Raw genomic sequence first — 52,495 nt, forward strand, 5'->3', positions numbered from 1 at the left:
TCCGCCCAATGCGGAACCAGCAATAGCACAGACCATTACTGTGCAAGCCAACCCAATTTTCATTGCCGCCTCCCTGTCTGTAGATCCCCAAATCTATCAAACACTGATCTTTACCTGTCGTTTAGCACTACGCTATGCTTTGTAATACTGGATAAATATACAGCATCTGGAGGTGGCGATGAAGGAAGCAAATCAGTACGAGACCGCAGTAGGGCGGGGGGTGAGTGGAATCGAAAGGCTGGGATTGAGGGTCTCCAATATGATCAATCACCCGGTCGCGCAGATTCAGCGCTGGGTGACGATTCATCGCCTGGACAGCGATGGAGACAGGGAATGGGATGAAGTTATGGGCGTTCTAACCGAGACGGACGGTATAGACATGACGTTCAACGACGATGGGTCGGTGACGCTGAGGTGGGAGGCGTGCGCCGAAGAGGATCGGCCCGTAGAGGTATTCGAAAGGGCAGAGGAGCCGGCGCCTTTCTGACGGGGATGAAAAAAGCCCGCTCAGTGGCGGGCTATTGTTTAGTTTGTAAGGTTGGTGCTGTCGGGGCAGTGGTGGTCAGCCTTTACTTATCGACATAATGATTCGGTAGAAACCCACGCCCGTACTCGCAAGCTGTATTGCCGCCAGAGACCCTATGAATACGTTCAGGAGCAAGAGAAGTTGCTTCTCTCCTGACCATGGAAGCAATAAGCACACTGATGACGCAAGGAGCACTAAAAAAAGGAATGCACATACAAAGCTCCCGGAGATAAGGATCCGGTACCCCCCGGTCGCTCTGAGATTTTTCAACAAATCCCGATCCATCACTGATGCCATCAGTGCGATCGCAGTGATCAGAAACCCGAGTATCGTTCCAGAAGCGCCCGCAAGGACGCCGGACAACATAGAAATTTCGCCAGGTTGGAAGCGGAAGTTGTATTTATGAAACATCCACGTTATGAATATTGCAGTGGATAGTTTAAACAATTCTATTAGCTTTGCCGAAATAATCATCTACTGATTCTCTCTGTTCTTCCCTAGCCTTATCAGCAAGTTTATACATGCTTTCAGGAGGCGGAAAAGATGAGTTGGTTCTGATGGTCTGAGATGAGTATATCCTATTGGCAATTAAGTCTATAGGTAGTATTTTTCCATTTTCATCTGTTTCAATTTTTGCCTTGGTTGCGCCCATTGTTAAAAGGTGGCCAATTGAACTTTGTATGGCGCTACTCAGTTTTCCTGAGCTGGTGTCAAGCTTGTTATCAATTGTGAAGGTTACATCGAGAAAGTCAGCGCCTGATTGATTTAGAAGCTCTAAAGTTCTGGCGCTCAAATTGTCTTGGGGGTACAAGTCTGGGTTGGTTGGTTTAGGGATTTTTACGGAAAACTTTTTTATGCTCAGTTTTTTATTAAGGAGCATCTCTGCCTGGTCTGGTCTAATGATCGGGCTGGCAAAAAATGACACGCCAGCGCTAGACGTAAGCAGTTGCGCAAGATGCACGCCAGTGTTCCCATCATCGTTCCTATGTATAACCAATAGGGAGTTATCTTTGTAGTAAACGAAAAAATTCTTTTCAATAACGCCTTCGTCTATTTCCAGCTCAATCTTTTTCCCGTCTTTCCCCAATGCTCCAATTTCTGGTAGGTCTGCTTTCCGTATTTTCCGGATCTGGCCCGCGTATGAATTAGTATTGATGCGATAGTGAAGGCCGAAAACTTCTCGTATACATCCATAGCTCGCATAACTTTTAGGATGATCCCCATTTATTATTTTCTCGAATGCGGATTCTGTGCTCATGGCGAAAAGGTCTTGCTGAACGGACGCTATCGAATAAAAATCAAATATGTAGCGCTTTTGCTTTTCCTGTTTCACCATAAACTCCCTAAGTCTAAAGTATTATGCCGATCTCGTAATAAGCCGAGCCTTCACCTCATCCGCATAACCCACCAGGCGATACTCCCCATCATGAAGCACGGTGCAGATCTTCAGCACGGCCTGGGCGTCGGCCTCATTTCCGGCCAGGCTCAATCGCTCGGCGATTCGCATCAGCTCGACGGCTGACCACTTGAGGTCGGAGGCGATGCCCTGGAGATCGCGGCGCAGGTCTTGGTTGGGCTTGGTGAGAGTCATAGCTCAGGCCTTTGCTCTAGTAGGTAATGTAAATCGAAGCTCAGACTTACCCCCCGGCCGAATCACTAAGACGCTTCAGGGGCCATCTGATTATCTGAGCCGGAAAAGACCTCCCATCGTCATAGATCATATTGCCCTCCACCTTCATTTCCAGCGTGTCGCCGCTGAAATGTCCGGTGAAAATCTGGACGGAAGTGAAACCCTTTAGACTGGGGGTTCCCTCATGTATAAATCGGCGCTCACCGGTTATCCGATCGCCTTCGCGCGTGTAGCTGGTGAGAATTTTTACCCCAGGATGATCGTTGGTGTAGTGCGCCAATCGTTTGATGACGGTGTCAGGCGCTTCATCGACACGCCACCACGTAAAATGGCTATCGTCCAAAAACAAAACGTAAACGTGATAGTGAAATTGATCCGGTATCTCGCTCTCAGCGTACCAAAGCCCATCCGGTACCCGATCGCTTGGCGCAGTGCTGCAACCAGTGAGTGCCACTAGCAAAAGAAGAGCCGCAATCTTACGCATGGGAAAGCCTTTTCCACGGTCAGTTAAATTTATGTAGCGCTGTAAATGCCCGACACTGCGCTAAACAAGGTTCGCATTCCACACCAGCAGCACTCGCGCCTGGATGTAGGTTTCATCGGCACGAATCGTCCTCGCCGGGTGGAGCGCATTGTCCGAGATCATGCTGAGCTGATCGTCACCGATCCACTGGAGCCGCTTTATGTACAGGTGGTTGTCCCAGGTGAACATGTAAATGCCATCCCCAACGAACTCACGAATGCTGACGTCCACCAGTAGGGGGTCGCGGTGCTTGATGGTCGGCGCCATCGACTGGCCCCAGCCCGTCACCATCTTCAGATGGAAATGTTCTTTGAACTCGACGCCCATTTCGCGTAGATGCTGCGGACTCACGCGGATGTCCTGGAGCATTTCAGGATAGTCGTGCGGGATCTGCCCGCCGCCCATGGCCGCGCGAACGTCGTAGTGGGCGATCCATACCTCATCACCCACCACGCCTGGGCGGTAGTAGTCTAATTCGATCGTGCCGCCGCCATCGTCTGCTTCAGCAGCTGCCAACAATCGGTGGCGAGCCTGATCTGACAAGCCGCTACCCTGCTTTGCAAGCATCTGCTTAACGAGGTCAGCAGCAGATAAAACGGCGCTTCCCTTTACCCCCTCCGTTGCTGGCTCGAATCCGCTCAATTCGGTGACAGCGATTGCATCGCTCAAAGGTACGGAATCAAACCATCCCCTAGGCAATCCTTCGACGCTTTCGATTCGGCGAGCTACGTCGTCGCCAAGGTTCTTGGCTGTCTTGTCGGAGAGGATCTGGCTGAGATGCGCAGGAGCCATCCCCCAGCGCTCAGCGCAAGCTCCCTTTCTCTGGTTGCCTATCAGCTTCACCAGGTTGCGTTTACGAATTTCATAAATATCCATACGCGCAAGAATGCCAGCGTTTAGCTCATTGCTAAATGTGCTCATAGCTAAATTATTTCCTTGCTCTGAAATTAGCCCTAAGCTAAATTCGCTACATGTGTAAGGAGAATTCCATGAATGACCATCTGCGCGACTGGCTCGCTAATGCTGCGAATGATCGGCGCCAAGACGTCGCGGCCGCCGCAAAGACCACTGTAGGTCACCTTTGGCAGTTAGCAGGCGGCCATCGCAAAGCCTCTGCGGAGCTTGCTGAACGCCTTCAGGATGCATCGGGTGGAGAGATCACTATTGCCGGCCTGCGGCCCGATCTCGTTGATCTGGCCCATAAGGTTCTGCGCGGCGCTGCTTAAGGGAGACTTGGCGCGCTGATCTGAGGGAGAGCGCCGCCATATCAAAGCCCGGCAGCTCCTCGGGTTTCAGTCGCTGTCGCATCGCCTCACATCGAGATTCGAACGCTGGGGAAAGCCTTATTTGGCAAGACAGCGGAAGGATGGACCCCAAGGCAGCGATGAAGCAGAAGAGGGCAGCTATCTCACCCTGGAGTTCAGGTTGGTCGGTCATGGAATTTTCCGTGATTCGTTTTGGTAAGCAAATCATCGTGAAAGTAGTGGCGGACTGCCACGCGAGAAGAAGAGAGGTTTTCGCAATGGAAGAATTCGAACGAACCCTGCATCGCGAAGTAAAGGCGGGCGGCGGTACCGCGCTCGCGAAGCGCATGGGCGTCAATGAAACCCGGCTGCTTGATTGCGCGAATCCGAATCGTGAAGCGCACCGCATGAACCTGGAGATGTTCGGGCAGGTTCTCACGCACCTCTCCGAAGAAGGGCGTCTTGCCGTGCTTGGCTCGCTGGCTAACGAGTTCGAGTGCGATGTGATTCGGCGTAAGCGCCCAGAGCCGAAGCCGCTCATGGCCGCGCTGTGCCACTTGACCGCCGAGTGCGGCGACGTAGGCCGACTGATCTTCGATGCCACCGCAGACAACCACATCAGCCAGCACGAAAAAGCCCAGGGCGACAAAGCCATTCAAGAAGCCATCGACGCGCTGCATGTACTGCGCGAATCGCTAAAGGTCGCCTGAATTTCAGACACAAAAAAGCCGACGTACGAGGTCGGCTTTTTCTACAGCGGTAAAGCAAGTGGAGAAGATTATGCACGCACAACCACAACAGGACAATACCGGACAGGTCGCGACACGTTTTAGCAATTCTGAAAACGTGTCGCGTGATTCTTCAGTTATCCCGTTCGACTTCGATGGTGCGGCCATCCGGGTGATCACTGACAAGCTCGGGGAGCCATGGTTTGTTGCTCGTGACGTCGCCGACGCTTTGGGCTACTCCAAGCCGGAAAATGCCGTGGCTCGCCATTGCAAGGCTGCAACCACTACCCCGAAACAGGGTGGTGGGTTCCTGACCATCATTCCAGAGCGAGACCTTTACCGACTGGTGATGAAGTCAAAGCTGCCAGCCGCCGAGAGGTTCGAGGAATGGGTGGTCGGCCAGGTCCTGCCCTCAATTCGCAAGACAGGCACATACGCTGCGCGGCCGATCGACAATTCGAAAGTCATCGGCGAGCTGGCGATTCTGGAGTGCTTCGACCGCCTGCTGAAGCCGGCGCCGTCGAGCAAGATGATGATGCTCGCCCAGATCGCCACCAACAACGGTCTCGACGCCAAGTTTCTTCCAGGCTACGCGGTCGACGCCGCCCCTGATGCTGTCGGCGGCTCGTCGATGCCAACAAAGGCCGTCACCGCTCTGATCAAGGACTTCGACCTGCGAACGTCCGCTCCAGCTTTTAACAAACTGCTGGAGGCTCACGGATACCTCAAGGAAATGCAGCGCCGCAACTCCAAGCAGGAATACGTTGGCTTCTGGTCGGTGACTGAGAAGGGCCTGCAGTACGGCAAGAACCTTACCAGTCCTCAATGCCCCCGCGAAACGCAGCCTCATTGGTATGTGGATCGCTTCCTCGAACTGGCCGCAATGGTCGGGAAGGCCTGACATGCAATACACCGTCACGATAAACCAGGTGAAGGCGCTGGAGTGGGGGCTGAATTCTCAGCAGGCCCTGCTGTTCGCCTTCGTCTATGGCTGCCCAAGCTGGACCAAGCCAATCAAGACCGACGACGGCATCTTCTTCGCGTTGAGCAAGGCCAAGATCATTGAGGAGCTGCCACTGCTCACTGACAAGCCAGATACCGCGTACCGCATGCTAAAGGCTCTGGAGGAGGTCGGTTTGATTGAGCTTTCCAGTACTTCGAATATCACACTGTTTCGCCTGACCGAGAAGGCGGTCGAGTGGAACCGGAAGCTGGATGGGTCGGAAAAATATCCGACCCCGCCAAAGAATGAAGGTCGGAAAAAAATCCGATCTACCTCGGAAAAAAATCCGATCAAGGTCGGAAAAAAATCCGATCAAGGGTCGGAAAAATCTCCGACAAATCAGGATACCAATCATCAGGGTACCAATCAGGATACCAGTCAGGACTTGCAAGGCAGACCGGACAAGCCGGCCCGCAATCTGGTTCTGGTGGTTGATCGCACAGATGGGCCACGGGTTGAGATCCCCGCCGACATGCCTGGCCCCAAAGACCAGTCCTGCAAAACCTTCAAGGTCTGGGCGAACTACGCCATGGCCTACCGCAAGCGCTACAGCACCTGGCCGGTTTGGAACGCCAAGGTTGGTGGTCAGCTCGGCCAACTGGTCGACCGTCTTGGAGCCGACGTCGCCCACCACGTCGCAGCCCACTTCCTCAAAACCAGCGATGCCGCCGTTCTCCGCAAGTGCCACAGCCTCAACGAGCTGCTGGCCAACGCCGAGAGCTACCACACCCAGTGGGTGACCGGTCAACGCATCAACGGAACGACAGCCCGCCAGATGGAGCGCACCGAGGCGAACCTTTCCGCTGCGGAGCAGGCCGCCCAGATGGTTTTGGCGAAACGCCAAGCAGGTGACCGCAATGAGTACCTTTGAAATGAACGACCAGCAGGTCGCCGGCCTAGCCGCTGCCATCTGCGCCACCGCCGAGGCCATGGGGCAGGAAATGAACCCGGGTACGGCGGCGATGATGGCTGAAGACCTCTGTGCGTACCCGGTGCCGGTCGTGAAAGCCGCGTTGAAGGCCTGCCGTTTCGAGGTGAAAGGCAAGCTGGCAATGGCTGACATTCTCCAGCGCGTTCAGATTGCCGACGGCCGCCCGGGCAAGGACGAGGCCTGGGCCATCGCCATGACCACGAACGACGAGTTCGAGACCGTGGTGCTGACCGATGAAATCCAGTTGGCCCTGGCCGCCGCCAAGCCCGTCCTCGACGCTGGCGACAAAATCGGCGCACGGATGGCCTTCATTAGCGCGTACGAGCGTTTCGTGGGCCAGGCAAGGGATGACGCCAGGCCGGTCAACTGGCACGTCTCTGTGGGCTTTGACGCCAACCGCCGTATCCAGGCCGTCACCAAGGCCATGGAGCTGAAGCGCATTCCCCAGGAGCACGCCCAGAAGTACCTGGCCGACCTGAGCGTCACGCCTATCACCGACGACGGGCGGGCCATCGCGGGCCTGCTAACTGGCGCTGTCACCCGGCCAGCTCCGGCCCTGCGCGAAAAGCTGCATCTGGTGAAGTCCTCGATGCTGGAGATGCGTGCCGCCAGCGCTGACAAAAAAGACGAAATGCGGATTGAGGCTGCCAACGAACTGGCGGATCGCCGCGCGCTGCTGATCAAGCAGGCCCAGGAATTGGAGCCGCGGACATGACCATCGACAAACAAAAACTCCAGAAGCTGCTTTGGGCAGAGGCCGCGTCATACCGGGCTGACTGCGCAGACTGGAAGCGCAACACCGAAGCGCTGCAAGAGTTCCTGGGTGAGAAAACCATGGAGGAGGTGGCGCTGTTGTTGCTGGCAGAGAACGATTGGCTCGCCCGCGGCGGCCATTTGCTGATACCCGATCGGGACGAGCACGGCACCGAGCTTGAGCGGCTCAAGGCTGATAACGAGGCTCTGCGTTCAGACATCGAAACCTGGAAGCTCAGCGTTCAGGCCGAGCGGAACTGTCACAGGTCTGAGAAGGAAGGTTTGCAGCAGGAGCTGGATCGGCTGAAGGGGCCGGCATTCGCCGAAGAGCTGGCCGCACTGCGCAAGGACGCCGGGAGGTGGCGTTTCTTCAGCGTCTTGGCGAATGACCTCCAGGCTTTCCCGCGCTCATGGGGCCAGATGACACCTGAAAAAATTGATTTCATGTGTGATGAGCCAATGGCCGGCGCGGCCATTGGCAAGGGAGAGCAGTCATGATCGTCATCCAGTGCCCGAGCTTCCTGATCGCAAAGGCCTTGTCTCGACTCCAGACTTTCTACTGTCTGTGGGAGTACTACCGATACAGCCACATTCCAAGTCTCCGCCGTCATGCGATAGCGGCGAAAGCCCACGGCCTGGTTTGGCATGATCGAACGCTGGCCTGCGCCACGGGAGAGCAATCATGACTCCCGAGTACACGCTTCGCGACCAGCGCGACGTAAACCGACTGACCGGCGTGCTGCACGCCATCGACCTGACCAAGCCGAAGGTGGTGGTGATCCGCGACGAGAAGCGCCCGGACATCTGCAATCGCAAAATGTGGGCAATGCTCAAGGACGTCTCCAGCCAGGTCGAGTGGTACGGCAAAAAGCTCAGCGACGAGGACTGGAAGCACGTCTTCAGCTCTGCGCTCCAGAAGCAGGACGTGGTGCCCGGCATCGACGGCGGCTACGTGGTCCTGGGCGTCTCCACCCGCAAGCAATCCCAGAAGTGGTTCAGCGATCTGTTCGAGCTGATGCATGCCTTTGGCGCCGAGCATGGCGTTCGCTGGACGGAGCAGGACAAGTGGGGAGGGCGGTATTGATGCTCGCAGCCAAACAGCCCCGCCCGAAAACCTGCAAGGTCGAAACATGCAGGGCCTCATTCGTCCCACAGCGCCTTGGGCAGCGCGTATGCAGCCCGGCCTGCGCAATCCTCGATGCACCAAACAACCAGGCAAACCAAGAGAAGGCCCGTAAGTCCCTGGCTCAGGTCGAGCGCCGGGAGATCAAGGTACGGAAGGAGGCCCTGAAAAGTCGCTCCGACCACCTCAAGGATGCGGAGAAGGCCGTGCGCGACTACCGGCGCACCTACGAGCTGAGCATCGGCAGCGGCTGCATCAGCTGCGGGCTGGGACAGGAAGAGATCCGCGCGGCGCAGGGCTGGAAGGTCGGGGGCGCGTTCGATGCCGGCCACTTCATGGGTAAGGGCGCCAGGCCAGAGTTACGGCTGACGCCAACCAACATATGGCTTCAATGCAAGGCCTGTAACTCGGGCTCCTACATGCACGCCCGGAAGGGGTACACCGTGTCCCAAGGATTCCGCACGGGCCTCATTGCCCGGATCGGCCTGGAGGCGGTTGAGGTGCTGGAGGCTGACCATGAGCCGCGCAAGTACACCGTCGAAGAATTGAAAGCGATCACCGCCGAATACCGGGCCAAGACCCGCGAACTGAAGAAGGGGCAAGCAGCATGACCTATCGCAACGTTGTTTCAGCAGTGGTCCGGGCCCTGGCCGCCGAGACCATCAACTCCGCCGGCGGCTGCGACTTCGAGCCAAGGGTGCAGTGCGCCAAGCAGAAGGGGGAGATCGTCGGTAAGGAGGCTGCATTCCTGACTGACTGCTGGGTGTTTGGCCGGCTGCACAAGTCGCTCTCTCCGGCCCACTGGCGGGCGCTGGTGGCGAAGTTCTCGACGCACACCGAGCGCAAGCACGCAGCAATCGCGGAGCTCACCAAGGTCATGCGGTCCCCGGCGCCTGAACGGTTCCTACACTGCGCCGTCGTCACTTGGGCATTGCCAAAGCTGCCAGGCGTGGACGGGAAGCGGTCGACCAACGTCCTGCCAGCTGGATGGTACGAGATGGACAACTGGTCGAACGAGCCGCACCCGATCAAGACCCAGGAGCGGTGGAGGCGGGATATTCGCAAGGCGCTGGAGCGTGAGGTGGATGAGGCTTTGGTGTCTGCCCAAGTTCTTTTGGATGCAGAGGGACTTATTGGGACACAAGCCGCTTGACGGCAAGTGATCCAATGAGCCATTATCCACCAATCCTGTCATTCCTGCGTGTGTAGGACTGATGACCATATCCCATCGGGATTATCGGCATTAGTGTCAGGTGTGTTGCTCGTAGCCGGCGCTGTTGGATTTCTGATTCTTGTTGTACTGAAGTATCTGGGTCTGAAAATGCAACAGCCAACCGTAGTGGCTCCGTCTACGAAGGAGGTTAGCGAAATGGCTAATATCGACACCGCGTTTCTTGAAACCATCAATAATGCTGGCGCCGGAATCGTAGCAACATGCTTGACCGCCGCTCTGATTTGAGCCTGATTGCTCTCCCAAAAGCCCTGCCATCTAGCGGGGCTTTTTTATATCTCGAATTTACCTGTAGCCAGGACAGCCCTCGGGACGACCTGGACGCCGATTAGCCGGACAGCACGGCGTACGGAAATAACACCGGCAGCCCGCGTACCTTGACCTCACATGCTTTCCGGGTGGCGTGAGACTTGAGAGGCGAGATCGATGCAATAGGGCGTCGACGCTGGGGTGGTCTACGGCAGACAGCGGGAAAGACTGCGCGCCTATTCAGGGCCTCTGCACTCGCAGGGGCTTTTTTATACCCACCGGAATGCAAAAAGCCCCGACAGATTCGAGGCTTTTTCATTTCGGCGCGGAGAAAAGAGAGGGCGACTCCAGAGGGTGCGGGAACACCCAAGGGAGACGCCAGATCGCAGAACCAGCCTGCAAGCCAGCCAAGGCCCTCACTGCTCGCGCGAGCGGGGCGGAGCCTAGCAGAAAACGACAAGGCTTTGCAGATGCTTAAAGATTGCAGATGTGGAAAGTGCAACAGACTACTGGCCCGCGTGGGCGAGTACACCCAGCTCCAGATCAAATGTTCCCGTTGCGGGACGTTGAATCATGTGAAGGCCCCGAGCCTCGAGCGATCGCCTTTGAGCGACATGAATGCGGAATCCTCCGCGAAAAATCATTCGACTTAAGGTAATAAAATGGCTCGTACACGTATTCCCTTTGCCGGCAGCGGTACTTCAGTTCTGCCCGCATACCAAACAATGACCGCAGGTCAGTATCTTCTCTCGCCAAATGGCCGCTTCAAACTTTTGCTTCAGGCTGATGGAAACCTGGTTCTGCAGGACAATGGCGCGGTGGTATGGGTAGCTGACAATACACAGCCCTACAGCTCGCACGTTCCCCTGCGCTACAAGGTACCCCCACAGCTCTACGTTCAATACGGCGCGTTCCTGGACGACCCGATTCGTAAGCGCACCTGGCTGACCGACAACACGACTTTCACCAGTAACGACCAGTGGAACCGAACCCATATGGTCCTTCAGGACGATGGGAACATCGTGCTTCTTGACTCGCGAGCGATCTGGAACGGCACTCCGTCGATTCCACTGGTACCTGGCGCGACGAACTCGTTGATCTTTTCTGGTCCATTCGAAATGGTACGAGGGGTTCGATATGCCACAGGCAATTGCGCACTTGTGTTTGAGGCCGACGGCGGTGTCGTGAGCTACGGTCCGGATGGGGGCATGCTGTGGTCCAGCCGCACTCAGAACAAAGGTGCTGCGAGGGCGGTGTTCCAAGCCGACGGCAACTTTGTGATCTACGATGCCAGCAACAAAGTTCTCTGGAACTCGGGTACCGCAAAAAACCCTGACGCAGTTCTTCGTTTGCAGCCGAATGGCGGTCTGGCAGTAATCAAGGATTTGCCTGTTTGGGCGCGGTTCGGTTACACGCCGAAATACCGTGCTGTTCGCTTGTTCGACGGTGGCTCTTTGAAAACCCACGACATCTGGACCTGGCATTTCTAAAGCCGACTACTTTTGTATCGATGATGCTCCCCAGTGTTTGGCCGGCTACGCCGGCCTTTTTTATTCAATCATGCACAGTCGGAGTCGAAGGCATGGAGTTTTTACAGCGCCTGTTCGAGAAGCTCGACTGGGCATTTGCTGGGCTGCTTGGCGCTATAGCCGCCAGCTTCTGGCACCGCGATGACCTGGTAGACCGAAAGGCCTGGGCCATCTTTATTTTCTCGGGTGCCGTCTGCGCCCATTACCTGACGGGCCTGATCAGTTCCTACTTCGGAGTGGTCGAGCCGCGCAGTGTTGCCGGTGTCGGTTTCCTCCTGGGGACCTTCGGCGGGTCGCTTATCGCCGCCATCACCCGGGCCATCAAAGCCGCTGACCTCTGGGCGTTCATCCGCCAGCGGTTTGGGGGAGGCAATCCACCATGAATCTTGAACTGATCAACTCCATCGCCTGCGGCATGATTGCCTTGTGGGCGTTCTGGTGCGTGGTGAGCGGGAAGGTGAAGGACGGCATCCTTGGGAAGCTGATCTACTCGACGATCGCCATCAGCGCCTACGTGGTCACTACCCGGCACGACAGCTTCCTGTTCGGCCCGACCACAGCCGGCCTGACCCTGCACATCGCCCTGGCTCTGGCCGGCATCCGCCATCTGTTCATGGTCACGTACTGGCAGCGGGTGAAGGGCTGGATTTGCCGCCACCTGAACTGCGAGCACTGCATGGGCTGCGAGAAGAAGCGATAGAGCGCGACACGTTTCGCGAATCAGCAAATTGTGTCGCGACACTGGAGAGGAATCCTTATGGGTCAGTTACCCGATATGACCGGCGCTTTCATCATGCTCGGTGTCCTGTGTGCGGTTGGAGGCTGGGCCGTGATTGAGGGCTTGATCTGGATCGCCTCTCACTTCCGCGTGGTGCTGGCATGACCAACGTAACCCGCCTTCGCCACGCTCTCCCTATGAGCCAGGAGATCAACAAGGCCCTGACCGATCTGGATAGCGCCATCGCCAAGGCGGTAGACGCTGCCCGGGCCGCCGGCCTTCCCCAGGGCCTGATCGTCGCCGAGCTCCACGGACACGCCCACGCACAAACCCACATCATGGTGAAGGCATGACCGCCAAGCTGATTGACTTCAAGCGTGAGGGGTGGCGCGACGCCGCCAAGACGCTACGCAAGATTGCTGAAGACCTCGACGCTGGTGTGCATCCGGAATGCACCGTGGGCGCCTTGACACTGATCGGTCCGAAAGGCCAGGTGACTGTGTTCGGGCTCGGCCCCAAATGCGACGACCTGCAATGCCTTGGAGCGATGCGTCTGGGTGAGCAGCAGCTGATTGATGTGCTGGTGGATAACGGAGAAGGGTAGGTGTGCCGCAGGTGAGTGCGGCACGGGTGTATCACTTCACCTTCAGCGCTTCCTGGATGCGGTCGGCGTATTCGGACAACTTCCCGATTTCACGATCCAAATTGGTTGCGTCGGCACTAGAGGCCTTTGCGGCAATCACTTCTAGAGCTGCCGCTACGGCATAAGCGCGCTTTTCTGCAGCATCGATTTTCCGGCTCTCGCCAGCGCTTGTGATTGCGTTCAGTAGGGTGTCGGACATTTTGCTTTCCTTGCTGTTGAGTTGATCTTCACCAATACCGGCAACCATCCACTATTTCAAGCTCAAGGTGATCCGTGGACAGGCCATACCCTCCCTCGTCACTGCTTGAACTGTCGGAGCTCTCCGACTTAGGCATCCGCCTGACCCCTGCACCTGAAGTGTGGGAATGGCTCCAAGCCGAGATCCTTTCCGATACCGGCAGCATTCACAACGAAGACCATGCTCACCTACTGGATGCAGACATCCAGGTCATGTGGGCTTCGTCGAGCTTCAACAAGCAGGGCCGCACCGTCCTGGGCCAGGCTGAGCAGGTGGCGTTTCGCGCTGGTGGTTGGCAGAAAGCCAGGATGGAGCAACAGATGCGTGATTGGTTCGGCGATGTGCCGAGCTACATCATTACCCTAGCAGCCGACTACTGCGCCCAGTGCAGCGACACCGACTTCTGTGCCCTGGTTGAGCATGAGCTGTACCACATCGCCCAAGCGCGTGATGGGTACGGCCAGCCCAAGTTCACCCAGGAAGGATTGCCCAAGCTTGAGATGCGCTCACACGATGTCGAAGAGTTCGTCGGAGTGGTCCGTCGCTATGGCGCGAGCCCTGACGTTCAGGCGTTGGTGGATGCTGCAAACAGTCCTGCTGAGGTGGGGAAATTGAACATTGCGAGGGCCTGCGGAACCTGTCTGCTCAAGTTGGCCTGAAATTTGACAGGCACTAGACGGAATTCAATTTATGGCAACCCTGAGTAATGAGGTGAAAGGCTTCATCGTTCAGGCCTTGGCGTGCTTTGACACCCCTTCGCAGGTGGTGGAGGCCGTCAAACAAGAGTTCGGCATTGAGATATCCCGTCAGCTGTGCGAATCGCATGACGCGACCAAGCGGGCGAGCAAGACGCTTGCGGCGAAATGGGTGACCCTGTTTCACGACACCCGAAAGCGCTTCAGGGAGGAGACGGCGGAGATACCAATCGCCAACCGCGCCCATCGACTGCGAACGCTTGGGCGTATGGCCGAGAAGGCCGAAAGCATGAGGAACATTGCGTTAACTGCCCAACTGCTGGAACAGGCCGCCAAAGAGTGTGGCGATATCTACGTCAACCGGCACCGGAAGGAAGAGTCCGGCGACGAACCGGTGATCCCGACTCGCATCCAGGTCGTCGTAGTGGACGCGAGGAAGCCGAATGCCGAGCCTTAACGTTCCCCAGGCTCAGTTCCTCACGCTGCCCCACAAGTTCCGCGCGTTTGTGGCCGGGTTCGGCTCAGGCAAGACCTGGGTGGGCTGCTCGGCGCTGAGCAAGCATTTCATGGAGTGGCCTGGCGTCAACGCTGGGTACTTCGCGCCGACATACCCGCAGATCCGGGACATCTTCTATCCGACCATGGATGAGGTGGCCTATGACTGGGGGCTGAAGACAAAGATCAACCAGGCGAACCATGAGGTTCACATCTACAGCGGCCGGCAGTACCGCGGCACTGTGATTTGCCGGTCGATGGAAAAGCCGCAGACCATCGTCGGCTTCAAGATCGGACACGCCCTGGTGGATGAGCTGGACGTGCTGACCGCCATCAAGGCGCAGCAGGCCTGGCGCAAGATCATCGCCCGGATGCGCTACAACCTGCCCGGGCTGAAGAACGGGGTAGACGTCACCACGACGCCGGAAGGCTTCAAGTTCGTCTTCCAACAGTTCGTGAAGCAGTTGCGTGATAAGCCTTCGCTGAAGGGCATGTACGGCCTGGTCCAGGCGAGCACGTTCGACAACGAGCTGAACCTGCCCGACGACTACATCGAATCGCTGATGGAGTCGTATCCGCCTCAGTTGATCCTGGCGTACCTGAAGGGCCAGTTCGTCAACCTGACATCCGGAACGATCTACACGGCCTACGACCGCAAGCTCAACGGCTGCTTCGATACCGTGCAGCCCGGCGAACCACTGTTTATCGGAATGGACTTCAACGTCGGCAAGATGGCGGCGATCACCCACGTCAAGCGCGACCACGGCATGCCCAGGGCGGTCGATGAGCTGATCGATGGCTACGACACGCCCGACATGATCCGTCGCATCAAGGAACGGTACTGGCAGCACGACGGAAACGACTTCAAGAAGACGTGCGAGATAAGAATCTATCCGGATGCCTCGGGCGATTCACGCAAGTCCGTCAACGCCAGCATCACCGACCTGGCCATGCTCAAGCAGGCCGGGTTCGCGGTTATCGCTCCAGCGGCAAACCCGCCGGTGAAGGACCGAATCAACGCAATGAACGCCGTCTTCTGCAATGCGCAGGGCGAGCGGCGCTACCTGGTCAACCCGTTCACCTGCCCAACCTATGCCGATGGCTTGGAGCAGCAGGTGTGGGGCACGAATGGGGAGCCAGACAAAACCGCCGGCATCGATCACGCGAACGACGCCGGCGGATACTTCATCCACCGCGAGTACCCGATCATCAAACCGGTCACCGCAATGAAAATGGGGGTCGCTCGATGACGGACGTCACTTTCACCCGTCCCGAGTACACGGCGGCGAAATACCGCTGGCGCTTGGTGCGCGACGTCTGCAAGGGCTCGGAAACGGTAAAGGCGTCCGGCGATTACTACTTGCCCAGGCCGAATGCCTCGGACAAGTCCCAGGACAACAAGGACCGCTACGACGCGTACAAGAAGCGCGCTGTGTTCTACAACGCTACCGGACGCACGAAACACAGCCTGGTGGGTGCGGTGTTCCGCACCTGGCCAACACTGACTGTTCCCGGTGCGCTCGACTACGTGACGAAAGACATCGACGGGCAGGGTGTCAGCGTTTACCAGCAGTCGCAGTCGGTAATCGGGCATTTGCTCGAGGTCGGCCGTCACGGTCTGCTGGTGGATTACGCCGCTGTCGAGCCTGGCACTGTGAGCAAGGCAGACGAGCAGGCCGGTCGCGCCCGCGCAAACGTCGCCAGCTACCCAGCTGAATCAATCATCAACTGGAAGACGCGCCAAGTGGGCGGCCAGCACCTGTTGAGCCTGGTTGTGCTGCGCGAAAAGATTGACGTCGATACTGATGACGGGTTCGGCAGTGAGCAGGTTACCCAATATCGCGTGCTGCGCCTGGATATGTCCGGCGTCTATACCCAGGAAGTTTGGGAAGAGGGTTCCAGCAAGACGGAGATGACTGTGGCGCCATTCGCCCCACTGAGCGGCTCGGGCCAGCCATGGCGAATTATTCCGTTCCAGTTCCTGGGCAGCGAGAACAACGACACCAGCATCGACGACTCGCCGCTGTACGACATGGCCGAAGTTAATATCGGGCATTACCGCAACAGTGCGGATTATGAAGAGGCGGCTTATCTCGTAGGCCAGCCCCAGCCATGGATGGCCGGGCTCGATGAGCAGTGGCGTGATCACATGGAGAGCGGGGGTATTTTCCTCGGTTCCCGCGCGCCATGGATGCTTCCGGTAGGCGGCACATGTGGCGTCTGGCAGGCGCAGCCCAACACAGTCGCCAAAGAAGCCATGGACGCCAAGAAAGAAGACATGGTGTCCCTCGGCGCCCGACTGATCGAGCGTGGAAGCGCGGTGAAAACCGCAACCCAGGCTGACAACGACAGCGCCGCCGAACACAGCGTTCTCTCCCTGGTGGTGAGCAACGTCAGCGAGGCGTACAGCCAGTGCCTTGTCTGGATGGCTGAGTTCGTGAACGCGCCCGGTGAGGTGGTCTACAAGCTCAACCAAGACTTCAGCCAGATCACTCTGGACGCAACGATCCTAGCGGCGCTGTTCAACGCGGTGCAGGGAGGCAAGCTACCGGAAGGAGACTTCTGGCAGTACCTGCGTGATCGCGGCGTGATCAACCCAGAGAAGACGGACGACGACATTCGGGGCGAGCTTGAAACGCAAAGCACTGGGCCTGACCTGGAAGACGACGAGGCAAACCTAAATGGCGGTCAACCAAGCAATCCTTGATGCCACCATCCGGCACGCCGTGTTCCTGGAGCAATTGAAGTCAGGGGAGGTCGCCAAGTTCGCGCCATTCCTCAAGGAGATCGACCGCTCGGTTCGTGAGCGGCTGACCCGGGCGGATTTGACGGATTACACCGTCGCCCGCCTGGAGCGGCTGCTGAGCGAAGTGGATAGCCTGTTGCTGGGTATCTTCGACCGGTACAGCGAGAAGCTGAACCTCGACCTGGTGGATATCGCCAACTACGAGGCCGAGTTCGAAGCGACCAGCCTGACGCGAGCGGCACCGGTGGGCGTCACCTTCGACGCGGCGGTGCCAGGTGCTGCAGCAATCAGGGCGGCAATCCTCACCAATCCGCTCAGCGTGCGCGGTGCCGACGGCGGGAAGCTGCTCAAGTCGTTCATTGATGGCTTCACCGACACGGAGCGGCAACGCCTTACAGGCGCGATCAGGCAGGGCTTCTTCGAAGGCCAAACCAACTTCCAGATCATCAAAAATATCCGGGGCACCAAGGCGCTCCAGTACAACGACGGCATCCTGGCTACGACCAACCGCAACGCTGGCGCCATCGTGCGAACGGCGGTGCAGCACGTCGCCACCCAGGCGCGCATGGAGACGCTGAAGGAGAACGCCGACGTCGTGCAGTCGGTGGAATGGGTCAGCACCCTGGACTCCAAGACCACCAGCCAGTGCCGGACGCTCGATAAGCGCCGGTTCAAGCTGACGGAGGGCCCACGGCCGCCGATCCACATCAACTGCCGCTCGACGGTGGTGGCGGTGACGCGCTTCAGCGCCTTGTTCGCCAAGGACGCCACCCGGGCATCCATCGGCGACGGCGGCGCCCAGCAGGTGAGGGCAGACCTAAGCTATTACGACTGGCTCAAGCAGCAGCCGGCGGTGTTTCAAGACAAGGCCATCGGCCCGGTTCGCGCAAAGCTTTTCCGCGAAGGTGGTCTGAGTATCGAGCGCTTCTCCGAGCTGCAGCTTGATCGAAACTTTTCACCTCTGACCCTTGTGCAGATGAAGGCTCTTGAGCCTCTGGCGTTCGAGCGGGCGGGCATCAAATAGCAGGCAGGGCCTGCACCAACGTCTCTGGGAGACAAGAAAATGGGTTTGAAATATCAGCTGGACACTCTGGAAGGGGTGGATGACACCGTGCGCGCTCTTTACACCGAAAAGGATGGCAAGTTCGTCCTCGGCATTGAGGGGCTGCCGCAGCCAGAAGACGTATCTGGCCTGAAATCCAAGGTCCAGGAGTTGCTGGACGAAAAGAAGGCAGCCGACAAAGCCCGTAAGGATGCCGAGGAACAGGCTCGCTTGGATCGCGAAGAAGCTGCCCGCAAATCGGGCAACGTCGAAGAGCTCGAAAAATCCTGGTCCGAGAAATTCAACCGCCGAGAAGCTGAGCTGAACGGCCTGCTGGAACAGGAACGCGGCACGCTGAGCACGCAGATCCGGGATCTGACCGTGGGCCGTACCGCAACCGATATCGCGTCTGCCCTGGCAATCCCGGGCAGCGCCAAAGCCCTGTTGCCGCACATCGAGCGCCGGTTGAGCGTCGAGCAACGGGACGGGAAGCCTGTCGTGGTCGTCCTCGACCAGCAGGGCAAGCTCTCGGCGGCAACGCTGGATGAGCTGAAAGCAGAATTCGCAAACGATACGGCCTTTGCGCCGTTGATCGCGGGTAGTAAGGCATCTGGTGGCGGGGCCAGCGGTGCTGGAGGTAGCGGCGGGGCCGCAAAAGGAAAAATCGGCGGCACCAAAGAGGAACGACAGGCAGCAATCGCGAGCCGGTTCCCGGATCTCCCACAATCGTAAGGAAATAACTCATGTCCCTGTCGCAAATGCAGGTTTTCAACGAATACATCATGCCGGCGACTCTCGAGACGCTGGATCAGTATCTCGCCGCGTTCAACGCCGCCAGCCGCGGCGCAATCGTGCTGTCCCCGGACGGCTTCACTGGCGACTTCCTCCAAGAGTCGTTCTTTCAGACCCTTGCCGCTGCTCAGCGCCGAGTGGATCGCTATAGCGCAAACTCCGCTGTCGCTGCCACCGACCTGACCGAGCTGAAGAATACATCGGTGAAAGTCGCCGGCGGCTTTGGTCCGATCCGCTATGAGCCATCGCAGATGACCTGGTTGCAGCGCCCAACCGCGCAAGGCATCGAGGTTGCGAGCCGAGCGTTCGCTGAAATCCTGCTGAAGGACCAGCTGAATACCGCAATCGCTGCCCTGGTAGCTGCGATCACTGCCCAGGCCGCCGCGGTCAACGATGTGTCGGCTACCGACGGCATCACCTACGCCGGCCTGAACAACGCACACGCGAAGTTCGGTGACGCCAGCCAGAACTTGGTAACCCAGGTGATGCAGGGCACCAGCTACCACAAGTTGGTAGGCCAGAACCTGGCGAACCAGCAGCAGCTGTTCCAGGCGGGCAACGTCCGTGTGGTCGACATCCTCGGCAAGATCTCCGTTGTGACGGACGCCCCGGCACTGATGCAGGCCGGCACCCCGAACAAGGAAATCATCCTGTCGCTGGTGCAGGGCGCGGCGCTGGTCCACGACGGCCGCGACATCATCTCGAACGTGTCCACCGACAACGGCAAGGAGCGTATCGAAACCACGCTGCAAACCGACTACACCTTCGGTCTGGGCCTGAAGGGCTATACCTGGGACACCACCACTGGCGGTAAGTCGCCAACCGACGCCGAGCTGGCGACCGGTACCAACTGGGACAAGACCGCTACCAGCATCAAGCACACCGCTGGTGTGGCTTTGATCGGTGACGCCTCCAAGTAACCCTTCAATGACTGCGCTGGGGCCGAAAGCCCTGGCGCAGCGGAGTAGCAATGATGACTGATAAAAACATCTGGTACCTTCCGGGGCCATTCCACCGCTACGAAGACGATGTGAAGGCGCTGGCCAAGAAGGCCGGCCTGCGCATCATCGATGCGAGCGTTACCGAAAGCCGCGACAATGAAGCAGATAATCCTCCCAAGGCCAAGCTGAAGCCTGAGTATGCAGGGGCCGAAGTAGCAGCCGAAACCAATCCGGCGAAGATGGGTGTGGCAGAATTGCGCGAATGGCTGACCGCCCAGGGTTTCGAGTTCGACCCGAAGGCGCCGAAAGCTGACCTTGTAAAACTCATTCCTGCGGAATAACTCATGGCCCTGATCATTGAGGACGGCACCGGAAAGCCTGACGCCGAAAGCTACGCGAGCGCCGAGGACCTGACGCTGTATGCCGTGAAGTTCGGCGTCGTCATTCCTGCTGACGTTCCCACGCGAGAGGCTCTGCTTCGCCGGTCCGCCTTGGCGATGGATGGCATGACTTGGAAAGGTCGGAAGATGAGCAGCGATCAGGCGCTGGCCTGGCCGCGTCGAGGTGTTGAGCTGGACTGCGAGATCAAGCCGGACAACTACCTTCCTGCGCGGATTCAGTACGGCCAGATGGCATTGGCTGCCGAAATTCACCAGGACGATATCGACCCTGTGGAAAGTAGAAAGGGTGCGGTCATCCGCGAGCGCGTGGAAGGCGCTGTCGATACCGAATACGCGACGATATCCAACACCAGCGGCAAGCTGTTGCCAGCGGCGCCTGACCGGCCAAGCCGGACACAGTTCGCCGACTACCTCCAGAAGCGTGGGCTGTTCGCCATAAGGGCCTGACCGATGAGTGAGTTCTACGACCGCATGGCTGCCACCGCTCTGCGGTTGATTGCTCAGTACGGCCAGCCCGTAATCATCCGAGACATCAAGGTTGGTGAGTACGATCCTGACACAGGCACCGTGCCGCCAGACACCATCATTGAGCAGACCGCCCAGGGCATTCTGCTCGACTTCACCGGGCAAGAGTTTCAAAACAACAGCCTGATCCAGCAGGGTGACAAGAAGCTGAAGGTCGCCGCGAAAGGGCTTCAGTGGAAACCCAGCTTGTTGAACAAGGTTGTAGTCCAGGGTCGCACCTGGTCAATCATCCCGCCGCTGAAAGAGATCAACCCGGCCGGTACGCCGATTCTCTACGAGCTGCAGGTGAGATCATGAGTAGGGCAGGTTCTGGACAGTCCGGCAGCTTCGCCCTGAGTCTCGCCGAGTTCGCCCAGCAAGCCACCGAGGCCATCGACGCCAGCCTGCGAGAGATCATCATCGAAATCGGCAGCAGCGTTATACGCATGTCACCGGTGGGAAATCCCGAGATCTGGGCGGCGAACGTCGCTCATCGACAGGCCAATACGCGGGCGGCTGATGACTATGACTTCAAAGTTGCAGTTCGAAATACAGTCATCAACCTGACCGATAGCAATTTCACCAAGGCAGGAAAGCTGAAGCGCGGCGTCAAATACGCCAAGCCCCTGACTAAGGCCGAACGCGACCAGAATTTCAACGTGAACGGTTTGGTCGCCGGGAAGGATTATGTTGGCGGCCGGTTCCGTGGGAACTGGAATTTCTCTATAGGGTATCCGGACGGCAGCTTTAGAATTCAGCCAGACCCGACAGGCGAGGCTGCCACGGCGCGGCTCGTCAACGGTGCGATTGAATTCAAGGCAGGGCAGACGGCTTTCATCGTGAACAACCTTCCATATGCCATCCCGCTGGAGTTTGGGCATTCGACCCAGGCGCCCGGCGGCATGGTCCGTATCACTGTGGCCCGCTTCCAGCAGATCGTCCTCGAAGCCATCAGGAACAATCAGGTATGAGCCACAAGATCATCCGCTCCCTGCTGGAGTCTCGCTTGAATGCCTGGGCGAGCGCTCGAATGCCCGCGCTGCGCATCGCGTTCCAGAACGTTGCGTTTACCCCCAGCAGCGACGAGACGTACCTGCGCGCATTCCTGCTTCCTGCCGGTACCGACAGCAACGACCTGGCTGGCGCGCATAGGCTCTACACCGGCGTGTTTCAAATCACCATCGTGACACCGACAGGCAATGGCCCGTCAGGCGCGGAAACGATCGCTGACGAGCTTGCGGCGCTGTACCCGCTCAACGATCGGTTGATTCGTAACGGCCTCACGGCCTTGATCATGACGCCAGTTGAGCCCGGGCCTGAGCAGACCGAAGACACGGCCTTTGCCTTGCCCGTGTCATTCCAGTACCGAGCCGACACTACTTAATCCGCCCGTTGGGCAACCCCGAAACCCGCCATCGAGCGGGTTTTGTCATTTCTGCACAGAGGAAAACCCATGAGCGTCTCTATTCCCAACGGCACTACCTTTGAAATCGCCAGCGTCATGAGCGCTGCGAAGCCGTTCACTGCAATCTCCAACGCGAACCCGGCTGTCTTGACCGCAGCGGCCCATGGCCTGGCCGATGGCGACATCATCGTCGTTGACTCGGGCTGGGCGAAACTCAACGGCCGTCCGGCTCGGGTCATTGACTCCGACGTCGGCGACTTCGCCGCGGAAGGGATCAACACTACCAACGTCAAGAGTTTCCCGGCAGGTTCGGGCGCCGGCTCTGTCCGTTCCGCTACTGGCTGGACCCAGATCGCTCAGATCACTGAGCCGGCGGCCAACGGCGGTGAGCAGCAGTTTCTCACCTACGGCTTCCTGGAGGACGACGACGACCGCCAGCTCCCTACCACCAAGTCGGCCAGCAGCATGACGCTGCCGGTGGCGGATGATCCAAACCAGGCATTCGTTGCGTTCGTTGAGGCTGCGGACGAGGACAAGGAGCCGCGGCTGATTCGCGCTAACCTCCCGTCCGGCTCGACCATTCTCTACTACGCCTATGTGTCGATTACCGCGACCCCGACGCTGAGCCGGAACAACATCATGACCCGGACCATCACCCTGTCGTTCGCATCCCGTCCAACTCGCTACAACGCCTAAGGAGGCCTCATGGCAAAGTTTTCTATCGCGCCAAAGCCAACCTTCACGGTCGACGTAGCAATTCCACAGGTTGGCGGCAAGCCGGCCATGGTGCCGTTTACCTTCCGCTATCGCGACCGCACCGCCTTGGCTGAACTGTTCGATACCTGGAAGGCAAAGGCGGAAGTTCTCAATGATCGGCTCAATGGCACTGAGCCGACCATTTCGGAAATTACGGCGGCGGAAGTAGAGCAGGGTGTCGATCAAATCCGTGATCTGGTCGTTTCCTGGGGCTTCGGCGACAAGCTCAACGATGAATCCATCACTGCCCTGGTGAAGAGCTGCGTGGGTGTTTCTGATGCCGTGGTGAAAGCCTACAGCGACGCCTTCGGCAAGGCTCGCTTGGGAAACTGACGGCCGCCGCCCGGGCGCTCTACGAGCCTGCCGCCACGGCCGAAGAGCTGGCCGTGTTCGGCTTCTCCCCTGAAGACTATGACGAAACGTTTGAGGTCTGGCCGGATGCTTGGCTCTCATTTCTCGTCATGGATGCCATGGGGACGCAATGGCGTACCGGTGCGTGCGGCGCAACTGGCCTCGACTACGGCGTGCTGCCCAGCGTTATGCGCTTGGTCGGCGTGCCTGGAAAGGAACGGCAGACAGTTTTTCAGGATATCCGCGTTATGGAATCGGAAGCCCTCGCGGTACTAGCTGACATGCGTGACAACCGCCCGTGAGAACGGGCACTTATTCAGGGTGAGTTGATGAATATCGCAGAGCTCGGAATCCGCGTCGACTCAACTGACACCGCCCGGGCGACCGTCGAACTCGACAAGATGACCAAGGCCGGTGAGCGCGCGGAGCAATCCGCAGTCGGCCTGATGCAAGAGATGGATGCGTTGGAAAAGTCCCTTTCAAAGGGGGCTATAACTACGCAAGAGCTGAGCAAGCAGCGCGACAGCCTGGCGAAGCTGACCAAGACCGGCGCCTATGGCGAGGCTGAGTTCACCAAGATCACCGCCCAGCTCGACAAGCAACAGGTCGCCCTTGCCAAGTCCACGATGGACGAACAGAAGGCGTTGAACAGCCTGCTGGGCGCCATCGATCCGGCTCGCGCCGCTATGGCGAAGTTGGATAAGCAGGTTGAGGACCTGGGTAAGCATCTGGATGCTGGCCGAATCAGCCAGGACCAGTACAACGCATCGCTGGGCAAGATCGACAAGGATTACGCCAAGCTCGAAAAGACCGCCAGCGGCTTCGACAAGCTGCGGCTCGGCTCACGCCAGGCTCAGGAAAACGTCATTCAGCTCGGCAACGCGCTGTCTTCGGGTGACTGGGGGAGCGGTGTTCGCGCTGTCGCCCAGCTTGGTGCAGGTGCTGGCGCATCCGCTGCGGGATTGCTTGCCATCCTGGCTCCAATTGCCCTGGCGACAGCCGCTGTCGGTGCTCTCGGTGTGGCGTATTACAAGGGCAGCGAAGAGCAGGACAGCTTCAATGAATCACTGATCCTGACCGGCAACTACGCTGGCGTGAGCGCTGGCCAACTCGGCGATATGGCGCGCCAGGTCGGCGCAACCGTTGGCACGACCGGGCAGGCTGCTGAAGTGCTAGCGCTGCTCGCCGGGAATGGCAAGATCGCAAGTGACAGCTTTCTGAGCATCACCCAGGCTGCCGTGTCGATGCGGGAGGCCACCGGTAAGGCTGTCAGCGAGACGGTTGCAGAGTTCACCAAGCTGGCAGACGACCCGGTAAAGGCATCCGCTGCGCTCAATGAGCAATATCACTATCTGACCGCCTCGGTTTATTCGCAAATCGCTGCGTTGGAAGAGCAGGGCGACCATGCAGGCGCCGTGAAGTTGGCGACCGAGCAATATGCGGACGCCATCAACGATCGCACGCCGAAGATTCTTGAAAACCTGAGCTTCTGGGAGAAGGGCTATAACGCTGTAGCCGCAGCCGCTGACCGCTTGAAGAGCTTGGGTCGTCAGGATATCGGATCGGATATCGAGCAGGCCCAGCGGAACCTGGCTGCTGCGCAATCCGGCGATGTCGGCCTGTTCCAGAACAGGCAGGAGATGATCGACCTCTACGCGAGCCGGTTGAGCATGCTGGAGGACCAGCGCGACGCTGAGGCCGACATAGCCAAGTGGGAGGGCGAGCAGGCAAAGGCGCAACTGAGCGCCGTTTCGGCCATGGCGAAAATCGATTCGCTCACGAAGTCATCCTTGACCAACGAGCAGAAGCGCGCCGAGGCAGTAAAGGATTACAGGAAGCAGCTCGAAGACATCCGCAAGGTCAGCCCAAACGACGCACGCCTCGAGCAGTCGGCGATCGATAAGAACATTGCGAATATCAACGCCAAATTCAAGGACCCGAAGGCGTCGGCCGGCAGCGTCAATCTGACCGGTTTTAACGAAGCAAAAAACGTTCTTGCCGAAACACTCGCCTATTACAAGAACGCCGAGAAGGAGCTGGAGGCGGCGCAGCGAGCCGGCGTGATCAGCCAAGCCAGCTACACCGAGCAGCGCGTCAGCCTGCTGAAGCAGGAAGCCGGTGAAGTTGCTCAGGGCTATGAGGCTGAAATAGCGGCACTGGAGGCAGCCAAGACCAAAAAAGGTACCACCGCTTCGCAGGTCATCCAGATCGATCAAAAGATCAGTGACGCCCGGTCGGCAATGGTCAAGGCTCAGCAGGAAACGGACAGCCAGCTCTCGATCATCGCAACCAACGAAGAAGGCCGGCTTCGCAAGCAGACACTGGCTGTCAATACGTACACCAGTGCGTTGCAACAGCAAGTCGATACGCTTCGGCAGCAAGGTATCCGTGCGGCGTCTGGCCTCGGTCAAGGCGATCGGCAACGCGGGCTGACGGATCAACAGAACGGCATTGACGACCGCATCGATCAGCAGCGGCTTGATCTGGCAAATCAGTATGGTGACGGATCGCGCGGAATGAGCCTCGACGAGTACACCCAAAAGCTGAACGCGTTGAAAGCCACGCAGAAGGATCTGCACGAAACTGTTCAAGCCAACTTCAACGACATGACCGACGCCCAGGGTAGCTGGAGCGCAGGCGCATCGTCGGCGTGGCAGAACTATCTGGAGTCGGCACGGGACGTGGCTGGACAGACGAAAAATCTGTTCACCAATGCCTTCAGCTCAATGGAAGACGCCATCGTCAACTTCGCCATGACCGGGAAGCTGTCGTTTGGTGATTTCACGAAATCCGTGCTTGCCGATATGGCGCGAATCGCGACAAGGACTGCGGCGTCTGAAGGGCTCAGTGCTTTGTTCGGCCTGGCAGCATCCGCTGCTGGTTCGTACTTTGGTGGTGCGTCTTCTGCTGGTTCAACCCAGGCCGGGTATTCAGGCGACCTATCGGGATTCACTCCAGGCAGCGTTCAGGCCAAGGGCGGCGCCTGGTCGGGCGGCGTGCAGATGTTCGCCAATGGCGCAGCCTTCACCAACTCCATCGTGAGCAAGCCGACAGCGTTCGGTATGGCCGGTGGCGGGGTAGGTGTTATGGGCGAGGCTGGGGAAGAGGCGATCATGCCGCTGACCCGCACGGCCGGCGGCCAACTGGGTGTGAGGGCTATTGGCGGTGGAGGCAGTGGTGGCGGGAACGTTTACAACTTCCCCGTGGCAGTTTCCGTGCAGACCACTGGTGACGGCGGCGCGACCACCACGGAAGACACGACGCAGCTTGGCAGGGGCATTCAGCAAGCGGCCAAGACCGAAGCCGAAACAGCAATCGCCCGAGGCTTGCAGCCAGGCGGCGCCATCTGGCGCGTTATCAACGGGAGGGGCTGATGGCTATCGAGACATTTACCTGGCCCACCCAGCATGGAGACGCACCCGAGATTGCCTATCGGGTGCGCACCGCGCAGTTCGGCGACGGCTACAAGCAGACCGCCGGCGACGGGCCGAATAACAAGGAAGATTCCTACCCGATCACCTACACCGGGTCGAAGACCAGCGTGCTGCAGATCATGGGCTTTCTGGACCGGCACGCAGGCACGAAGGCTTTCCTCTGGACAACCCCGCTCGGTGAGTTGGGGCTTTTCGATTGCGTCAATCCTGTGCCAACTCCGGTGGGGGGCGGTGTTTTCAAACTGACGGCCACCTTCACGCGGGCCTTCCATCCATAAGGAGCAACCATGCCGCTGATCAGTGACATCCAGGTTCTCGAGCCTGGCAGCGAAGTACTGCTCTTTGAGCTGGATGGCTCGGACTACGGCGCGGATATCCTGCGCTTCCATGGGCACGCGATTCCGCACACCGAGGTCGAGCTGATCGCTGCCGGCGCTGCTGCCGATGAATTGCCGGCGAAACTGATCTACTGGCAGGGCAACGAGTACAGCGCCTGGCCGATGCAGATTGATGGTATCGAATCCAACGGCGACGGGACGGCGATTCGCCCGACGTTGTCAGTGGGTAACGTCAATGGCCGGATCACAGCTCTTTGCCTGGCCTTCGATGACCTGCTTGAGTTCAAGTTGACCATGCGGCACACGCTGGGCACGTACCTCGACGCGGTGAACTTCCCGTCTGGCAACCCAACGGCAGACCCCACCCAGGAGACGATTGAAGTCTGGTACATCGACCAGAAAACGAACGAGGACGGGGAGACGGTCACCTGGGAGCTTGCCAGCCCGGGCGACGTGGGCAGGGAATCCATCGGGCGCCAGGCCACCACGCTTTGCCATTGGTGCCTCACCGGTGGTTACCGCGGCCCGAACTGCGGCTACACCGGGCCGTACGTGACGAAGGATGGTGTGGTCACAGATGACCCTGAACTGGACGAATGCGACGCCACTCTGGGCCGCGGGTGCATCCCGCGCTTCGGCGAAGGCAACGCCCTGCCATTCGGTGGATTCCCCGCCGTTTCCCTGATCGCCCGGAGTTGATCATGCGCAAACACATCTTGAGCGCAATCCAGGCTCACGCGGCCGCCGAGTACCCGAAAGAGTGCTGTGGGCTGCTGCTGGGCCTGGGCCGGAAGCAGCAATACATCCCGTGCGTCAACACCGCGACCGAGCCGAACGAAGAGTTCCGCATCGATCCCGAGGAATACGCAGCGGCTGAAGACCTGGGCGAGGTGATCGGGATTGTTCACTCCCACCCAGACGCCACCAGCCGCCCGTCACCGCGCGATCTGGCGATGTGCGAAGCGACGGGTATGCCCTGGCACATTTTGAGCTGGCCGGAGGGTGACTTGCGGACGGTGGTGCCCACCGGTGAGACGCCATTGCTGAAACGCCCATTCGTTCACGGTGCCTGGGACTGCTGGCAAGTCTGCGCCGACTGGTACAAGCGCGAGTGTGGGCTTGAGTTCGAGGCCTTCAAGCGCGCCGACGGCTGGTGGGAAAGCAAGGACAACACCAGCCTGTACGAGGCGAACTACGAAGCTGCCGGCTTCTACCGGGTCGACCAGCCACAGCGCGGCGACATGGTCGTGATGGAGGTGGGCCGGACGGTTCACCCGAACCATGCCGGGATTTTCCTCGGTACTGATCCGGCTCTACCTGGCGAGGATGCCGAGACCTTCGGCCCCGGGCCTTTCCTGCTTCACCATTTGTACGGGCGGCCGAGCGAAATAATCGTCTTCGGCGGTCCCTGGCTTGACAGAACACGCCTGATTCTTAGGCACAAAGACTCCCAACAACCAACGTAGCGGCTGGGCCGCGAGGGGAAGGTCATGCAAGGTAGCCACAGCTACACGCTGAACATTCGAGACTTATTCGCCACATCAGGTGGCAAGCTTTGCGGAGCCGAAGTAGTTGTCTCAATTCTCGACGGTGACACCGAAATCGACCGGTTGAGCCTCGAAGGCAAAGTCGGTCCCGGTGGCGATGGGTATAACCGCAGCTATAGCGGCAAACCAGGGCTCAAGGCAAAGATTGTCTCGGGCCCCGGGGAAATTCGTTTCGAGAGCAATGTAGGTGCTGGCGTTACTCCGGCGGCGTGAGCCCGCTCACAAAATCATCCGACCCGAGTCTGTGGGATCCGTATTCAACAACGTACCCACCATCGAGACGCGCAGCCTCGGCTTCGGCGGTGGATTTGTCGGCGTAGATATCAGTGAAGTGCCAGGACGATCCGGGCTCATCTCTCAGCACCGCCCAGCCGAGCACCCATCCCTTATTGTCCGGATCAGCAGGAAGATTTTTCGCGAGGCTTCGAATTGACATGACCGCTCCTTGGTTGAGTGAGGGCTAAACGCTACTACCGAATCGCTGATGCGCGTTACTGGGGATTCGTACAGCGCTCAACGGTGATATCTTGGAGCCATCTTCCACAGGAGTGACCCCATGAGATTGTTCGTAGGCGCGGTTTTGGCAATGTCCCTGGCGGGCTGCCTTGATGAAGGAAAGCCTGACGGGTTAGCGAAAGCAACAAAGGATGTTGAAGGCATTGTTATTGCGGCCAATTCACCAGATGCAGCTGTGAAATCGTGGTGGGCTGTAAAAGATGCGGGCATCCGACTCGATCGTGAAATATGCTCCGAGTATCTGAAGATGGCAGACCCGAGAGACAAAAAGCTTGGAGCTCTTGCTGCGGATTCGCTCCACTTTCGCGCTGAGTGCTCGGTGACGCATTCCTATGAAAGGAAAATTGCCAAGGTAGATATTGAGTCGGACACGCGGGCAGTGGTCAGTGCTGTTATCAGGAATATTGAGCCGCCTGAGCCAGGCGCGGAGATGGATGAATCTGACAGAAAAACCAAGGACGCTGGAGAGCGATATCGGTATACGCTGGAAAGGGGAAAGTCGACAGACGGCTGGAAAATCGCCTCAATAGAGCGCTTCCCATCCTATGCTCGCGACTGGCAGGAGGCCTACTCAAAGCCAAAGCCTTCGAATAATCAATATGTTTTTGAACAGCTCCAGTGAAGGTAGCGATGACTATGAAGGCGTTTTTTCTGCTACTGGGCGTATCTCTTTTGGCTGGATGCGTGTCGCCCGGCGACCTTGAGTCAAACGATCCAAGCATTTCTGCCAGCACGGCGAAGGATCCGAAGCGTTACGCGCTTTGCGTCCTACCGAGATGGCAGGACGCTCGCAGCGACGTAACCATGTCCGAGACGGAATATGGCTACCGCCTCATCGCAGCGACCAACAACATGACGGATGAATTGCTGAACATCCGCAAGACGTCCAAGGGCAGTGCTGTGAAGCTGTACCAGCGCATGGCCTGGGCCCCCGGATATGGGCGGGGCGATATGGAGCAGGCAGTGAGAGGCTGTCTGTAAACGAAATGAAGTACACCGAGCCGCCTCCGGGCGGCTTTTTCATGCCCGGAGAAAACCGTGTCAGCGATCAATTACAGCCATCCAACAATGACCACCATCCTGCTTTCGGGTCCGCTCATCAAATTGTTTGGACGGGTCCACCGTCGCGAACTTGGGAGTAAGTCGGTCGGTGAAGCGTTCAAGGCGCTGAAATGCACGCTTGATGGTTTCGACGTGGCTATCAAGGATTTGGAGCGCCGAGGCATGAGGTTCGCAATCTTTCGGAACCGGAAGAATGTCGCGGAAAAGGAGTTCGCGCTGGGTGGCGCCGAGGAGATTCGTATTGTTCCGGTGATCTCGGGCAGTAAGCGCGCCGGGTTGCTTCAGACAATTGTCGGGGCGGTGCTCATTGCTGCCTCGTTCATTCCGGGATTCCAGGCCCTGGCACCGGTGGGTATTGCTCTCGTCGCCGGCGGTGTCATTCAAATGCTCAGCCCCCAGGCCTCTGGCCTCAAGCAGAGCGCATCCCCAGACAACGCCCCGTCCTACGCCTTCGGCAGCGCTAAGAACACCACGGCCAGCGGTAACCCCGTCCCGATCTGCATCGGCGAGCGCCGGTGGGGCGGGATGATCATTTCGGCATCGATCTACGCCGAAGACAAAACGTAACCTGAACGCAGTAAGCAGGCCGTCCATGAGGCGGTTTTTTTTCGCCTGGAGGAAAGCATGGGCGCAGCACAGCAGATAGAAATCCACGGCGCGAAGGGCGGAGACAAAAAGCCTAAGTCCCCGACCGAGGCCAGCGACAACCTGCGCTCGACCAACGTGGCGAAGCTGCTCATAGCCGTGGGCGAGGGTGAGTTTGAAGAAGCACCTACCGCGGCGAACATCTATCTGGACAACACGCCAATCAACGACCCCAGCGGGAACGTCAACTTCCCGAACGTGAAATGGGAATGGCGTTCTGGCTCGGTTGACCAAACCTATATCCCCGGTATTCCATCGGTAGAGAACGAGACGTCTCTGAACATCGAGCTGCGCAGCGATGCGCCGTGGGTGCGCTCGGTAACGAATATTCAGCTATCGGCCGTGCGTGTCCGGTTCGCTTGGCCAGCGCTTCAGCGTCAGGACGACGAAGGTAATATCGGCGGCTATCGCATTCAGTATGCAATCGACGTGGCCACCGACGGCGGCTCCTACCAGCAGGTGCTGACCGAGGCAGTCGACGGCAAGACCACAACCCGCTACGAGCGGTCGCGCCGGGTTGATCTGCCCGAGGCAACCAGTGGCTGGCAGATCCGCGTGCGCCGCATTACGCCCAACCAGAACAGAAATCGTATCGCCGACACGATGCTGATCGCTGGCTTCACCGAGGTCATCGACGCGAAGCTGCGCTACCCGAACACCGCGCTCCTCTACATCGAGTTCGACGCCGAGCAATTCACCAACATCCCAGCCGTCACCGTGAAGTGCAAGGCCAGGAAATGGCAGGTCCCGAGCAACTACGACCCGATCAGTCGGACCTACACCGGCACCTGGGATGGCAGCATGAAGCTGGCTTGGACCAATAACCCTGCCTGGATCACGTACGGCATCTGCACCGAGGACCGTTTCGGCCTTGGCAAGCGCATCAAAGCGTTCATGGTCGACAAGTGGGAGCTGTATCGGATCGCCCAGTATTGCGACCAGCTCGTGCCGAATGGCCTGGACGGGACCGAACCGCGCTTTCTGTGCGATATGAACCTGCAGGGCAAGGCTGACGCCTGGACGCTGCTGCGGGATATATCCGGGATCTACCGTGGGATGACCTACTGGGCTCAGGGTCAGTTGATCATGCAGGCCGACATGCCGCGTGCGCAGGACTTCGACTACGTCTTCACTCGGGCCAACGTCGTTGATGGGAAATTCTCCTACGGCAGCGCCTCGGCGAAGACCCGTTACACCCGGGCGCTGATCAGCTACGACAACCCGGCCAACAACTACGACACCGACGTCATTCCGTTTTCAGACCTTGCCCTTCAGCGTCGGTATGGTGACAGGCCAACCGAGCTGAGCGCCATTGGCTGCACCCGCGCATCCGAGGCCCAACGCCGGGGCAAGTGGGCAATCCTGAGCAACAACCTGGACCGCACCGTCACCTTCAAGACGGGCATGGAGGGTGTAATCCCGCTACCGGGGCACATCATCCCTGTGGCCGACTCGTTGCTGGCTGGTCGGGAGATCGGTGGGCGGATCTCCGTCGCCGCGGGCCGCGTCGTAACCCTGGACCGTGACACGCTGGCAAAGCCGGGGGACAGGCTGATTATCAACCTGCCCGGCGGGCGCGCGGAAGGTCGCACCGTGCAAAGTGTCGCCGGTCGGGCTGTGACCGTTACCGTTGCCTACAGCGAGGCACCTCGGGCCCAGCTTCAATGGGCGCTCGACGCTGACGACCTGGCGATTCCTCTGTATCGCGTGCTCCGCACCAGACGCACCACCGAGGGCGACTTCGAAATCAGCGCCCTGCAGTATGAGCCCAGCAAGTTCGCCTTTATCGATACCGGCGCCCGACTGGAAGAGCGTCCAATCAGCGTGATACCGATCACCGTCGTTCCTGTGCCTGCGAGCGTCACAGTCGCGTCGACCTCTTCGATTGTCCAGGGGTTGGCCGTGGCCACGATGACAATCAGCTGGCCTGCCGTGGAAGGGGCGGTGGCCTATGACGTGGAATGGCGCAAGGACAGCGGCAACTGGATCAAGGTACAGCGCACCGGCTCTACAAACGTGGACGTGGTCGGCATCTATGCGGGCTCCTATGTGGCTCGCGTCCGCGCGGTGAGCGCTTTCGACATCTCGTCGATCTGGCGCAACTCGATGCTGACCAACCTCACCGGCAAGGATGGCCTGCCGCCGGCGGTTTCGTTCCTGACTGCAACGCCGTTGCTGTTCGGCATTTACCTGAAGTGGGGCTTTCCTGATGGTGCGAGCGATACCCAGCGCACGGAGATCTGGTACGGGCCAACCACAAGCCAGGAGGCATCGACCAAACTCACCGACCTGGCTTATCCGCAAAGTGACTTCTCCCTGCTCGGCCTGGCCGCCGGGGTGACGTTTTATTTCTGGGCGCGCCTGGTAGATCGGATCGGCAATATTGGGCCGTGGTATCCAGTGGGGATCGGCGTACAAGGGCAATCAAGCGCTGAGGCTGGTCCGATCCTCGACATGATCGGCGGCCAGATTGGCGAAACTGAGCTGGGCCAGGACATCGTCGACAAGATCAATCTGATTCCTGGGCTTCAGGATCAGATCGACGAGCTGTCGAACCCGATGCTCTATGAGGCGACTGATTCGTACCTCAGTGGCGCAGTGGTATATCAGGGCGATCGCCTGTACCGGGCCAAACAAGACGTGCCGGCCGAGCCAGGCGGCGCAAACGCACCTCCGAACGCGACCTACTGGGAGGACATCGGCCAGATCCTGCAGGAAGCGAATGCGCTTGCCGCACAGGTTTCCGAGAACACGCTGAAGATTGATCAGCAGGGCGACCAGCTCACCGCTCAGGCATCAAGGCTGGACGGTGTTTACGTGCAGGTTAACCCGGCTCTGGCCGGCGACACTGAGGGTTTCGCGGGCTCAGACGAAGTCTACATCGGCGTCTGGTCCGAGCAATCCGCCCGCCTCGAGGATGGCATTGCTACGGCCAGGAGCGTGGAGACAGTCCAGGCCGAGATCAATGAGACCAGCGCAACCGTTCAGACAGTCAGCCAGGCAGTCGCAACACTGGACGGCAAGGCCTCAACGATGTGGTCGGTCAAGATGCAGCTCAATGCGAACGGCCAGTATGTCGCCGCAGGCATTGGACTCGGGATTGAGAACGTCGGCGGGACGCTGCAAAGCCAATTCCTAGTCAGTGCCGACCGGTTCGCCATCGTCAACACCATTGCTGGCGGCGACATCTCGGTTCCGTTTGCAGTGCAGGGCGGCCAGGTGTTCATGAACTCAGCGTTCATCCAGGACGGCACCATCACAAACGCCAAGATTGGCGGGTCGCTCCAGTCCACGGATTACATCGCCAACACACAAGGCTGGATGTTGCCGCGCACTGGCGCGTGGCAAATGAACGGCAGCAATGGCGCCGGGCGACTCCAGATAGCCAATACATCCATTCGGCTCTACCACGCCAACGGCGTATTGGGCATCGACATGAGTCTTTGATATGACAGGTCTGGTTATTAAAAACTCGGCGGGTGTTGTCATGCTCGACATGACGATGAACATCAGCCAGCACCAGGGTTCGGTAGACACCGGCTCCGCGAATGGATCCGCAGCCATACCAGCAGTGCCGGCGGGGAAGACTCGGTTCTACATCGTCGTCCCACTGGTTGATCTACAGCGGGAGAGAGGTAAGAAGCCTGGGGTTACGATTACGGGTAACACTCTGTCCTGGGCTTATTCGTACTCGACAAACGGCTGGGGATACTTTGCGGCCAACTGTCGCATCTACTACGGATATTACTGATGCCTCAACTCAAGGTCTGGAAGGACAGCGGGGAGCTGCTGTTCGACACTTCACTTATCAGCTATGGCCTGGTCAAGAGCGGCAACATGGTTTTCCAGACGTATTGGACTCGTAAAACCCTACGTTCCGCTCAGCTTGATCCCAACGACGGTGCGAACTGGACCACTTCGGTAGCAACGACGAACCCGCAAGCGGATCCTCTACATGGATTCACCGTCTCTAACGCAGTTTCACCCATTGTGTTTATTGTCGGTAGCGGATGCCTACAAGGAACGGCGCGAACAGGTTCTACGCTGACTTTTTACTATGCCAATGCAAGCACCAGTACTAAGTTCTACTGCTTCGATTTAATGCAAGATAACATTGCAGGCAGCCCGTATCTAAAGACTTACACCGATGCAGGAGTTATCACATTCAACTCTTTGCAGCCTCCGCTTAATGTCGTGGCGGCAATCCAGGCGCCGGTCCCTGGACCACTAGACTCAAGAAATCGCTATACGACGGTTTATGTTGGTGGGTCTAACTCAGTGCGCTCCTCTGCTTCAGCGTCTTCAGTTGCGCGAGTCGATTCGAAAGTGGATATCGCAATCGGATCAGGTGTTGAGTACGCCGCATACCTTCCTTGGTCAAGGAGCTGTGCGGTTTGGGACTATCTTGCAAACGAAAACATAGATTTAACGTTTCTTTATACGGGGGCAGAGGGCGCTTACGGCAGGGTTGGAGGAATATCGTTTCTCATGGGGGCAGCGGCTGCAACGACTCAACAAGAACCGCTGCCGACGTCGATGGACCGTGGTGCACGATATTCAAACTTGCCGACCGATCGATACCCGGTTGCGCTTGTGATTCAAACCTCTAATTTGCCTTTCCCATATAACTGATTTTACTTGGCAGTCTTGATCTTTAATGGACAAAGGAATTCTTCATGTCTAAACAAACCATTTTGCTTGGCACGCCTCCAACAGGCGTCGGTGGTGATACACCACGAAGCGCTTTCACAAAGGCTCAAAGCAATTTCGACGAGCTCTATACGGCGCTGGGCGCGGCGGGAAGTCCGGTAGCGCTTCCTGCTGCGCTGCCGATCACAAAGGGTGGGACCGGCGGAACTACGCAGGCGGCGGCGCGCATCGCGCTGGGGCTGAAGTCTGCTGCGGTGGCGGATATTGTCGGCCCAGTGTCCCAATCAGGCGGTGTGCCGACCGGCGCATTAATCGAACGAGGAAGCAACGCTAATGGGCAGTTCGTGAAATATGCAGACGGAACTTTGATTTGTTGGGGTTCTGGTTCAGGGAATGTGGATACTGCGGTATCTACGCTGTACGGAACCACCTCAGGGACCCTGTATTCGACCGTTGTGGTAGTCCCGTTGCCTTTCTCGTTTGTGTCTACTACCACCTATGGCACTTGGTGCAAATCAAATGACAGGGGGCTGGCCGAGCTGACGGTCAATAAAACAGCTTCACAATTTGGCGTGCAACTCCGGCATCAGACAACCGGAAACTTGGTGAATTTTGATTTCCTGGCGATAGGGAGATGGTTCTGATGAAGATCGTTCTTAGCCCGCAGCGCCGGGAAGATACCTTAGAAGTAATAAAAACCGGGGACATCCTGACCCTTAACGGTGAGGAATTTGATCTTTCGTCGATAGGCGAGGGTGATACCCTGCCTCAGTCTGCTATTGATTCGCCTTGGTTCGTTGGACCTGTCGATCGAGTTGACGGCGAGTTAGTGCTGACTCTATTGCTGCCGAATCCCTGGAACTACAGTCAGGAGCAAGCGTTTCCGGTTCCGCTGGAAAACGTCCCCGACGGCCCCGTGGTTCTGCCTGCGCCGCTGTCGGTGCAACTTGCTGAAGCTGGCCAGGAGGATATGCAATGAATATCGACTGGTCCCAACTCATCACCAAGGCCATGAAGGATCAAGCAGCTGCTGATCAACTGCTCATCGCTCAAACCGGCGAAGAGAATGCTTGGCGCGAAACCGAGATCCTCGCCATCAGCAACCAGCTTATGGCGCTCGAAGAGCAGGAAGCTGGAGTAGAAGACAGCGGCGCGCTGCCTGGAACTCGCCTCGAATGGCTGCAATACCGCACGAAGATCCGCAGCTGGAAAGAAGGGCACCCCGACTTTCCCGATGTGACCGAGCGTCCAGTCCGGCCTACCTGACACCAACCAGAACACCGCCACCCGCCATCAAGCGGGATTTTTTTTGCCTGGAGAAAGCCATGCCCATCAACGCGCAGCAGTTGCTGCTGATCCTCCCGAACGCCGGCGGCAACGTCGGCGTTTTTGCACCTGCCCTCAACACAGCCATGGGCCGGTACCAGATCATCGGCCGCGAGCGCGTGGCTGCCTTCATCGCGCAGATCGGCCATGAGTCCGGCCAACTGCGCTACGTCCGTGAACTGTGGGGGCCAACGCCGGCCCAGGTCCGTTACGAGGGCAGGGCAGACCTCGGCAACACCAGGCCAGGCGACGGCTTCAGGTTCCGGGGGCGCGGCCTGATCCAGATCACTGGCCGGGCCAACTACGCCGAATGCGGCGAAGCCATGGGCCTTGACTTGATCAGTCACCCTGAGCTGCTGAAGCAACCTGAGTGGGCTGCGAAGTCTGCCGCATGGTTCTGGTCGACGCGGGGGCTCAACGGGCTCGCGGATGCAGGCGCCTTCGACAAAATCACTAGCCGGATCAATGGAGGGCAGAACGGTGCTGCTGATCGCCGGGCGCTGTACGAGCGGGCCCTGGAGGTTCTTGCATGACTCCCGCCACGCTGAAACTACTGATCGCCGGCGTGGCGGTGGCGTTGATCCTCGCTATGAGCGCGACATGGAAGATTCAGGACTGGCGGTATAGCGGTCGGCTGTCTGAGCAGGGCCGCCTGCACCAGTCCGACCTGAACAAGATCAGTAGCGCGGCCGCCGCCCAGGCCCAGGCAGAGCAGGGCAAGCGTCTGGCTTTGGAGCAGCAGCTGTCGGCCAGCGAACAAACCCACTATAAGGAGCTGAGCAATGCCCAACGTGATCAAGATCGCCTACGTGATCGCCTTGCTACTGCTGATGTCCGGCTGTCAGTCCTCCTTGCCGAGGATCCAGCCAGTTGCAACGCAGTGCCTACCGCCGCCGGCCCCGTTGGCGTGGTTCATGGAGCCCGTCGAGCCCAACTTGACCCAGCGCATGCTCAAAGAATTATCGCCATCACCGACGCCGGCGACCGGGGGCTGATCGCGCTGCGGGCGTGCCAGGCCTACGCTAAAGAAGTGAGTCGGCGATAGGCCTGATCAGCTCGGGCCCCTGGTTGCGGACGTTGCCGATAGCGCTATCCACCCTGAACCATTCGAAGGCCTCGGCCGGTTCGCCCTGGTGCAACACCATCTGTTCGGCGCGTTCCTTCGGTGTGGCCGGGTCCAGCCACTCGCGAGCCAGTTCGGGTGTCAGCACCACGGGCCGGCGGTCGTGGATGTCGACCATGCCGCCGGCGCTGTCGGCGGTGATGATTACGAAGCCGTCGTGCTCGCCCGGTTCACGCCCGCCGGTGGGGAACTGGCCTATCGAGGCGCACAGGACAGGCGCCTGGTCCCGTCGGCGGATCAAGTAGGGCTGCTTCTTCGGTCCGCCTTCATCGACCCACTCGAACCAGTTGTTGATCGGAGTGATGGCGCGGTTTGGCCAGATCGGCCGGTAGAAAGGGCCGTGGGCCACTTTCTCTACTCGGGCATTAATCGGCGCGGCGCGGTCCTTGGCCCAGTGCGGCCGCCAGCCCCATCGCACAGGGTCGGCGTGCAGAACGTCGTCCTCCTGGTGCAATAGGGCCAGCTGTTGCGACGGCGCGCCGTTGTACCGCTTCAAAGGCTGGTCGCCTACGGTGCTGACCATGGCGTTGGGCATGCTCAACACAGCCACGAAGTCGTGGATGCCGGTGTATTGCGAGATTCGTCCGCACATGACGTCTACCCCTCATTCACCTGGCGGGTTACTGGCGAGCATGCTCTCGGGAAGGCTGTCCCCCTCGTAAACCTTGAGGCGCTGGTACAGCTCGGCTACGAGTGCGTTTCTGGCCATATGATCGCCCTTCGACTTGTTCATTAGATGGACATACCGAATATGCTCTGAATTCCATTTCTCCTTGGCCTCCTTCAGCTCGGCCCGAAGTCTCGCGCATTCCTTGGCTTCGGCGGCGTGCATTTCGATCAATCCGAAAATGTCCTGGCGCGCCTTGCGCAGCTGGGTGGTCAGTTCCAGCACCTCGTTCTCAAGCATGAGACAGGAGTGCTTGTACATTTCCAGGGGTGTTGGGGTGCCCAGCCAATCGCTGGTGTCTTCGATTTCATACGGGTCCATGACCATGCCTTGCTTATACTGTTTGGATATACAGTAATCGAGGCGGGATAATTCCTGCGAGGGTGAGGCGACGAGCAGCGCTATTTCACTCGGGCGCCATCAGCACAGCGAGCGTCAGCTTTATGAACTCTTCATTCTTATCGATCGTGTCCAGAGCGCCCCGCACATTATCGGCAACGTCGCCCGAGCCGCGAGCTTCGACCCAGTTGGAGAGCTCCATGATGGCCGCTTCGAGGGCGAGCTGGTTCTCGTTGATCTTGTAAAGCAGGGAGGGGAGAAGGTCTGAGTTGGGCATGGGACGATTCCTTGGGCAATGGAATCAGCGTAGCAGTCGGCGGCGGGGGGTGGAGTTATGCCGAATCGGCATGAAGCGGGAGGAGGGCGTCACGCGGATGGCGGCGTTATCTGATCGGAAAGACGGCAATTCCTGGGCCGCAATCATTTCAAGGTATGCGGAAACATTGTGCTAGATGGCAGGTGTTTAGGCGCGATTGCGGACCAAAAAAGCTATCGCAACGTGCGGCCTGATTGATTTCCCCTCGGGACTTAAAATCCCCCGCTCGTAAGGGCGTGCCGGTTCGATTCCGGCTTCGGGCACCATACAAAACAAAGGGTTGCATGATATTCCTCACGCAACCCTTTTTATTTGCTCCGCTTAAAGCCTCCAGCCTCCGATCACAATCTGCGCCGAAACGCCTCCAGTATCTCCCGCGTGCCCTTTTTCATCTGCAACTGGGCAATGGCATCCAGCGGATGCCAGAGGCAGTCGCAGATTTCGTTCTGTGGCCTGGCCGCCTTCGAGTCGTTGACCGAAGCTTCGAACACGTGGTGTTCGGTACCGCCTTCGTTGAGCCGCATCAGATAGAGAAGGTTTTCGGCGCTCAGTCCGGTTTCCTCCGCCAGCTCTCTCAGTGCTGCGTCGGCATGGCTTTCGCCGCGCTCGACAGTGCCACCCGGCAGGGCCCAGCGGCTCTTGGGTTTTCGCACCAGCAGGATATGCCGGTCTTCTTCGCAGATGACGGTCGCTCGAATTTTCATAGCCTTGCCCACTCACCGACTGTCATTAAATTGCAATATAACTGCAATATTTGAGCCTTGCGCGGTCGGTGTGTTCAAAATGTATTATTTTGCTGATACCTGTGGGACCGCGTGCCAACGGCAAAGGCTGCATTCATTTCCCCAGCGGTACGCTTTAGCGACCGGTCATCGCCAAAAATGAATCAGCTGGGAAAAAACGCATCAATGGTGGGTGGACGAAACCGGTCCCGGTAAATGGGGGAACGAGCAAAATGACCACCGTTGAAGATTTCAAGATCAAATCCCACGAGCTTTTAGTCGAGCTCGATACCGCAACATCAGAAATGATGGCGCTGATCTGTATCCATCAAATGTCCGGGAATGCCTGGGAAGAGGCCGTCCGGCGTCAACATGAGGCCTATGAGCAATGGGTCGCCTATCTGAACGAACGCGAGTAGCTGCACGGCTGTCACGCCACCGGTTAAGCAGATTCTTTGAACGGACCCTCGGTGGCCATGCCTAATCCATAGACTGACAAGAGGATTAGGCCATGTCTGAATTAGCCAGTTATTTCTGGATCGCCGTTGCGGTGCTGCTGTTGCTCGTGGATTTGTGGGCGATTGTCAGTGTCTTCCGGAGCGATAAATCGGCCGGTACCAAGGCAGGCTGGGCGTTGCTGTTGATCATCCTGCCTGTGCTGGGCTTGATTGTCTGGGGCGTGGCGGGGCCGCGAGGCATGAAGAACCCGCCTTCATCGCCCGAGCACAGCAAGGGCTGACGCAGCCTATGCGAGCCACCCGGTCAGCGGTTTTTCCACTGGCCGCCGGTGGTTTCGCAGTCCTTTTGCGCTTGCTGAAGCTGTTGCGCGCCGTAGTAGTACCAAATGACTTGCGCATTGTCCGGAAGGTTGGCAGAGCCACCGCTGCGGTCCTTGCTGGTTGAATGGGGATTGGCCAGGGCTTCCTGGGTGAGCCGGGCCTGGCAGGTCGCCACATAGCCCTCGGCGCAGCGCTCGACCGGTTTCTTCTCGGTGCTCAAGGTTCCTTTGCTTTCATTGCTGCACGACCAGCCGATGGCCTCGGAGGGCACGCCTTTATATTCATAACAACTGCGCGTTTCGATTTCAGCTACCGCTTGGCTCTGGGACCGAGAAGTGACGTCACATCCCTGGGCCATGACGGTGGAAGGCACTGCGCAGGCGACCAGCAGCAGGACTTTGGCATTCATGAGGATTCTCCCTTTCGACGTTTCTTTGCAGCCATACCTATCAATATCGAGGCGCAAAGAACGGTCCTTGTTCCATCGGTTTTTCAACCGGTAGACCGTAGGGTGAATCTGTCAGGCAACAATCATCAACGCAGCCTGACGCTACCGAAACTTGGGTAGCGGTGGCTCCGTGGGCTTCAACGAGGACAATGCGCTCTGGATCGAAGGGGCGTCTTTCTCGATGTCGTTGAGGCGATCGCGGATACGGACAGCGGCGGGGTGGCCACCCTGGTGGTCGACCCAGTCAGCGATTTCCTTGCAGGCTGCGGTCAGCCGAGCCTGGCGCGATTCCAGCAAAGTGAGCAGGGTGGTGATGGACTCTTTTTCGGACATGTCACACCTCCATTCAAGGTTGAGGATCAGGCAGCACAAAACCCATCGGTAATGACGGGTAATGCTGCAATAAAGCGTAGTTGAGTTATTTCTGGTCTGTGGAACATCCGGCGCGCGACTGGACAGTCGGCGCGCCAGGATCTGTCATATCAGTTTCAGCCGGACTCCTTTATCCACGAAGGCGCGACGGAAGCTCGCCAGCGCACATCGGTAATACCGTATTTTTCCGCCATGGGTTTTGATACCCGCTTGACCTTTTCCCTGCCGAATTTGGGTATGCGCCCAACACCCGCGTCGCAACTGGCCCAATGCCAAGCTTCGGAGTTATTCATCAAGTCTGCGCGAATGATGAAAGACTTGGGCTCGCCATGGAGCATGTAGTCGATGATGTAAAGCGATGGACCGCCCATAAATCCTCCCTAATTGATCCTATACGGATGGATACGGAGGCGTTCGGAAAATTCCATCGGATTTCCAGACGGTCGAAAACCCACTGCGCAGGCCTTTGGCCAGTTTACGCCGCATCGCCTGCAACGGCAGTGCTCACGGTGTGGAACCAAACCCGGTTAACCTTCTCCAAGATGAGCTTCAAAACAGGGTGCCAGGGATCGAAGGCGACGCATTGCGGCACTGAATAAAGGCAAAACATGAAAAATATCGTCGGGGCGCTGGTCATGATATTCATCGCCAGCGGTTTGTCGGGTTGCATTGGATCACCCATCGAACTGACCCCGAACACCGAGCAACGCTTGCGCGCTCAACCTCCGATCCGTTTCCTGCTGACCTTTGACGATGGTCCCAGCGCATCGTCGTTCTGGAATCCTAGCCTGGATGTGTTGGACGCCCTTGCGCATAACCCGGTGCAGCCAGGGATCAAGGCTATATTTTTTGTCCAGACGCGTGCGCCGCGAGCCGGCGGCAGCGACGTCGGCCGTTCAGTCATGCGTCGTGAGCACTTGGAAGGGCACCTGCTGGGCTTTCATACCGCGACCCATTGGCACACCAATCATCGGTTCCTGAACCCTGACGAACTGGAGCAGTCGCTCGTCAACGGCACAAACGATATTGGCGCAGTGACCGGCGCGCCGCCCAGCCTGGTAAGGCCACCGTTCTGGAGTTATGACAGGCGCACCTTCGCCGCCTATCAGCGGCACGGCATGCACGTATTGCTGACGGACTTGAGTGCCAACGATGGAAAAGTCTGGGGCATCACCCTGAGTCCGCGACGCCGGATGAACCTGACACGCCAACTCTCCGAAGCGCGTGAGCGCATCGCTGCCGGGCAACTGCCAGCCGTGGACGGGGTGATACCGGTCGTGGTGACCTTCCATGACCTCAATCGCTATACCGCTCGCCACGCCCGTGAGTACCTGCAGATTCTGCTCGACAGTGCACGAGACACCGGCCTGAAGACGGCTGCCAAGCCTTTTTATGACGACAGCCAGGCCCTTGAGCGCGCTGCGATGGCGCGCACGGTCCAGAATACCTCCCAGCCCGTGCACCTGCCTGGTTTGTGGGATTGGCTGTGGGATTCGGACGCCCATTGATGGGATTGCTCGCTGGACATGGCGCGACGTTCGGTAGGCACCGGGCCGAAAACCGGGAGTAAGGTAGACGCCGTAGACCGGTTTTTTCAGGAGGTGACGATCATGAGTACTGCGATGCTGACGAAAATGCACATCAATGGTTATGACGTGCTCAGCGTAAACAGCGGCCCGTGGCGGGTTTGTACCCAGGCCGACCGGTTAGGCTCCTTCGCTTCGCGCGAGGAAGCGCTGGCCTATGCTGCGGCGTTACCGGCCAGGAGGCGCCGTAGCGTGCAGCCAGGCAACACTCGGTAGCCGAGAAGCGCGGCGGGCAGTCAAACCCGCCGCGCTGCCTATCGAATCAGGAAACCGCCAGGTCCAGCGGGATTTCCAGGGTGAACACCGCGCCTTGCCCAGGCCCGTCACTGTGGACATGAAGGCGGCCATTCATTTCGACCGCCGCTAAAGCGCAACTGTGCAAGCCGAATCCGTGGCCATTCTGGCGGGTGGTGAACCCATGATTGAAGATCCTGGCCAAGTTCTCAGGCGCGATGCCTTCGCCACGATCCTTGACGGATATACATAAGGTTGCCGGCTCGACGATCCGAATGCTCAAGATCATTTCCCGAGGCGGTTCGATATGGGACATGGCGAACTTGGCGTTGCTGATCAAGTTGATCAGGATCAGCAGCAACCGGTGCTTGTCGCCCAGAATCACCGGTGTGTCCTGGTAATCCTTGATCACCGTGACATGGTGCCGGCTCAGCGCGCCCGAATTCATGCGCAATGCATCTTCGAACAGATCGGTGATACTCAGTGGCTCGATCAGCCTGGCGGCCCCGGCGTAGGTTTGCTGGGTCGTGACGATTTCCTTGATGTGATCGATGCTTCTGGTCAGTTGCGCCAGCTCTTCAATGAGCAGCGCCTGTTCGGCGGCAACGGAGTCGGCCAGTTCATTGAAGTAGCGGGGCAACAGCTTGCCTTTTTCGTCCTCGGTGATGAACTGGCCCAGATCCTGGGTATGTTCGTTCATCATCCTGACCGCTCTGCCCAAACCCTGCGTCTTGCTGTTCTTCAACTTTCGGCTCACCAGCTCCGCTGAAATATTCACGCTGTTGAGCACGTTGCCGACGTTGTGCAAGACGTTCGTCGCGATCTCGGCCATGCCCGCCATGCGTGCAGCATCCACCAACTCGCGCTCGGCCTCTTTCAACGCCTGCGTACGCTCTTGCACGCGCTCTTCCAGATTGTCGTTGGAAGCCTGCAGCTCATGGTTGATCTGGTTGATGACGGAATAGCTGCGAACCAGTCGCACGGCGAGGTAAATCATTAACAGCGCCATCAGGCTGGCGCAGACCCCCAGGTACATATGGTACTGGCGGTCTGTCGCGGCCGTCCGGCGTTGCGTTTCGTTCAACAGCTCGTTGATGCTGTCCAGTTCCTGGGCTACTGGTATGACGCTGATGCGATCCAGCAGGTCGTTGACCAACGGCTGCTCTTGAATGATGGTCTTGACGTGCTGTATCAGGGCAATAAAGGTCGGGCGAGAGGAGGCGGGCAACGAATCAATGTGTTGTTCGAGTTCGTTCAACCGGTCTTGTACTTCCGCCGCTTTGTCCGAGGTGACGTAAAGTGCGTATTCTAAAGTGGTCAACGCCAGGTCGAGGACATTGGAGGCTGCCGTCAGGCGGGCAATCTCCCCGTCGGCTTTCATCTCCTGCAGCAAGGTTTGTATTTGATCTTCAACCGTCGGTAGTGCGTCCAATGACGTGCGCAAGTTGGCATTGTGTTGCTCGAATTGCGCCACCAACAGGCTCTTGTTCTTGACCGCATCCACATAGCCCTGGCGCCTTGAGGCCCACAGCGTTGCCAGCGGACCGGAGTGGTTCAGTCGCTCCAATTGCTCCCATCGGCTTTGCGCTTCGGGCGGCGGGGTGAGCGAAAGGTTGTTGTTGACGCCTATTTTTTTCCGAAGGATTTTTACGTTCCAGTTCGCGTCGGCTTGTTTGAGTTGGCGAATGAAGTCGCGCGACTCGAAGTAAGTCGATGTGTCGTAGGTGTAGGACTTTATTAAAAAGAAAATCAGCGCCGAGAAAACAATCAGCGCCGCGGCCAACAAGGCGGGCCATTTGTATTTTCTGAAGAGAATGGTCACGCGTTTCTCCAGTTCATGATGGAGGTCGAAGCACGTGCAGGGTTCTGCAATGAATGGAAATGATCAGGGCGATAGGTTGCGCAGGGGATATAGCGGAGGAGTAGCGTCGGTATGCTTTTGCCTGGGTACACGTCGAGCTCCCTGCTAACGATGGAATAACGGGTGCGTCAGTGACCGAAGTGTAGCGTCAACGAGACGGGGCTGCGTTTCCTCGGTGGTGCGATGTAGGGGAAGCGCGGCCAGAATTGACCGCGCGGGCAGGACTTACTTCAGATCGATGAAGGGCAGTGCGGTGTTTGGCAGCATGGTCGTGGGCAACTGGCCGTTCCAGCGCTCGGCCTTGGTCAGTTCAACCAGGTTCTGGTTACTGGCCAGCGCCTGGGCGCGCGCCTTGATGGCCTCGGCTTCAGCCTTGCCGCGCAGTTCAGTGGCGAGGGCATCTGCCTTGGCCTGGGCAACCTGCGAATCGGCTTCCGCCTGGGCCTGGGTCACGCGAATCTGCGCCTGGACCTGCTCGGTGGCGAGCTGTTGCTCACGGGTCTTGACCTGGACTTCCGCCGCCATGCGCGCTTCGATGGCTTTTTCGTAGGCATCGCTGAAATCGATGTTCTCGACCTGGACGCTGTCGATGATCACCGGCCCGGTAATCGTCGCCTTGATTGCCGCCGAAATATCGTTGACCAACTGAACGCGGTTCTGCACTGCGGCGACAGCGTTGAACTTGCCAAACACGTTCTCGACCTGGGTCGGCACCTGTCGGCTGATCATCCGGTCCCGAATGCCTTCGAGGTCCTTGAACTGGGTATAGACCTTGGCCACATCGGAAGGCGCGATGTGCCAGGACACCGACACCTTGAGTTCGGCGGATTGCTGGTCCTTGCTGTACGCCTGCAGGTCATTGTAGGAGGTGACCTGGCTTTGCGTGCTGATCAAGCGGACCGACTCGATAAACGGCATCTTGAACGACAAACCCGGCTCAACCACGCCGACCAGGGCTCCGTTGCGCAAGAGCACGCCGCGCTCGGTCTCATCAACGGTGTACCAACTGCCATAGAACACGCATAACAGGACCACGCCGAGAATTGCAGCGGCGATCGAACCGATGGTTTTGCTGTTCACTTTACTTTCCTTGAGTGGGGTTGGAGATGGCATGCACTGTTTCCTTTGTGAAGACCGTCACTGTTTTTTCAAACGCCAGACACGAAAAAGCCCTGAAAATTCAGGGCTCTAACGTTAGAAGATGGCGGAGGCGATGGGATTCGAACTCATGGACCTGTTACAGTCGACGGTTTTCAAGACCGTTGCCTTAAACCACTCGGCCACACCTCCGTATTGCGTTGCGGGCGCCATAATACCCGAATGAAACACACTGTCAAACTCTCTACGTAGCTTGTTACAGAGCGTCTGTTATGATCCATGCCACTGAATGTTTCAAAACCGGAGGAGTGTCGCCATGCGCGAACAGGATTACGCAGTGAACAACAGCGTGCAGGCTGAGCAGCTAGAGGTTAGCCGCGTCCTGCGCAACACTTATGGCCTGCTGGCACTCACGCTCGCTTTCAGCGGTGTGATGGCCTTCGTCGCACAACAGATGCGTGTCGGTTACCCGAACATCTTCGTCGTGCTGATCGGTTTCTACGGCCTGTTCTTCCTTACCAACAAGCTTCGCGATTCGGCCTGGGGCCTGGTTTCGGCGTTTGCCCTGACCGGTTTCATGGGCTTTTTGCTTGGCCCGATCCTCAACCGTTACCTGGGCATGCAGGGCGGCGCTGAAGTGGTCAGCTCGGCTTTCGCGATGACAGCCCTGGTATTCGGCGGCCTGTCGGCCTACGTGCTGATCTCCCGCAAGGACATGAGTTTCCTGAGCGGTTTCATCACCGCCGGTTTCTTCGTGTTGCTGGGCGCGGTAGTGGCTAGCTTCTTCTTCCAGATCAGCGGCCTCCAGCTGGCAATCAGCGCCGGCTTCGTGCTGTTCTCGTCGGTCTGCATCCTGTACCAGACCAGCGCCATCATCCACGGCGGCGAGCGCAACTACATCATGGCGACCGTCAGCCTGTATGTGTCGATCTACAACCTGTTTGTCAGCTTGTTGCAGCTGTTTGGCCTGATGGGTCGCGACGACTGATATTGATGGAGCGTCTGCTTCGGTGTGAGCTGTTGATTTGAGGAACGGCGCCTCTCCTGAAAGGGAGGGCGCCGTTTTTTTTCGCCTTTTTTTCGGGTTATTGCGGGACCGGCAACAGAATCATCACAACCAGGGGTTTTGCGCCAAGTGCTTACTCTCAAAGCGGCGGATCTGTTCCGCGCGTTGAAGCGTGGCACCAATGGCATCCAACCCGAGCAGCAGCGATTGCTTACGCAGTCCGTCGATCTCGAACGAAACGACGGTACCGTCCGCTAGTTCAATGCACTGGCCAGGCAAATTGACGTTGATGTGCGCCGTTTCGGCCTGGCTGATAACGTCCGCGACTTTCTTCCACCGGGTCTCGGGAAGCTCAATCAGCAGTACCCCGTTTCGCTGGCAATTGTCGTAGAAGATCCCCGCGAAGCTCGTCCCGATCAGCGCCCGAATGCCCACCTGCTTCAATCCCCACACAGCATGTTCCCGGCTCGAGCCGCAGCCAAAATTGTCGCCCACCACCAGAAACGTTGCCCCGCGCCAGCCGGGTCTATTGAGGACGAAATCAGGATTGGGAACGCCAGGCTCCAGCCATCTCAGGTCGAAAAACAGGCCGCGGTCCAGCCCTTGGCGGTCGATGCCCTTGAGAAACTGCTTGGGCATGATCACGTCAGTGTCGATGTTGGCCGCCAGCAGTGGGGCGGCGATGCCAGCGACGGTGTCAAAAGGTTGCATGCTTCAAGCCTCCGCGAGCAGTGAACGAACGTCAGTCAGATGGCCGGTTATCGCCGCGGCAGCGACCATGGCCGGGCTCATCAGGTGGGTGCGCGCGCCTGCGCCCTGGCGTCCTTCAAAGTTGCGATTGGTGCTGGACGCGCAGCGATCCCCAGGGGCCAGTACGTCGTCGTTCATCGCCAGGCACATCGAGCAGCCCGACTGGCGCCATTCGAACCCGGCGTCGCGGAAGATCCCGGCCAGTCCTTCTTCTTCGGCCTGGTCACGCACGGCGGTGGAGCCGGGCACGATCATCGCGCGCACATGGGCCGCCACGCGCTTGCCGCGTACGACACGTGCCGCGTCGCGCAAGTCTTCGATACGCGCATTGGTGCAGGAGCCGATGAACGCATGACTGATGACCACCTCATTGAGCAGCATCCCTGGCGTCAAGCCCATGTAGTCCAACGCCCTTTGCAGGCCCTGGCGCAGGATTGGATCGGGCTGCGTCGATGGGTCCGGCACGCGAGCGCCTATCGGCGACGCCTGGTCGGGGCTGGTGCCCCAAGTCACCATGGGTTCCAACGCATTGACATCGAGTGTCACTTCCCGATCGAACACCGCGCCTTCATCGCTGTGCAATGCTCGCCACTTGGCCACTGCCCGCTCCCACAATTCGCCCCGGGGAGCCCGGGGCTTGGCTTGCAGGTAGGCGAAGACTTTGTCATCCGGCGCCATGAAGGCGCCTCGGGCTCCGGCCTCAACGGCCATGTTGCAAATGGTCATCCTGGCTTCGACGCTCAGGGCGGTAATGGCCGGGCCCGCGAATTCGATGGCATATCCGGTGGCACCGGAGGCGCCGATCTGTTCAATCAAAGCCATGATGATGTCCTTGGCGGTGACTCCCGCCCCGAGCTCGCCATTCACTATGACGCGCAGGGTTTTCAAGCGCTTGTAGACCAGTGTCTGCGTTGCCAGAAGGTGTTCTATTTCGGAGGTGCCGATGCCAAAACCAAACGCTCCCAATGCGCCGTAGGTGGTGGTATGGCTATCGCCGGCGGCGACGACCATGCCCGGCAGGATAAAGCCTTGTTCAGGGGCCACGACGTGCTCGATGCCTTGGCGTTTGTCGAGTACATCGAACAGCTCAATGCCGAAGTCGCGACAATTTTCGGCAAAGTACGACACCTGCCGGGCACCGCCGGCGTCCGGCATGGTTGCGATGCGCTGGGGCGTCGTCGGGTTGACGTGGTCGACCACCGCAAGGGTTGCGCTCGGCCGCCAGACGCTGCGGCGGGTTTCGCGCAGGCCGCTGAAGGCTTGCGGGCTGGTGTACTCGTTCGCGACTTGACGGTCGATGTAGAGCAGCACATGACCCTGGTCGTCCAGCGGGCAGACGGTATGGCTGTCGATGTGTTTCTGATAGAGGGTTCTCGGGCTGTTCATTCGAGCGCTTCTTGTCTTGGCGGGGCTTGCCTGCCAACAGCATATTCACCGTCAAGCAGGCATCAAGAGCACTAAAGTGAAGGCGTTGCACACGAGTCGTGATCAATCATCCGGCAGGGGCGGCGGGCAGGCCGCCCCGAGGTGAGTGATCAGCGCCTGCCGGTGCGGGTGCTGACGTCCACCCACACGGCCAGGACCAGGATGCTGCCTTTGACGATCATCTGCCAGTAGCTGTCGACGTCGAGCATCGACATGCCGTTGTCCAGGCTGGTGATGACCAAAGCACCGAGCAGCGCGCCGTAGACCGTACCGGAACCGCCGCGCATGGAGGTGCCGCCGATGAAGCAGGCGGCGATGGCGTCCAGTTCGCCCATGTTGCCGGCCGACGGTGAGCCGGCGGCCAGGCGCGCCGTGTTGACCATGCCGGCGAGGGCGCACATCACGCCCATGATGCCGAAGATCCACAGCTTCACCGCCTGCACGTTGATGCCCGACAGGCGCGTGGCCTCCATGTTGCTGCCCACCGAATAGACGCGACGGCCGAAGACGGTCTGGCTGGTCACGTAGCTGAACACGCCGAGCAGGACCAGCAGCAGCAACACCGGAACCGGAATCCCGTCATAGCTGTTGAGCGTGTAGACGAACCCGGCCAGCACCGCGCCAATCAACACCACTCGCACCACGTCCCGCGCCAGAGAATGCGCCGCGAGGCCGTGAAGGGCACGATTGCGCCGCTGCTTCCAGGTCAGAAACAGGGTCAGGGCGAACAACAGCACGCCAAGTCCCGTGCCGGCCGCGTGGGGTAAATAACCCTGGCCGACATAAACCAGCTCCGGCGACACCGGGGCGATGGTGGTGCCACCGGTGATGCCCAGCAGAATGCCGCGAAACGCCAGCATGCCGCCCAGACCCACGATGAAGGAGGGGATGCGCAGGTAGGCGGTCATGTAGCCGTTGGCGAGGCCAATGACCAGTCCGCACAGGGCGACCACGCTGAGGTTCGCCAGCAGCGGAATGTGGTAGACCACGTCAAGAATCGCTGCCAGCCCGCCCAACAGGCCCAGCAAGGAGCCCACCGAAAGATCGATCTCGCCGCTGATGATCACCAGCACCATGCCGCAGGCCAGGATGCCGGTGATCGACATCTGCCGCAGCAGGTTGGAGAGGTTGCGCGGGGTCAGGAATCCACCGTCGGTTTGCCAACTGAAGAACAGCCAGATAATCGCCACGGCAATCACCAGGGCAAGCATTTTGTAGCGGGTGAACAGTTGTTTGACCTGGTTCATCTACGCGGACTTCCGATCATTGTTGTGAGGATCTTCGGGATGGCTGAGCGCGGCAGCGAGCACCTGTTCCTGGGTCAATTGCTGGTTGATGAAATCGCCGCGCAGCTGGCCTTCGCCGATCACCAGCACGCGATCGGAAACCCCCAGCACTTCGGCCAGTTCCGAGGACACCATGATGATTGACACACCTTCGGCCGCCAACGCGCCCATCAGCTTGTAGATTTCGTACTTGGCACCGACATCCACGCCGCGGGTCGGCTCGTCGAGAATCAACACCCTGGGCTTGGTCAGGAGCATCTTCGCCAGCACGGCTTTTTGCTGGTTGCCCCCGGAAAGACTGGTGATCGGCAGGAACGGGGTCGCGGTCTTCAGGTGCATGCGCGAGATTTCCCGGTCGATGCTGCCCAGCTCGGCCTCGGCGTCGATGCGGGTCAGTTTCGAGTAGTTGTCCAGCACGGCCAGGGTGATGTTCTGGCCGACACCCAGGTCCGGAATGATGCCTTGGCGCTTGCGGTCTTCGGGGACCATGCACAGGCCGGCGCGGATGGACTTGAGTGGCGTGCCGGTGTCGATGCGCTGGCCGTCCAGCCAGACTTCGCCTTCATGACGACCGGGATAGGCGCCGAACAGCGCCGACACCAGTTCCGTGCGGCCGGCGCCCACCAGCCCGGCGATGCCGAGGATCTCCCCGCGCTTGAGCACGAACGAAATATCGTCGACGCGTTTGCGCCTGGGATTGTCGACGTCGTAGCAGGTGATGTGGCGCGCTTCGAAAATCACCTCGCCCACTTCATGGGGTTCGGTGGGGTAGAGGTTGCTCATTTCCCGCCCGACCATCTGGGTGATGATCTTCGGGATGTCCATGTCAGCCATGGCGGTGGTAGCGATGTGTTTGCCATCGCGAATCACTGAAATGGTGTCGCACACGGCGGCCACTTCATCGAGCTTGTGAGAGATATAGACGCAGGCAACTCCCTTGGCCTTGAGGTCGCGGATGATGTCCAGCAGCACGTCGATTTCCGAGCGGGTCAGGGCCGAGGAGGGCTCATCGAGAATCAGCAGGCGCGCCTGTTTGTTCAGCGCCTTGGCGATTTCCACCAGTTGCTGGTAGCCACCGCCGTACTGCGAAACCGGCAGCGAGACGTTCATGTCAGGCACTTTGAGTTCGCGCATCAGGGCTTCGGCGCGGTGGATCATCGCCGGGTAATTCATGCGCCCGCCGGGCAGCGTCAACTCGTGACCCATGAAGATGTTTTCGGCCACCGACAGGTCGGGAACCAGGGTCAGTTCCTGATGGATGATGACGATCCCGGCGGCTTCGGTGTCGCTGATCGATTGGGCTTTGAGCGGCTGGCCGTCCCAGAGGATCTCACCTTGCCAGGTGCCGTAGGGATAGACTGCCGACAGGACTTTCATCAGGGTGGATTTGCCCGCGCCGTTCTCGCCGCAGAGGCCGACGCATTCACCTGGCTTGACCTTGATGTCGATGCCATTGAGGGCTTTGACACCGTCGAAAGTCTTGACGATGCCGTTCATTTGCAACAGATATTCGGACATGGCGAGGGCTCGTAGAAAAGGGCTCACACATCAACGACAACCCCGCGGGACGGATAAGGATCCCGCGGGGAGTGCGCTCAGGTCATTGTCCGGCGATCTGTGCCTTGGTATAGAACCCGTCCTTTTCCAGCAGGTCGATGTTGTCCTTGGTCAGCGCGGTGGGCGTGAGCAGGATGGTGTCGACTTTTTTGTTGCCATTGTCGTACTGCGAGCTGTAGGTGGGTTTTTCGTTGCGCGCCAGTTGAACCGA

73 protein-coding genes and 2 tRNA genes (2 of these 75 cut by a window edge) are annotated in these 52,495 nt (G+C 58.7%); 53 read left to right on the plus strand and 22 right to left on the minus strand.

Translation table 11 applies throughout. The annotated features are described in order from the left end of the window. Positions 1-63, minus strand: the 5' portion of a protein-coding gene (locus HU762_RS17580) for a hypothetical protein (protein ID WP_186639147.1). The gene continues 408 nt to the left of window position 1, outside the view; 63 of the gene's 471 nt are visible here — the first part of the coding sequence; the start codon lies at positions 61-63; its stop codon lies off the left edge, out of view. 115 nt (positions 64-178) lie between these two features. Here HU762_RS17580 and HU762_RS17585 point away from each other — a divergent pair, with 115 nt between their 5' ends. Next, positions 179-487, plus strand: a complete 309-nt coding sequence (locus HU762_RS17585; RefSeq protein ID WP_186639149.1) for a DUF1654 domain-containing protein — start codon at positions 179-181, stop codon at positions 485-487. A 478-nt stretch (positions 488-965) separates the two neighbouring features. Here the strand turns inward: HU762_RS17585 and HU762_RS17590 are convergent, their stop codons facing one another. Genes HU762_RS17590 through HU762_RS17605 form a run of 4 tightly spaced genes read right to left on the minus strand, consistent with a single transcriptional unit; the run spans position 966 to position 3,555 of the window. Then, a complete protein-coding gene (locus tag HU762_RS17590) occupies positions 966-1,859 on the minus strand; it encodes a DUF6731 family protein (protein WP_186639151.1) in 894 nt (297 codons plus the stop codon). Between the two features lie 24 nt (positions 1,860-1,883). Continuing rightward, positions 1,884-2,117 carry a hypothetical protein gene (locus HU762_RS17595; RefSeq protein WP_186639153.1) on the minus strand — a complete coding sequence of 78 codons (234 nt, stop codon included), beginning with the start codon at positions 2,115-2,117 and terminating at the stop codon, positions 1,884-1,886. 46 nt (positions 2,118-2,163) lie between these two features. Continuing rightward, the gene (locus tag HU762_RS17600; protein ID WP_186639155.1) at positions 2,164-2,640 is read right to left on the minus strand and encodes a hypothetical protein; all 477 of its coding nucleotides are present in this window, start codon (positions 2,638-2,640) and stop codon (positions 2,164-2,166) included. A 60-nt stretch (positions 2,641-2,700) separates the two neighbouring features. Further along, the gene (locus HU762_RS17605) at positions 2,701-3,555 is read right to left on the minus strand and encodes a S24 family peptidase (protein ID WP_186639376.1); all 855 of its coding nucleotides are present in this window, start codon (positions 3,553-3,555) and stop codon (positions 2,701-2,703) included. A gap of 113 nt (positions 3,556-3,668) precedes the next feature. On the opposite strand from HU762_RS17605, the gene HU762_RS17610 reads away from it, so the two are divergent. The 16 genes from HU762_RS17610 to HU762_RS17680 all read left to right on the plus strand — a co-directional run bounded on the left by HU762_RS17610 (position 3,669) and on the right by HU762_RS17680 (position 12,792). Then, entirely contained in the window at positions 3,669-3,905 is a 237-nt protein-coding gene (locus HU762_RS17610; RefSeq protein WP_047698707.1) for a hypothetical protein, read from the plus strand. Between the two features lie 209 nt (positions 3,906-4,114). Beyond that, entirely contained in the window at positions 4,115-4,633 is a 519-nt protein-coding gene (locus HU762_RS17615; protein WP_225923577.1) for a phage regulatory CII family protein, read from the plus strand. A 70-nt stretch (positions 4,634-4,703) separates the two neighbouring features. Then, a complete protein-coding gene (locus HU762_RS17620) occupies positions 4,704-5,552 on the plus strand; it encodes a BRO family protein (protein WP_186639157.1) in 849 nt (282 codons plus the stop codon). Between the two features lies 1 nt (position 5,553). After that, positions 5,554-6,525 (plus strand): phage replication protein, encoded by a 972-nt coding sequence (locus HU762_RS17625; RefSeq protein ID WP_186639159.1) that lies wholly within the window; start codon positions 5,554-5,556, stop codon positions 6,523-6,525. Continuing rightward, positions 6,512-7,300, plus strand: coding sequence for a hypothetical protein (locus HU762_RS17630; protein WP_186639161.1), 789 nt, complete (start codon positions 6,512-6,514; stop codon positions 7,298-7,300). Before HU762_RS17625 ends, HU762_RS17630 begins: the two co-directional genes overlap by 14 nt. Beyond that, entirely contained in the window at positions 7,297-7,836 is a 540-nt protein-coding gene (locus tag HU762_RS17635; RefSeq protein ID WP_186639162.1) for a hypothetical protein, read from the plus strand. Before HU762_RS17630 ends, HU762_RS17635 begins: the two co-directional genes overlap by 4 nt. Before the next feature lie 184 nt (positions 7,837-8,020). Continuing rightward, positions 8,021-8,422, plus strand: a complete 402-nt coding sequence (locus tag HU762_RS17640) for a recombination protein NinB (protein ID WP_186639164.1) — start codon at positions 8,021-8,023, stop codon at positions 8,420-8,422. Next, positions 8,422-9,072, plus strand: coding sequence for a recombination protein NinG (locus HU762_RS17645; RefSeq protein ID WP_186639166.1), 651 nt, complete (start codon positions 8,422-8,424; stop codon positions 9,070-9,072). Before HU762_RS17640 ends, HU762_RS17645 begins: the two co-directional genes overlap by 1 nt. Beyond that, positions 9,069-9,614, plus strand: coding sequence for a hypothetical protein (locus HU762_RS17650; protein ID WP_186639168.1), 546 nt, complete (start codon positions 9,069-9,071; stop codon positions 9,612-9,614). The genes HU762_RS17645 and HU762_RS17650 overlap by 4 nt, the downstream gene beginning before the upstream one ends. A 791-nt stretch (positions 9,615-10,405) precedes the next feature. Further along, positions 10,406-10,594, plus strand: a complete 189-nt coding sequence (locus HU762_RS17655; protein WP_186639169.1) for a Com family DNA-binding transcriptional regulator — start codon at positions 10,406-10,408, stop codon at positions 10,592-10,594. 9 nt (positions 10,595-10,603) lie between these two features. Further along, complete coding sequence (locus HU762_RS17660) at positions 10,604-11,431, plus strand: putidacin L1 family lectin-like bacteriocin (protein ID WP_186639171.1); 828 nt, start codon at positions 10,604-10,606, stop codon at positions 11,429-11,431. A 92-nt stretch (positions 11,432-11,523) separates the two neighbouring features. Then, positions 11,524-11,853 (plus strand): MFS transporter, encoded by a 330-nt coding sequence (locus tag HU762_RS17665; RefSeq protein ID WP_186639173.1) that lies wholly within the window; start codon positions 11,524-11,526, stop codon positions 11,851-11,853. Continuing rightward, entirely contained in the window at positions 11,850-12,170 is a 321-nt protein-coding gene (locus HU762_RS17670; RefSeq protein WP_186639175.1) for a hypothetical protein, read from the plus strand. Before HU762_RS17665 ends, HU762_RS17670 begins: the two co-directional genes overlap by 4 nt. Before the next feature lie 57 nt (positions 12,171-12,227). Beyond that, positions 12,228-12,353: a hypothetical protein gene (locus HU762_RS26910; RefSeq protein WP_272976149.1), complete on the plus strand. Its 126-nt coding sequence runs from the start codon at positions 12,228-12,230 to the stop codon at positions 12,351-12,353. Continuing rightward, the gene (locus tag HU762_RS17675; protein ID WP_186639177.1) at positions 12,350-12,541 is read left to right on the plus strand and encodes a hypothetical protein; all 192 of its coding nucleotides are present in this window, start codon (positions 12,350-12,352) and stop codon (positions 12,539-12,541) included. The genes HU762_RS26910 and HU762_RS17675 overlap by 4 nt, the downstream gene beginning before the upstream one ends. Continuing rightward, positions 12,538-12,792: a hypothetical protein gene (locus tag HU762_RS17680; RefSeq protein ID WP_186639179.1), complete on the plus strand. Its 255-nt coding sequence runs from the start codon at positions 12,538-12,540 to the stop codon at positions 12,790-12,792. The genes HU762_RS17675 and HU762_RS17680 overlap by 4 nt, the downstream gene beginning before the upstream one ends. A gap of 31 nt (positions 12,793-12,823) precedes the next feature. Here HU762_RS17680 and HU762_RS17685 read toward each other — a convergent pair whose 3' ends face one another. Beyond that, the gene (locus HU762_RS17685; protein ID WP_238340401.1) at positions 12,824-13,078 is read right to left on the minus strand and encodes a hypothetical protein; all 255 of its coding nucleotides are present in this window, start codon (positions 13,076-13,078) and stop codon (positions 12,824-12,826) included. Positions 13,079-13,104: 26 nt separating this feature from the next. On the opposite strand from HU762_RS17685, the gene HU762_RS17690 reads away from it, so the two are divergent. The 20 genes from HU762_RS17690 (at position 13,105) to HU762_RS17785 (ending at position 28,729) form a co-directional block, all read left to right on the plus strand. Then, a complete protein-coding gene (locus tag HU762_RS17690) occupies positions 13,105-13,728 on the plus strand; it encodes a putative metallopeptidase (RefSeq protein WP_186639181.1) in 624 nt (207 codons plus the stop codon). A 31-nt stretch (positions 13,729-13,759) separates the two neighbouring features. After that, positions 13,760-14,221 carry a DUF2280 domain-containing protein gene (locus HU762_RS17695; protein ID WP_186639183.1) on the plus strand — a complete coding sequence of 154 codons (462 nt, stop codon included), beginning with the start codon at positions 13,760-13,762 and terminating at the stop codon, positions 14,219-14,221. Next, complete coding sequence (locus HU762_RS17700; RefSeq protein ID WP_186639185.1) at positions 14,208-15,509, plus strand: terminase family protein; 1,302 nt, start codon at positions 14,208-14,210, stop codon at positions 15,507-15,509. The genes HU762_RS17695 and HU762_RS17700 overlap by 14 nt, the downstream gene beginning before the upstream one ends. Beyond that, complete coding sequence (locus HU762_RS17705) at positions 15,506-16,966, plus strand: DUF4055 domain-containing protein (RefSeq protein WP_186639187.1); 1,461 nt, start codon at positions 15,506-15,508, stop codon at positions 16,964-16,966. Before HU762_RS17700 ends, HU762_RS17705 begins: the two co-directional genes overlap by 4 nt. Next, the gene (locus tag HU762_RS17710) at positions 16,941-18,029 is read left to right on the plus strand and encodes a minor capsid protein (protein ID WP_186639189.1); all 1,089 of its coding nucleotides are present in this window, start codon (positions 16,941-16,943) and stop codon (positions 18,027-18,029) included. The genes HU762_RS17705 and HU762_RS17710 overlap by 26 nt, the downstream gene beginning before the upstream one ends. A gap of 39 nt (positions 18,030-18,068) precedes the next feature. Next, on the plus strand, positions 18,069-18,779 hold the full coding sequence (locus tag HU762_RS17715) for a hypothetical protein (RefSeq protein WP_186639191.1): 711 nt from the start codon (positions 18,069-18,071) through the stop codon (positions 18,777-18,779). Positions 18,780-18,790: 11 nt separating this feature from the next. Further along, positions 18,791-19,759 (plus strand): major capsid protein, encoded by a 969-nt coding sequence (locus tag HU762_RS17720; RefSeq protein ID WP_186639193.1) that lies wholly within the window; start codon positions 18,791-18,793, stop codon positions 19,757-19,759. Between the two features lie 50 nt (positions 19,760-19,809). Beyond that, a complete protein-coding gene (locus HU762_RS17725) occupies positions 19,810-20,121 on the plus strand; it encodes a hypothetical protein (RefSeq protein ID WP_238340402.1) in 312 nt (103 codons plus the stop codon). 3 nt (positions 20,122-20,124) lie between these two features. After that, positions 20,125-20,628, plus strand: coding sequence for a DnaT-like ssDNA-binding protein (locus HU762_RS17730; RefSeq protein WP_186639195.1), 504 nt, complete (start codon positions 20,125-20,127; stop codon positions 20,626-20,628). Between the two features lie 3 nt (positions 20,629-20,631). Beyond that, positions 20,632-21,003: a hypothetical protein gene (locus HU762_RS17735; protein WP_186639197.1), complete on the plus strand. Its 372-nt coding sequence runs from the start codon at positions 20,632-20,634 to the stop codon at positions 21,001-21,003. Then, positions 21,000-21,656 (plus strand): hypothetical protein, encoded by a 657-nt coding sequence (locus HU762_RS17740; protein WP_186639198.1) that lies wholly within the window; start codon positions 21,000-21,002, stop codon positions 21,654-21,656. Before HU762_RS17735 ends, HU762_RS17740 begins: the two co-directional genes overlap by 4 nt. Then, positions 21,653-22,069, plus strand: a complete 417-nt coding sequence (locus HU762_RS17745) for a phage tail terminator-like protein (protein WP_186639200.1) — start codon at positions 21,653-21,655, stop codon at positions 22,067-22,069. Before HU762_RS17740 ends, HU762_RS17745 begins: the two co-directional genes overlap by 4 nt. A 69-nt stretch (positions 22,070-22,138) precedes the next feature. Further along, positions 22,139-22,786 (plus strand): phage tail protein, encoded by a 648-nt coding sequence (locus tag HU762_RS17750; protein WP_186639201.1) that lies wholly within the window; start codon positions 22,139-22,141, stop codon positions 22,784-22,786. Between the two features lie 9 nt (positions 22,787-22,795). Continuing rightward, complete coding sequence (locus HU762_RS17755; protein ID WP_186639203.1) at positions 22,796-23,179, plus strand: phage tail assembly chaperone; 384 nt, start codon at positions 22,796-22,798, stop codon at positions 23,177-23,179. 47 nt (positions 23,180-23,226) lie between these two features. Then, positions 23,227-23,499, plus strand: coding sequence for a DUF1799 domain-containing protein (locus HU762_RS17760; protein WP_186639384.1), 273 nt, complete (start codon positions 23,227-23,229; stop codon positions 23,497-23,499). 27 nt (positions 23,500-23,526) lie between these two features. Continuing rightward, a complete protein-coding gene (locus HU762_RS17765; RefSeq protein WP_186639204.1) occupies positions 23,527-26,571 on the plus strand; it encodes a phage tail tape measure protein in 3,045 nt (1,014 codons plus the stop codon). Beyond that, entirely contained in the window at positions 26,571-26,909 is a 339-nt protein-coding gene (locus HU762_RS17770) for a phage tail protein (RefSeq protein WP_186639206.1), read from the plus strand. Before HU762_RS17765 ends, HU762_RS17770 begins: the two co-directional genes overlap by 1 nt. A gap of 9 nt (positions 26,910-26,918) precedes the next feature. Then, the gene (locus HU762_RS17775; RefSeq protein ID WP_186639208.1) at positions 26,919-27,668 is read left to right on the plus strand and encodes a phage minor tail protein L; all 750 of its coding nucleotides are present in this window, start codon (positions 26,919-26,921) and stop codon (positions 27,666-27,668) included. A 2-nt stretch (positions 27,669-27,670) separates the two neighbouring features. Beyond that, the gene (locus HU762_RS17780; RefSeq protein WP_186639210.1) at positions 27,671-28,435 is read left to right on the plus strand and encodes a C40 family peptidase; all 765 of its coding nucleotides are present in this window, start codon (positions 27,671-27,673) and stop codon (positions 28,433-28,435) included. A gap of 24 nt (positions 28,436-28,459) precedes the next feature. Further along, on the plus strand, positions 28,460-28,729 hold the full coding sequence (locus HU762_RS17785; RefSeq protein WP_186639211.1) for a hypothetical protein: 270 nt from the start codon (positions 28,460-28,462) through the stop codon (positions 28,727-28,729). On the opposite strand, the gene HU762_RS17790 is transcribed toward HU762_RS17785, so the two are convergent. Continuing rightward, the gene (locus HU762_RS17790; RefSeq protein WP_186639213.1) at positions 28,713-28,952 is read right to left on the minus strand and encodes a hypothetical protein; all 240 of its coding nucleotides are present in this window, start codon (positions 28,950-28,952) and stop codon (positions 28,713-28,715) included. The genes HU762_RS17785 and HU762_RS17790 overlap by 17 nt on opposite strands. A 120-nt stretch (positions 28,953-29,072) precedes the next feature. Between HU762_RS17790 and HU762_RS17795 the strand changes: the two genes are divergently transcribed. From HU762_RS17795 to HU762_RS17840, 10 genes are all read left to right on the plus strand, one after another. Continuing rightward, positions 29,073-29,654 carry a hypothetical protein gene (locus tag HU762_RS17795; protein ID WP_186639215.1) on the plus strand — a complete coding sequence of 194 codons (582 nt, stop codon included), beginning with the start codon at positions 29,073-29,075 and terminating at the stop codon, positions 29,652-29,654. Between the two features lie 14 nt (positions 29,655-29,668). Beyond that, entirely contained in the window at positions 29,669-30,013 is a 345-nt protein-coding gene (locus HU762_RS17800) for a hypothetical protein (protein ID WP_186639217.1), read from the plus strand. A gap of 57 nt (positions 30,014-30,070) precedes the next feature. Continuing rightward, the gene (locus tag HU762_RS17805) at positions 30,071-30,661 is read left to right on the plus strand and encodes a tail assembly protein (RefSeq protein ID WP_186639218.1); all 591 of its coding nucleotides are present in this window, start codon (positions 30,071-30,073) and stop codon (positions 30,659-30,661) included. 57 nt (positions 30,662-30,718) lie between these two features. Next, positions 30,719-34,186, plus strand: a complete 3,468-nt coding sequence (locus tag HU762_RS17810; protein WP_186639220.1) for a phage tail protein — start codon at positions 30,719-30,721, stop codon at positions 34,184-34,186. A 303-nt stretch (positions 34,187-34,489) separates the two neighbouring features. Beyond that, entirely contained in the window at positions 34,490-35,371 is an 882-nt protein-coding gene (locus HU762_RS17815; RefSeq protein ID WP_186639222.1) for a hypothetical protein, read from the plus strand. 44 nt (positions 35,372-35,415) lie between these two features. Beyond that, positions 35,416-36,033, plus strand: a complete 618-nt coding sequence (locus HU762_RS17820) for a hypothetical protein (protein ID WP_186639224.1) — start codon at positions 35,416-35,418, stop codon at positions 36,031-36,033. After that, the gene (locus tag HU762_RS17825) at positions 36,033-36,368 is read left to right on the plus strand and encodes a hypothetical protein (RefSeq protein ID WP_186639226.1); all 336 of its coding nucleotides are present in this window, start codon (positions 36,033-36,035) and stop codon (positions 36,366-36,368) included. The genes HU762_RS17820 and HU762_RS17825 overlap by 1 nt, the downstream gene beginning before the upstream one ends. Next, positions 36,365-36,655 carry a hypothetical protein gene (locus tag HU762_RS17830; RefSeq protein ID WP_186639227.1) on the plus strand — a complete coding sequence of 97 codons (291 nt, stop codon included), beginning with the start codon at positions 36,365-36,367 and terminating at the stop codon, positions 36,653-36,655. Before HU762_RS17825 ends, HU762_RS17830 begins: the two co-directional genes overlap by 4 nt. Positions 36,656-36,714: 59 nt before the next feature. Continuing rightward, positions 36,715-37,248: a glycoside hydrolase family 19 protein gene (locus HU762_RS17835; protein WP_186639229.1), complete on the plus strand. Its 534-nt coding sequence runs from the start codon at positions 36,715-36,717 to the stop codon at positions 37,246-37,248. After that, positions 37,245-37,760, plus strand: coding sequence for a lysis system i-spanin subunit Rz (locus tag HU762_RS17840; protein WP_186639231.1), 516 nt, complete (start codon positions 37,245-37,247; stop codon positions 37,758-37,760). Before HU762_RS17835 ends, HU762_RS17840 begins: the two co-directional genes overlap by 4 nt. Here the strand turns inward: HU762_RS17840 and HU762_RS17845 are convergent. The 3 genes from HU762_RS17845 to HU762_RS17855 all read right to left on the minus strand — a co-directional run bounded on the left by HU762_RS17845 (position 37,738) and on the right by HU762_RS17855 (position 39,121). After that, complete coding sequence (locus tag HU762_RS17845) at positions 37,738-38,430, minus strand: SOS response-associated peptidase family protein (RefSeq protein ID WP_186639233.1); 693 nt, start codon at positions 38,428-38,430, stop codon at positions 37,738-37,740. The two genes, HU762_RS17840 and HU762_RS17845, sit on opposite strands and share 23 nt — an antisense overlap. Positions 38,431-38,442: 12 nt before the next feature. Beyond that, positions 38,443-38,826 carry a hypothetical protein gene (locus HU762_RS17850; protein ID WP_186639235.1) on the minus strand — a complete coding sequence of 128 codons (384 nt, stop codon included), beginning with the start codon at positions 38,824-38,826 and terminating at the stop codon, positions 38,443-38,445. 85 nt (positions 38,827-38,911) lie between these two features. Continuing rightward, a complete protein-coding gene (locus HU762_RS17855) occupies positions 38,912-39,121 on the minus strand; it encodes a hypothetical protein (protein WP_186639236.1) in 210 nt (69 codons plus the stop codon). A gap of 227 nt (positions 39,122-39,348) precedes the next feature. On the opposite strand from HU762_RS17855, the gene HU762_RS17860 reads away from it, so the two are divergent. After that, positions 39,349-39,426 (plus strand) — tRNA-OTHER (locus tag HU762_RS17860). 75 nt (positions 39,427-39,501) lie between these two features. On the opposite strand, the gene HU762_RS17865 is transcribed toward HU762_RS17860, so the two are convergent. Then, positions 39,502-39,864, minus strand: coding sequence for an NUDIX domain-containing protein (locus HU762_RS17865; protein WP_186639238.1), 363 nt, complete (start codon positions 39,862-39,864; stop codon positions 39,502-39,504). A 251-nt stretch (positions 39,865-40,115) separates the two neighbouring features. Between HU762_RS17865 and HU762_RS17870 the strand changes: the two genes are divergently transcribed. Then, the gene (locus HU762_RS17870; RefSeq protein ID WP_186639240.1) at positions 40,116-40,301 is read left to right on the plus strand and encodes a hypothetical protein; all 186 of its coding nucleotides are present in this window, start codon (positions 40,116-40,118) and stop codon (positions 40,299-40,301) included. 92 nt (positions 40,302-40,393) lie between these two features. After that, a complete protein-coding gene (locus HU762_RS17875) occupies positions 40,394-40,621 on the plus strand; it encodes a PLD nuclease N-terminal domain-containing protein (RefSeq protein WP_186609988.1) in 228 nt (75 codons plus the stop codon). 23 nt (positions 40,622-40,644) lie between these two features. On the opposite strand, the gene HU762_RS17880 is transcribed toward HU762_RS17875, so the two are convergent. The 3 genes from HU762_RS17880 to HU762_RS17890 all read right to left on the minus strand — a co-directional run bounded on the left by HU762_RS17880 (position 40,645) and on the right by HU762_RS17890 (position 41,852). Then, positions 40,645-41,070 carry a hypothetical protein gene (locus tag HU762_RS17880; protein WP_186639242.1) on the minus strand — a complete coding sequence of 142 codons (426 nt, stop codon included), beginning with the start codon at positions 41,068-41,070 and terminating at the stop codon, positions 40,645-40,647. Between the two features lie 141 nt (positions 41,071-41,211). Further along, positions 41,212-41,442 carry a hypothetical protein gene (locus HU762_RS17885; RefSeq protein WP_186639244.1) on the minus strand — a complete coding sequence of 77 codons (231 nt, stop codon included), beginning with the start codon at positions 41,440-41,442 and terminating at the stop codon, positions 41,212-41,214. Between the two features lie 155 nt (positions 41,443-41,597). Further along, complete coding sequence (locus HU762_RS17890; RefSeq protein WP_186609991.1) at positions 41,598-41,852, minus strand: DUF6555 family protein; 255 nt, start codon at positions 41,850-41,852, stop codon at positions 41,598-41,600. A gap of 237 nt (positions 41,853-42,089) precedes the next feature. Between HU762_RS17890 and HU762_RS17895 the strand changes: the two genes are divergently transcribed. Next, the gene (locus HU762_RS17895; RefSeq protein WP_186639246.1) at positions 42,090-42,989 is read left to right on the plus strand and encodes a polysaccharide deacetylase family protein; all 900 of its coding nucleotides are present in this window, start codon (positions 42,090-42,092) and stop codon (positions 42,987-42,989) included. Positions 42,990-43,091: 102 nt separating this feature from the next. Further along, positions 43,092-43,283 (plus strand): DUF2188 domain-containing protein, encoded by a 192-nt coding sequence (locus HU762_RS17900; protein ID WP_186609993.1) that lies wholly within the window; start codon positions 43,092-43,094, stop codon positions 43,281-43,283. Between the two features lie 46 nt (positions 43,284-43,329). Here HU762_RS17900 and HU762_RS17905 read toward each other — a convergent pair whose 3' ends face one another. The 3 genes from HU762_RS17905 to HU762_RS17915 all read right to left on the minus strand — a co-directional run bounded on the left by HU762_RS17905 (position 43,330) and on the right by HU762_RS17915 (position 46,452). Beyond that, entirely contained in the window at positions 43,330-45,123 is a 1,794-nt protein-coding gene (locus HU762_RS17905; protein WP_186639248.1) for a DAHL domain-containing protein, read from the minus strand. Positions 45,124-45,387: 264 nt separating this feature from the next. Further along, positions 45,388-46,242 carry a prohibitin family protein gene (locus HU762_RS17910; RefSeq protein ID WP_186639386.1) on the minus strand — a complete coding sequence of 285 codons (855 nt, stop codon included), beginning with the start codon at positions 46,240-46,242 and terminating at the stop codon, positions 45,388-45,390. A gap of 122 nt (positions 46,243-46,364) precedes the next feature. Continuing rightward, positions 46,365-46,452, minus strand: a tRNA-Ser gene (locus HU762_RS17915). Between the two features lie 124 nt (positions 46,453-46,576). Here HU762_RS17915 and HU762_RS17920 point away from each other — a divergent pair. Then, positions 46,577-47,248 (plus strand): Bax inhibitor-1/YccA family protein, encoded by a 672-nt coding sequence (locus HU762_RS17920; protein WP_186609995.1) that lies wholly within the window; start codon positions 46,577-46,579, stop codon positions 47,246-47,248. 123 nt (positions 47,249-47,371) lie between these two features. Here HU762_RS17920 and leuD read toward each other — a convergent pair whose 3' ends face one another. The 5 genes from leuD to xylF form a co-directional block, all read right to left on the minus strand. Next, positions 47,372-47,977, minus strand: a complete 606-nt coding sequence (gene leuD, locus HU762_RS17925; protein WP_186639249.1) for a 3-isopropylmalate dehydratase small subunit — start codon at positions 47,975-47,977, stop codon at positions 47,372-47,374. 3 nt (positions 47,978-47,980) lie between these two features. Continuing rightward, complete coding sequence (leuC, locus tag HU762_RS17930) at positions 47,981-49,402, minus strand: 3-isopropylmalate dehydratase large subunit (RefSeq protein WP_186639251.1); 1,422 nt, start codon at positions 49,400-49,402, stop codon at positions 47,981-47,983. Between the two features lie 149 nt (positions 49,403-49,551). Next, entirely contained in the window at positions 49,552-50,688 is a 1,137-nt protein-coding gene (locus tag HU762_RS17935) for a sugar ABC transporter permease (RefSeq protein WP_186639253.1), read from the minus strand. Continuing rightward, on the minus strand, positions 50,689-52,245 hold the full coding sequence (gene xylG, locus HU762_RS17940) for a D-xylose ABC transporter ATP-binding protein (RefSeq protein WP_186639255.1): 1,557 nt from the start codon (positions 52,243-52,245) through the stop codon (positions 50,689-50,691). 82 nt (positions 52,246-52,327) lie between these two features. Further along, positions 52,328-52,495, minus strand: the 3' portion of a protein-coding gene (gene xylF / locus HU762_RS17945) for a D-xylose ABC transporter substrate-binding protein (protein WP_186639256.1). Its footprint extends 834 nt past the window's final position; only the last 168 of its 1,002 coding nucleotides appear in the window; the start codon falls outside the window, past its right edge — the gene reads right to left on this strand; it ends in the stop codon at positions 52,328-52,330.

It is taken from the genome of Pseudomonas sp. SWRI92 (assembly GCF_014268685.1).
GTDB lineage: Bacteria > Pseudomonadota > Gammaproteobacteria > Pseudomonadales > Pseudomonadaceae > Aquipseudomonas > Aquipseudomonas marvdashtae.

Excerpts from the sequence above, each read along its gene's own strand:
- HU762_RS17820 (WP_186639224.1), top strand. The coding sequence starts at position 35,416 with ATGTCTAAACAAACCATTTTGCTTGGCACGCCTCCAACAGGCGTCGGT.
- HU762_RS17755 (WP_186639203.1), top strand. The coding sequence starts at position 22,796 with ATGGCAAAGTTTTCTATCGCGCCAAAGCCAACCTTCACGGTCGACGTA.
- HU762_RS17635 (WP_186639162.1), top strand. The coding sequence starts at position 7,297 with ATGACCATCGACAAACAAAAACTCCAGAAGCTGCTTTGGGCAGAGGCC.
- HU762_RS17645 (WP_186639166.1), top strand. The coding sequence starts at position 8,422 with ATGCTCGCAGCCAAACAGCCCCGCCCGAAAACCTGCAAGGTCGAAACA.
- HU762_RS17640 (WP_186639164.1), top strand. The coding sequence starts at position 8,021 with ATGACTCCCGAGTACACGCTTCGCGACCAGCGCGACGTAAACCGACTG.
- HU762_RS17605 (WP_186639376.1), bottom strand. The coding sequence starts at position 3,555 with ATGGATATTTATGAAATTCGTAAACGCAACCTGGTGAAGCTGATAGGC.
- HU762_RS17845 (WP_186639233.1), bottom strand. The coding sequence starts at position 38,430 with ATGTGCGGACGAATCTCGCAATACACCGGCATCCACGACTTCGTGGCT.
- HU762_RS17840 (WP_186639231.1), top strand. The coding sequence starts at position 37,245 with ATGACTCCCGCCACGCTGAAACTACTGATCGCCGGCGTGGCGGTGGCG.
- HU762_RS17855 (WP_186639236.1), bottom strand. The coding sequence starts at position 39,121 with ATGCCCAACTCAGACCTTCTCCCCTCCCTGCTTTACAAGATCAACGAG.
- HU762_RS17595 (WP_186639153.1), bottom strand. The coding sequence starts at position 2,117 with ATGACTCTCACCAAGCCCAACCAAGACCTGCGCCGCGATCTCCAGGGC.
- HU762_RS17770 (WP_186639206.1), top strand. The coding sequence starts at position 26,571 with ATGGCTATCGAGACATTTACCTGGCCCACCCAGCATGGAGACGCACCC.
- HU762_RS17900 (WP_186609993.1), top strand. The coding sequence starts at position 43,092 with ATGAGTACTGCGATGCTGACGAAAATGCACATCAATGGTTATGACGTG.
- HU762_RS17620 (WP_186639157.1), top strand. The coding sequence starts at position 4,704 with ATGCACGCACAACCACAACAGGACAATACCGGACAGGTCGCGACACGT.
- HU762_RS17790 (WP_186639213.1), bottom strand. The coding sequence starts at position 28,952 with ATGTCAATTCGAAGCCTCGCGAAAAATCTTCCTGCTGATCCGGACAAT.
- HU762_RS17695 (WP_186639183.1), top strand. The coding sequence starts at position 13,760 with ATGGCAACCCTGAGTAATGAGGTGAAAGGCTTCATCGTTCAGGCCTTG.
- HU762_RS17630 (WP_186639161.1), top strand. The coding sequence starts at position 6,512 with ATGAGTACCTTTGAAATGAACGACCAGCAGGTCGCCGGCCTAGCCGCT.
- HU762_RS17685 (WP_238340401.1), bottom strand. The coding sequence starts at position 13,078 with ATGGTTGCCGGTATTGGTGAAGATCAACTCAACAGCAAGGAAAGCAAA.
- HU762_RS17865 (WP_186639238.1), bottom strand. The coding sequence starts at position 39,864 with ATGAAAATTCGAGCGACCGTCATCTGCGAAGAAGACCGGCATATCCTG.
- HU762_RS17675 (WP_186639177.1), top strand. The coding sequence starts at position 12,350 with ATGACCAACGTAACCCGCCTTCGCCACGCTCTCCCTATGAGCCAGGAG.
- HU762_RS17895 (WP_186639246.1), top strand. The coding sequence starts at position 42,090 with ATGAAAAATATCGTCGGGGCGCTGGTCATGATATTCATCGCCAGCGGT.
- HU762_RS17665 (WP_186639173.1), top strand. The coding sequence starts at position 11,524 with ATGGAGTTTTTACAGCGCCTGTTCGAGAAGCTCGACTGGGCATTTGCT.
- HU762_RS17825 (WP_186639226.1), top strand. The coding sequence starts at position 36,033 with ATGAAGATCGTTCTTAGCCCGCAGCGCCGGGAAGATACCTTAGAAGTA.
- HU762_RS17780 (WP_186639210.1), top strand. The coding sequence starts at position 27,671 with ATGCGCAAACACATCTTGAGCGCAATCCAGGCTCACGCGGCCGCCGAG.
- HU762_RS17625 (WP_186639159.1), top strand. The coding sequence starts at position 5,554 with ATGCAATACACCGTCACGATAAACCAGGTGAAGGCGCTGGAGTGGGGG.
- HU762_RS17785 (WP_186639211.1), top strand. The coding sequence starts at position 28,460 with ATGCAAGGTAGCCACAGCTACACGCTGAACATTCGAGACTTATTCGCC.
- HU762_RS17775 (WP_186639208.1), top strand. The coding sequence starts at position 26,919 with ATGCCGCTGATCAGTGACATCCAGGTTCTCGAGCCTGGCAGCGAAGTA.
- HU762_RS17875 (WP_186609988.1), top strand. The coding sequence starts at position 40,394 with ATGTCTGAATTAGCCAGTTATTTCTGGATCGCCGTTGCGGTGCTGCTG.
- HU762_RS17890 (WP_186609991.1), bottom strand. The coding sequence starts at position 41,852 with ATGGGCGGTCCATCGCTTTACATCATCGACTACATGCTCCATGGCGAG.
- HU762_RS17660 (WP_186639171.1), top strand. The coding sequence starts at position 10,604 with ATGGCTCGTACACGTATTCCCTTTGCCGGCAGCGGTACTTCAGTTCTG.
- HU762_RS17715 (WP_186639191.1), top strand. The coding sequence starts at position 18,069 with ATGGGTTTGAAATATCAGCTGGACACTCTGGAAGGGGTGGATGACACC.
- HU762_RS17870 (WP_186639240.1), top strand. The coding sequence starts at position 40,116 with ATGACCACCGTTGAAGATTTCAAGATCAAATCCCACGAGCTTTTAGTC.
- HU762_RS17610 (WP_047698707.1), top strand. The coding sequence starts at position 3,669 with ATGAATGACCATCTGCGCGACTGGCTCGCTAATGCTGCGAATGATCGG.
- HU762_RS17615 (WP_225923577.1), top strand. The coding sequence starts at position 4,115 with ATGGAATTTTCCGTGATTCGTTTTGGTAAGCAAATCATCGTGAAAGTA.
- HU762_RS17740 (WP_186639198.1), top strand. The coding sequence starts at position 21,000 with ATGAGTAGGGCAGGTTCTGGACAGTCCGGCAGCTTCGCCCTGAGTCTC.
- xylG (WP_186639255.1), bottom strand. The coding sequence starts at position 52,245 with ATGTCCGAATATCTGTTGCAAATGAACGGCATCGTCAAGACTTTCGAC.
- HU762_RS17600 (WP_186639155.1), bottom strand. The coding sequence starts at position 2,640 with ATGCGTAAGATTGCGGCTCTTCTTTTGCTAGTGGCACTCACTGGTTGC.
- HU762_RS17800 (WP_186639217.1), top strand. The coding sequence starts at position 29,669 with ATGAAGGCGTTTTTTCTGCTACTGGGCGTATCTCTTTTGGCTGGATGC.
- HU762_RS26910 (WP_272976149.1), top strand. The coding sequence starts at position 12,228 with ATGGGTCAGTTACCCGATATGACCGGCGCTTTCATCATGCTCGGTGTC.
- leuC (WP_186639251.1), bottom strand. The coding sequence starts at position 49,402 with ATGAACAGCCCGAGAACCCTCTATCAGAAACACATCGACAGCCATACC.
- HU762_RS17585 (WP_186639149.1), top strand. The coding sequence starts at position 179 with ATGAAGGAAGCAAATCAGTACGAGACCGCAGTAGGGCGGGGGGTGAGT.
- HU762_RS17745 (WP_186639200.1), top strand. The coding sequence starts at position 21,653 with ATGAGCCACAAGATCATCCGCTCCCTGCTGGAGTCTCGCTTGAATGCC.
- HU762_RS17765 (WP_186639204.1), top strand. The coding sequence starts at position 23,527 with ATGAATATCGCAGAGCTCGGAATCCGCGTCGACTCAACTGACACCGCC.
- HU762_RS17725 (WP_238340402.1), top strand. The coding sequence starts at position 19,810 with ATGATGACTGATAAAAACATCTGGTACCTTCCGGGGCCATTCCACCGC.
- HU762_RS17650 (WP_186639168.1), top strand. The coding sequence starts at position 9,069 with ATGACCTATCGCAACGTTGTTTCAGCAGTGGTCCGGGCCCTGGCCGCC.
- HU762_RS17815 (WP_186639222.1), top strand. The coding sequence starts at position 34,490 with ATGCCTCAACTCAAGGTCTGGAAGGACAGCGGGGAGCTGCTGTTCGAC.
- HU762_RS17835 (WP_186639229.1), top strand. The coding sequence starts at position 36,715 with ATGCCCATCAACGCGCAGCAGTTGCTGCTGATCCTCCCGAACGCCGGC.
- HU762_RS17885 (WP_186639244.1), bottom strand. The coding sequence starts at position 41,442 with ATGTCCGAAAAAGAGTCCATCACCACCCTGCTCACTTTGCTGGAATCG.
- HU762_RS17730 (WP_186639195.1), top strand. The coding sequence starts at position 20,125 with ATGGCCCTGATCATTGAGGACGGCACCGGAAAGCCTGACGCCGAAAGC.
- HU762_RS17810 (WP_186639220.1), top strand. The coding sequence starts at position 30,719 with ATGGGCGCAGCACAGCAGATAGAAATCCACGGCGCGAAGGGCGGAGAC.
- HU762_RS17670 (WP_186639175.1), top strand. The coding sequence starts at position 11,850 with ATGAATCTTGAACTGATCAACTCCATCGCCTGCGGCATGATTGCCTTG.
- HU762_RS17720 (WP_186639193.1), top strand. The coding sequence starts at position 18,791 with ATGTCCCTGTCGCAAATGCAGGTTTTCAACGAATACATCATGCCGGCG.
- leuD (WP_186639249.1), bottom strand. The coding sequence starts at position 47,977 with ATGCAACCTTTTGACACCGTCGCTGGCATCGCCGCCCCACTGCTGGCG.
- HU762_RS17700 (WP_186639185.1), top strand. The coding sequence starts at position 14,208 with ATGCCGAGCCTTAACGTTCCCCAGGCTCAGTTCCTCACGCTGCCCCAC.
- HU762_RS17710 (WP_186639189.1), top strand. The coding sequence starts at position 16,941 with ATGGCGGTCAACCAAGCAATCCTTGATGCCACCATCCGGCACGCCGTG.
- HU762_RS17935 (WP_186639253.1), bottom strand. The coding sequence starts at position 50,688 with ATGAACCAGGTCAAACAACTGTTCACCCGCTACAAAATGCTTGCCCTG.
- HU762_RS17795 (WP_186639215.1), top strand. The coding sequence starts at position 29,073 with ATGAGATTGTTCGTAGGCGCGGTTTTGGCAATGTCCCTGGCGGGCTGC.
- HU762_RS17750 (WP_186639201.1), top strand. The coding sequence starts at position 22,139 with ATGAGCGTCTCTATTCCCAACGGCACTACCTTTGAAATCGCCAGCGTC.
- HU762_RS17850 (WP_186639235.1), bottom strand. The coding sequence starts at position 38,826 with ATGGACCCGTATGAAATCGAAGACACCAGCGATTGGCTGGGCACCCCA.
- HU762_RS17680 (WP_186639179.1), top strand. The coding sequence starts at position 12,538 with ATGACCGCCAAGCTGATTGACTTCAAGCGTGAGGGGTGGCGCGACGCC.
- HU762_RS17920 (WP_186609995.1), top strand. The coding sequence starts at position 46,577 with ATGCGCGAACAGGATTACGCAGTGAACAACAGCGTGCAGGCTGAGCAG.
- HU762_RS17880 (WP_186639242.1), bottom strand. The coding sequence starts at position 41,070 with ATGAATGCCAAAGTCCTGCTGCTGGTCGCCTGCGCAGTGCCTTCCACC.
- HU762_RS17735 (WP_186639197.1), top strand. The coding sequence starts at position 20,632 with ATGAGTGAGTTCTACGACCGCATGGCTGCCACCGCTCTGCGGTTGATT.
- HU762_RS17830 (WP_186639227.1), top strand. The coding sequence starts at position 36,365 with ATGAATATCGACTGGTCCCAACTCATCACCAAGGCCATGAAGGATCAA.
- HU762_RS17705 (WP_186639187.1), top strand. The coding sequence starts at position 15,506 with ATGACGGACGTCACTTTCACCCGTCCCGAGTACACGGCGGCGAAATAC.